Here is a 57,671-nt window from a genome sequence, read left to right on the forward strand (position 1 = left end):
ACAGGTCGCTTTCATCGAAAATTGGATCAATCATTATCCTAAGAAAATACTGAACTATTTGTCTCCTGCACAGTTTCTTAAAAATGGCTAACTTCATTTTAGAACTTTCGACAATGTGCCGTTTTTTTATTTTTAAAATAAAAAAAGCAAATGTCCTTGCTAAATAGGTAAGTTTCTGTTATACTATTCAAGTATGTGGTGAAAAACCCGTTAAATCAATCAGGAGGAAGATGTAAGAATGGCTAAAGTATGTTACTTTACAGGTCGTAAGACTGTATCAGGCAACAACCGCTCTCATGCGATGAACCAAACTAAACGCACAGTTAAACCAAACCTTCAAAAAGTTACTGTTTTGATCGACGGTAAACCTAAAAAAGTTTGGGTTTCAGCACGTGCCCTTAAATCAGGTAAAGTTGAACGCGTATAAGAAGCGAGAACAGTCCGAAAGGGCTGTTTTTTGATGCCCGAAAACAGGGCTCATTGTCAACTGTAGTGGGTGACTTATATCATGTACGAGAGAGAATCACGTTGGTTCTCTCTTTTTGCACGTTCAAAGCGATCAAAATTTTAGTTTTAAAGTTCTTGAAGTTCCTAAAACCAAAGGCATTTCGTTTTATATCTTTGATCAGTTTATTAGTGGCTTCTAGTTTAGCGTTGGAATAAGGTAATTCTAGGGCATTAGTAATGTATTTTTTATATTTTTTAAAGGTCTTAAAGACGGTTTGAAAGGTTGAGTTGACAGTGGTCATATCTTCTTCAATCAGTTCAAAAAAGTAAGTGTGGTTCTTCTGTTGAAAATGGAATAAGAGCAGCTGATAAAGGTCATAGTAATAGCGGAGGTCTTTTAAGAAGGTTAGTGTTTTCTCAACGACATCCTTAGGTCTCAAGATCTGTCTAAACGTCCTCGAAAGGAATTCTAATTCAGTATCGAACGTGTTGCACTTGACTTGACAATATGCCATAAAATACATCCCACTAGTTGCTCGCTTCGCTAAATAAACTCAAGGATGCTTGATGTATGATCCAGCCTCTTGATTAAGTAATGGCTAAAAACAAATGCTTTGTTTTTTCAATACTCAACCAATTAGATTAAAAATATTAGATTTTAGTGGCAAAATCATATAAAAAAGGCTTATCCTTGCGGATAAACCTTGATTTAATCACGTATATGAGGAGATTAAGCTTTGTTTGCTGAACCGAAGACATCGATACGGTCTTCAACAGCATCTTGAACGGCTTTAATACCTGGTGCCAAGAATTTACGTGGGTCGAAGAGCTTCTTCTTGTCATAACCAGCTTCATCAGCATCGTATGCACGAGAGAATTCACGCGTAGCATTAGCAAATGCGATTTGACCTTCTGTGTTAACGTTAACTTTTGCTACACCAAGACGGATAGCTTCTTGGATTTGCTCATCAGGGATACCTGAACCACCGTGCAATACGATCGGGAATCCTGGAACTGCTTCAGTCAATTTCTTCAAGTGATCGAGGTCAAGACCTTCCCAGTTTTCTGGGTAAGGGCCATGGATGTTACCAATACCAGCAGCCAAGAAGTCAATCCCTGTTTCAACCATAGCGATAGCATCTTCGATTGGTGCCAATTCACCTTTACCAACGATACCGTCTTCTTCACCACCGATGGTACCTACTTCAGCTTCTACTGAGATACCTTTAGAGTGAGCCAATTCAACGACTTCACGCGCTTTTGCAAGGTTTTCTTCAACTGGAAGATGTGACCCATCAAACATGATTGAAGTGTAACCAGCTTCGATACACTCAAGAGAGTCTTCATAGTGACCATGGTCAAGGTGAATCGCAACAGGAACAGTAATGTTCATTGACTCAACCAAGTTAGCGATTAAGTTGCGAGCGACTTTGTAACCACCCATGTACTTAGCAGCACCCATAGATGTTTGGATAAGAACTGGAGCTTTCTTGCTTTCCGCTGCACGTAAGATAGCTTGAGTCCACTCAAGGTTGTTTGTGTTAAATCCACCAACAGCATAGCCGTTTTCACGAGCTGCTTTGACAAATTTTTCTGCTGAAACTAATGGCATTTTAATAGCCTCCTCATAATTTTTGTGGTTTCTACCACTACTCCATCATTTTATCATAATTTTAAGATAATTTCCAGTCAATCATGTAACTTACTGAAAAAAAGCCAGCGATTTTAACGCAAAAAAGACCAGAACATCCGTTCTGGTCTACTCTGCGGAAAGGGGGACTTGAACCCCCACAGCCTAAAGCGGCCACAGGATCCTTAGTCCTGCGCGTCTGCCAATTCCGCCATTTCCGCTAACAACAAAATCTATTCTATCAGGTCCCTACTAAATTGTCAATACTTTTATCTCATTTTATAGTAAGTCTTCCAGATATTTAGGTATATTAGCCAATATGCTATCTATATTTATAGAATAGATGACTAGTCCAAAAAACCAATAGGCTCGAGTTCCTACTGGTTTAAACGTATCTATTTTAAGAAACCGCTAATACTTTACGGCCTTTACGGCGACGAGCTGCTAATACGCGACGTCCGTTTTTTGTGGACATGCGGTTACGGAAACCATGTTTGCGAGCACGACGGATTTTACTTGGTTGAAATGTACGTTTCACGGTGAATACCTCCTCTAGAATTTTCGTATTCGTTTAGCCGGCTATTTTGATCAGTTACTAAACATACTTTACCATTCTATCGGAAAGTCTACCATTTGTCAAGTTACGTGGCTAATTTTTTAAAACGAGCTATTGAAGATGAAATGCCATTTTGAACTGTAAACAACTAAAACGATTTCTTTCCAATCTTCTAGCTTTCTAGACTTACTCGGCAAAAAGAGACCGAGCAAATGCTTGGCCTCTGGAGTTGGTTGGCTTATTTATCTTGAAGGTATTTTCTAAAGTCCTCAAGTTTTTCCTCAACGAGATTAATAACATCATCAATATTGGTTTGGGCTTTCTCAGAAGAAGCTGCTACTTTTTCTGAGACATTTTCACCGACGTGACCAGCTTCATCAACGATAGAATCTGTGACATCTTTCAAACTTTCCGTTGCTGTATCAACATGATTAGAAGCAGATTTCAACACATCATCCTTAACATCACCGATTTTTTTCTTTTGCTCTGGCGTTAAACGTAAGTAAGCCAGAGAAGCTGCTGTGGCAAGCAATCCCAACCCAAATAACACATTACTTTTCTTTTTAGTCATGATAAACCTCTTTTTCTAATGCCCCTTACTGTTTTGTAGGAGTATCGTCTTCATCTTTTAACATCTGGCGGATTAATTGAATAGCGGGTAAAGCTACACTAATGAGTTTTATAACATCCATAATTTTAATTTTGCGTCTGGCCATATTGAGGCTCCTTTTCATTTAATAATTCTGACTGCGCTTGGTCAAAGAGCAGTTCCATTTGTTCCTGGGACTCCTCACTCCCAACAAAGTAAATCACATCACCTTGACGGGGAATCAGTTTTGGATTAGGAGATATTTTCAAGGTCTCATCCCGTGCCAAAGCAACAATGGTCGCACCACTATTTTGCCAGATATTTCTCTGAAGCAAGGAAACATTCGGTTCCTTCAATGGATTTTTTAAGACTAAGCGATACAGTTGAAGAGCGAACTGCCCGCTTGACTTTTTAGCTTGTTGGAATAACTCTTCAAGAGCTTGTTCCAGTTTTAACATTTCCAGTCTTTGTGATTCCAGTTTTTCTTCAATATCTTGTCTTATAACAGCAAGGGAATGGTCCTGTTCATAACTCTGAACAAACGCCAATGCCTTATCTTGAGAAGTAATCCAAACACCGCTACCGTGTTTTGTTGTCACAATTTTGTGATCAGCTAAGATATTAATCCCTTTTCTAACGGTCTCTGGAGAAACATTAAAGAGAGAAGCAAGAGTTGTCCGTGATTTAATCTTTTGGCCAACCTTATAATCCCCTGTAGCAATCTTTTTAGCTACTGCAACAGCTATTTTCTGATACTTTGCAGTATTCCCCCAACTCCTACGCTGAACGGATTGATTCATAGCTAACACCTTCTCACTTTTTATATCAAACGTACAATAAACTACCTCTTTTTAATTTATTTTTATTTAAATCTAAAAAATTCTCTTAATATTATCAAGTAAAAAAGTAGGTTAGGTAAGGCAATCTGCCATCCCTTACCTACTTTATATCAACTGAGATTTTTTTAAAGATAAGCATCTAAAACTGTCTTATTCTTTTGTCGATATAGCTTACTTGTTGCGTCCCAAGACAAAGGACACTACTAAGACTACGATTACCGCACCTAGGATTGATGGAAAGACTGCCATGCCTGCTAAGACTGGTCCCCATGAACCAAAGAGGGCTTGGCCAAGGGCTGAACCCACAAGACCAGCGACAATGTTAGCAATCCAGCCCATGGAACCACCTTTATTGGTTAAGGCTCCTGCAATGACTCCAATAAGTGCTCCAACGATTAGTGACCATAATAAACCCATAACGAGTTCCTCTCTTTCTTGTTCAACACATCTCTTATGATGCTTCTGTTAGAACTACTTTAACTTTGTTAAGTTATATCGTTCCTGATACCTTATTTGCTGCGTCCCAACACAAAGGATACAACTAAGACGACAATAACCGCACCTAGAATTGATGGAACTAGTGCCATTCCTGCCAAGGCTGGTCCCCATGAACCAAACAGTGATTGTCCAACTGCTGATCCAACAAGACCAGCGACAATATTAGCAATCCAACCCATAGAGCCACCTTTATTGGTTAAGGCTCCTGCAATGACTCCAATAAGTGCTCCGACGATTAGTGACCATAATAAACCCATAGGTCCTACCTCCCTTTCTGATGCTTTGCATCTGCTTCTGAAATAGTTTAGAAATAAATGGTCTAAGCAGAACCACTCATTTCCAAAGTGACCACACTTATTTATTTCTATGTTGTTAGTTTATCCTATTTTGGTTAAAAAAGCAAGAGGAAACGCTCACAATTTTAAAAAAAGTTTAAAATTTCTTTTTCGTCTGTTAATCCACTGAAAAAAATGAACCTGAGACTCTGGTCCCAAGTTCACTTTTTCTAGATATCTTGACCGTCAACGTCAATCACGACGTAACGGTGCGGTTCGTTTCCTTCAGAATAGGAAGTCACCCCATCAATTTTGGAAACAATGCGGTGAATCATTTTACGCTCATTATTTGACATAGGATCCGTATGGTAGGCTGAGCCTGTTTCCAGCACTTTATCTACTACTTTTTGAGCATAGCCTTGCAAGACTTCTGCACGGTGTTCGGCGTAATCATTAACATTGACCGTGATATAGAAGTTTCTGGCGTAATTATTATAGATATAATTTTGCGCTAATAATTGCAATGCTTTAAGCACTTTCCCATGATAGCCGATGACACGACCTGGTTCATTTGTTTCTACTTGAACACTAATAGACCTGTGGCTATGGGTGACATCTAACTCTGCCTCAACATCCATCCCATCTAGGATTGTCTGGAGATAGCTAGAAACTTCGCTAGCTACCGTCTCGACCTTATATGAAGGCTCTGTGGAAATCTGTTCTACTAGCTCAGAACTCTTTTGTTCCGAATCTGATGCTTCTTGGATCGTGAAATCAGAAGTCGATCGGTTATCTATTTCTTGTAAAATAGCTGTCTGTCCAGTTTCTTCAAGTATAGTAGTTGCAGGCTTGTCATTTTTCAAAATTTGAGCCTTGACGTCTTCGTCAACCAACTCCCCTTCTTTCTCGGCTTTTTTGACAGCAGCAACCACTCGGCTGAGGTCACGGGTCTCTTCACTGACACTCTTGACTGGGGCATTTTTTTGGTTAACTTCATCAGGAACACCACGAACAGCCTGCTGGTCAGCTTTCTGAACAGTTGTTTCTTTAATTGCCTCTACTTCTACTTGAGCTGGTTTTTTGCCAATCCCAAGGAAACCTTTTTTCTCACGCGCAACAACAGTGATATGAGCCTTATGACGTGGAATCTGCAGTTCCCTTAATCCGGCCTGAATCGCTTCTTCTACTGTACTTCCTGTGAATAACATAAGAATTCTCCTAGCTTATTATTTTCTTTTTTTCAATGCTTTTTTCTGGGCACGACGAATCTTGGCTTGACGCTCTTTTTCTTCTCTACGTTTCTCTTCCCGCTCTGCTATGATTTTAAAAGGATTGTTAAAGAGCAATGTTTGGAATACTTGGTAAGCATTGCTGACGGTCCAGTACAAGGCAACCCCGCTAGATGCTGATACAGCAAAGAAGAAAATCATGATTGGAAATCCGTAGGTCATCACTGACATCATCCCATTTTTTTCTAATTGAGCCTTATTCATCAACCAAGAACTTAGGAAGGTGAAAATCGCTGCTAGCACCGGAAGGACATACGTCGGATCTTGTTCACTAAGATTGAGCCAGAGAAAATGCCCTGTCCTTAAGAATTCTACCCGACTGAGGGCTTGAAATAGCGCCATCAATATTGGGAGCTGAATAAAGGTTGGAATCATCGAAGCCATCGGGTTGACTCCTGCTTCCTTGTAAAGGCGCTGGGTTTCCTCGTTAAGAAGGGTCATGTCTTCTCGACTAGGATACTTTTCCTTTAATTCTTTTAGTTGCGGTTGAAGCTCCTGCATTTTTCGACTAGATGCGATCTGCATCTTGGATAAAGGCAACAGTAAGGTTCGAATTAAAATGGTAAAGAGGATAATACCTATTCCAATACTACCACCAAAGCTTAAAAAGCGGATGGCTTCAGCAAAATAATAAACAAACTGGTTCCAAAAACCCGTTGATTCACTCGTAATCATTGATTGATTGGCCGGGGTCTGCGCACATGCTGATAAAAAGAGGGCGCTTCCTGCCAATAAAGTCATCAGCTTAGTCGTTCGTTTCAAAGTCTCTTCCTTCTTCTTGTTCTTCTTCATATAAATTAGCTAGTTTTAATACATGCAATAGATTTTTCTCAATCTCGTGATAGTTCAAGTCTTCAACGCCTTTTCGGGCAATCAGAACAAAATCCTCAGCCTTGATTTGTTGGCGATGCGTGATCAAAACATGTCTCATCAGGCGTTTAATCTGATTTCTCACCACCGCATTGCCTAATTTTTTACTGACTGATAAGCCGACGCGAAAGTGTTTTTGCTCTGTCTCTAAATGGTAAAGGACGAACTTGCGATTGGCGATGTTTTGACCTTGCTTGAAAATAGCTGAAAAATCTTTTTCACGTTTGACACGATAACTCTTCTTCAAAAGATCCTCCATCTGACAATTACCTTATCATTATATCACATTTTACAAAAAAGCCAAGAATCCTTACAAATTCTTGACTTTTTCTTCTATATTTTTACTGTTTAACACCTTGAGCCAAATCCTCTTTCGCCAGAGAAATTTGCCAACGGACTTGATCAAAACCTGTCCCGCCAATCGATTGACGACGTTGGACAGCTGTTTTACTGGCAAGAACATCATAGATGTCCTGCTCAATCAAGGGTGAAATCGCTTGGTAGTCTTCCAAGGAAACATCCTGCAAGAAATGGCCTGCCTTACTACATTCCAAAACTAATTTACCAACAATCTCATGCGCTTGTCTGAACGGCAAGCCCTTATCGGCTAGGTAATCGGCTAGTTCTGTGGCATTTGAAAAGTCCTGTTCTGTCGACTTGGCCATTTTTGCTGTGTTAACCGTCATGCTAGATAACATGCCTGCTAAGATATCAATCGCTACCGTTATCGTTTCAGCGGTGTCGAACATCCCTTCTTTATCTTCTTGAAGGTCCTTATTGTAGGCAAGTGGCAAAGATTTCATGACGGTCAAAAGACCAAAGAGATTGCCGTAGACACGCCCCGTCTTCCCTCTGATAAGCTCCGCCATGTCAGGGTTTTTCTTTTGTGGCATGATAGAAGAGCCTGTTGAAAAAGTATCTGATAAAGTCACAAACTGGTATTCATGGCTACACCAGGAAATGATTTCTTCACAGAGTCTAGACATGTGCATCATGAGCAAACTGCCATTGCTTAGGAACTCTAGGATAAAATCACGATCACTAACTGCGTCAAGCGAATTACGATAGAGGCTTTCGAACCCCATTAAATCACTGGTTTCTTGACGATCGATTGGAAAGGTTGTTCCAGCCAAAGCAGCTGCGCCTAAGGGAGATAGGTCAGCATGCTTTTGGTTAAAAGCAAACCGTTCACTATCGCGTTTAAACATACTGTAATAAGCCATCAGATGGTGACCAAAGGAAATCGGTTGAGCATGCTGAAGGTGGGTGTACCCCGGCATTATCGTTTCAACATGGTCTTCGGCTACTGAAACCAGGACTTCTTGAAGACGCCCTAATTTTTCGAGCACTTCTGAAAGCTTGTCTTTGAGGTAGAGGTGCATGTCTGTGGCAACCTGGTCATTCCGAGAACGGGCTGTGTGGAGCTTGCCGGCCACAGGACCGATTTCAGCTGTTAGCAAGGATTCGATATTCATGTGGATATCTTCATTACTAACATCAAAGACCAACTGACCTTGGTCGTGTTTTGCTAACAGAGACTTCAAACCACCCTTTATTTGTTCGACCTCATCTGCTGGTAAAATTCCTGTTGTTCCCAACATGGTCACATGGGCAATTGAGCCGAGAATATCATATTTTGCTAGTTTTTGATCAAACCGAATAGAAGCTCCAAATTCTTCTACCCAGTCTTCCAGACTCGCTTCAAAACGCCCACCCCAAAGTTTTTGGTTTGTTGTCATTGTTTCTCCTTAGTTTATGCTAGTAATGCTATTATGATTTTGTCAAGGGATTGCCATTGATTTCAGCGTTGACCTTTGTAGGTAAGCCCCAAAGTTTGGTAAAGCCAACCGCCGCATCTTGATCAAAGGTATCAGCGCTTGTATAGGTCGCTAGATTCTCGTCATAAAGTGAATTAGGTGACTTTCTAGCCACAACCTTAGCAGAACCCTTGTATAATTTGACCTTAGCTGTTCCATTCACAACCTCTTGGGTTTGTTTGATGTAGCTAATCAAAGCTTGTGTCGCTGGGTTGAACCAAAGCGCATTGTAAATGAGGTTAGACAACTCATTTTCAACAATCGGTTTGAAATGCGACAACTCACGTACCAAGGTCAAATCTTCGATTTCCTTATGAGCAGCAAGCAGGGTAACCGCTCCTGGACATTCGTAAATTTCACGCGATTTGATACCAACCAAGCGATTTTCAACATGGTCAATCCGTCCCACACCGTGTTTCCCTGCAAGAACATTCAGCTCCTGAATTAAATCAGCCAATTTGTAGACTTTCCCGTCTAAGGCTACAGGAACACCTTTTTCAAAGGTAATCTCTATGTATTCTGGTTGATCAGGTGCGGTTTCTGGAGAATTAGTGATTCCAAAAGCATCTTCAGGCGCTTCATTCCAAGGGTTTTCCAAAACACCACACTCATTTGCCCGTCCCCATAGGTTTTGGTCTACGGAATAAGGAGAATCTAAATTAGCCGGTACTGGCACGTTGTTTTCTTTGGCATAAGCAATCTCTTCTTCACGAGACCATTTCCATTCACGAACTGGTGCAACTACCTTCAGGTCCGGCGCCATAGCCGCAATCGCGACTTCGAAACGCACTTGATCATTCCCCTTACCGGTACATCCATGAGCAATGGTTGTGGCTCCTACCTTATGCGCCACTTCAACCAACTTTTTGGCAATAATTGGACGACTTAACGCCGAAACCAGTGGGTATTTTTGTTCATACATGGCATGGGCTTGAAGCGCTGGAAGGACATACTCTTCTGCAAACTCATCTTTAACATCCAGGACATGAGATTCGACCGCCCCAACAGCCAAGGCCTTATCATGGATAAAGTCTAAATCTTTTCCTTCACCAACATCCATACAAACGGCAACAACGTCATATTTTTCTTTTAGCCAAGCAATGGCGACTGATGTGTCCAATCCTCCTGAATAGGCTAAAACTACTGTTTCTTTCGACATAAAAATCTCTCCCTTAATTCTAACAATGCTATGCATTAAATTGCTATATGCAGTATTTTAGTGAATAATTATGCTTTTGTCAACTGTTTTATGTTATATTTTTCAGTTTTTTATTATTTATTTAGAATAAATTCTCAAAAAGAGCTTGACAACCGTATATTTAAACTATATAATGCATATCTATACACAATATTTTTTAGGAGGAATGGATATGACATTCAAGAAAATGATTTTAGGAGTTGTCGCTGCAGCTACTACTCTAACATTAGCAGCGTGTGGCGGAGCCACATCGTCTGAAACGGACTTAGTAGATACGATTACTGAGAAAGGCAAAATTGTTGTTGCCATGAACCCTGAGTTCGCACCTTTTGAATTCGAAACACTAGTAGATGGAAAAAATACCATTGTTGGTTCAGATGTAGAGTTGGCTCAAGCGATTGCTGATGAGCTTGGTGTAGACTTGGAGTTATCTCCAATGAGTTTTGATAATGTTCTTGGTAGTCTACAATCCGGTAAAGCCGACATTGCGATTTCTGGTATTTCTGCAACAGCTGAACGGGCTAAGGTCTATGATTTCTCTGACGCCTACTACACTGCCAACAACGTGGTCATTGTCCAAGAAGGGGCTGCTGGTAATTTGACAAGTGTTGATAGCTTTGCTGGAAAATCCATCGCTGTTCAAAAAGGCTCTGTTCAAGAAGCAGTTGCCAAAGAACAATTACCGGATGCTAAAATCGTCTCCCTCACTTCTAACGGCAACATGATTGCAGAATTGGTAGCAGGTAAAGTTGATGCGGTTATTTTAGAAGAACCAATCGCTAAAGGATATATCGCTAACAATGCTGGCATTACCTTGTCAACATTGGAACTCGATTCTTCTGAGACAGACGCTTATGCAGTTGCCCTTCCTAAAGAAAACGAAAAGCTATTAGAAGCCGTTAACAAGGTTGTCAAAGAACTCGTCGACTCTGGTCAGTATGATCAATACGTCCAAGAAGCCTACGACCTATCAACAGGTGAAACAGAATAAGCTATCATTTTTTGCCTCAATAAAATATAAAAAATTGCTTGCTAGAAAATAGCAGGCAGTTTTTTTATTGACAAGTCTGTCTTCATTAGACTCCTAAAAATATTTTTTAAAGGATTCACTTCTGCTCAGGTTGCCCAATATAAATTCTCTTAGGCCCATACGCACAAAAGAGCTTGAGATTTTGCTGTCTCAAGCTCTGCATTTTTTCCTTCAAAAAATCCTAATTAATGCTTCGTTTTAAGGTTTTCTTATAAAATCCTTTTTAACTGACCAAGGTTAGCCGTTAGCCTTTTAAAATAGCCAGGGTCTGATAAGGTTGTAGGGTAACTGTTTGTCCAAGCTCTGTTGTCTCGTAATTAGAGAATAAGACACGACCTGTCGCAAACTCTCCAAGAGCCACCGGCGTCTCCGTACCATAAAAGTTATTGAGGACAAGGAGTGCCTGACCTTCATAATGACGCTCAAAGGCATAAACCTGCGGGTGGTCCTGATGGCTAGCCTTGTAGCTGCCTTCAGAGATTAGGGCCATGTCCTTGCGCAGTTTAATCAAGTCTTTATAGAAGGTATAGATGACGCCATTTTGGTCCTTGGCGACATTGATCTCTTGGTAGGACTTACCTGGCTTGAGCCACGGAGTCGCCGTGGTGAAGCCAGCGTTTTCTGAGCTATCCCACTGCATTGGAGTTCGTGCATTGTCTCTGGATTTGGCTTTGATAATGGCAAAGGCGTCTTCAGGTGCCTTGCTCTGATCAAGCAGAATCTGATAATTGTTCAGACTCTCCACATCGACGTAGTCGGCCATCGTGTCATAATCCGGATCGACCATACCGATTTCTTCCCCCATGTAGATATAGGGGGTCCCACGGGACAGATGGATACTGGCAGCCAACATGGTGGCACCTTCTTCACGGAAGTTTTCAATGTCTACAAAGCGGTTGAGGGCTCGGGGTTGGTCATGATTGTTCCAAAAGAGAGCATTCCAGCCATCGCCCTCGCTCATCTCCTCTCCCCAAGTGTGGAAGAGGCGCTTGAGTTCCGCAAAATCAAAGGGCATGATGGTCCATTTTTGACCGTCTTCATAGTCAACCTTGAGGTGATGGAAGTTAAAGGCCATGTCCAATTCCTGACGCTCAGGACGAGAGTAGAGCAGGCAGTTTTCCACCGTGGTCGAGCTCATCTCACCAACCGTCATCAAATGAGGGGCTTGCCCGAAGCTAGCTTCATTCAGCATCCGAAGGTAATCATGGTTAATGGGACGGTCCGTATAGGCCGGCTTACCATCATTGACAGGGCAATCTTCTAAGACCTCGTCCTTACCGATCAGGTTAATGACGTCAAAGCGGAAGCCCTCGACTCCTTTTTCCTTCCAGAAATTCACAACATCAAACAAGGCCTCCCGCACATGCGGATTGCGCCAGTTGAGGTCTGCCTGGGTCTTGTCAAAGAGGTGCAGATAGTACTTCCCCGTATCCCCAAACGGTGACCAGGCATTGCCCCCAAACTTTGACACCCAATCCGTCGGCTCATCTCTTAAGATAAAGAAGTCTTGGTAAAAAGGGTCTCCTGCCAAAGCCTTTTGGAACCACTCGTGCTCGGTCGAACAGTGGTTCAAGACCATATCCAGCATAAACCCAATGCCGTAGCCACGCGCCTTTTCCACCATTTCCTCAAAATCTGCCATGGTCCCAAATCTTGGGTCAATCGCCGTGTAATCCGCTACATCATAGCCATTATCCCGTTGCGGACTGGGATAAAAGGGGTTCAGCCAGACCATATCCACGCCCAGGTCCGCCAAATAAGGCAATTTCGCGATAATCCCACGAAGGTCTCCGACCCCATCACCTGTTGTATCCTTGAATGATTTTGGATAAATCTGATAAACCACCTTGCGGTGTTTCTCATTCACCATACTACTCCTCTTCTCTATCAGTAAACGGAAGAAAGGAAGCCGTAACTTCCTCCATTCCTATTAAGCTTTTTTGTTAAACAATCCTGTCTTCTTGAAAGTAAAGGTCAAGACCATTGGCACCACAATCGCAACCAGCATACATACGATGAACATAAGCATGGATTGTGATTGGATGGCAAGGAAACCTGGCAATCCGCCGACCCCAATCGCATTAGCGGTTACACCGAAGGTTGTTGACAAGAGACCTGCTACACCAGAACCGATAATACCCGCTACAAATGGGTAAACGTATTTAAGGTTGACTCCAAAGAGGGCTGGTTCTGTTACACCAAGATAGGCTGAGATCGCTGCTGGAAGTGAGATTTGCGCTTCTTTCTCGTCATTTCGGTGGCTGAGGTAGTAGGCAAATACTGCAGAACCTTGGGCAATGTTTGAAAGAGCAATCATCGGCCAAAGCATGGTGCCACCAGCATCAGCAATCAACTGGGTATCAATGGCATTAGACATGTGGTGCAAGCCTGTAATAACAAGTGGTGCGTAAAGTGTCCCAAAGATGGCACCGAACAACCAGCGGAAAGATCCTGTCAAACCAGCTAAAACAACTGTCGAGATAGCCTTACCGATGGTCCAACCGATAGGACCAAGGACAGTATGGGCCAAGATAAGGGCTGGAATCAAGGACAAGAAAGGTACAAAGACCATCGAAACCACTTCTGGGATGCGTTTGCGCCAGAAGATTTCAAGATGGGCTAGGGCAAGACCAGCTAAGAGGGCTGGAATAACCTGAGCTTGGTAACCAATCATATTCACTTGGAAGAAACCAAAATCCCACTGTGGTACTTCACCTGCTGCAAGAGCATTCGCTGCTCCATAGGCATTAAGCAATTGAGGCGATACCAAGGTAATCCCCAAGATGATCCCCAAGATTTGTGTGGTTCCCAACTTACGGGTCACAGACCAGGTAATACCGACTGGTAAGAAGTGGAAGATGGCTTCCCCTGGCAGCCACAAGAAGTGGTTGACCCCATTCCAGAAGGTCGATACCATCGTGATCGTGTTCCAAACTGGGTTACCTTCTGCATCAAATACCTTGACCCCATCAACAACCTGTTGTCCAAGAGCTTCAAAGCCAACGCCCTCAAGGATGTTACGGAAACCGAGGATTAACCCTCCGACGATAATGGCTGGGATGATGGGTGTAAAGATTTCCGCTAAGAAAGCGACTGCCTGTTGCAATTTGTTTTGCTTCTTAGCACCTGCTGCCTTAACTTGTTCTTTAGAAACACCTTCTACACCTGAAATAGCTGTGAAGTCATTATAAAAGATTGGCACATCATTCCCAATGATGACTTGGAACTGACCAGCGTTGGTAAAGGTTCCTTTAACAGCACCGATTTGCTCAATGGCAGCAACATCAGCCTTGCTGTCATCATTTAGGACAAAACGCATGCGGGTTGCACAGTGCGTTACAGCCGAAATATTGTCTTTGCCGCCGACCGCTTGAAGCAGGTCTTTAGCTTCTTGTTCAAATTTTCCCATGGGCTTACTTAAATACTCCTGACGGAGTATTCTTCCTCCTTATTTTATAAATTTGTTCGTACAAATTTTACTCTGTTATTGTAACCGATTACTACTAATTATGCAAGCCTTTTCGCTTAAAAAATTTAAAATTTTTGATTTTTTGGTATAATATAAACGGTTGTATGACCAATTCCCTACCAATGAAAGAGATTTATGAAAAAATATCAAGAAGTTTTCAATGATTTGAAAGAAAAAATCCTAACTGGCTTTTACATGGCCGAACAACTCCTCCCCACCGAGCAAGAGCTGCAAGACATCTACCAGGTCAGTCGCGATACGGTCCGAAAAGCCCTTTCCCTCCTGACTGATATTGGCCTGATTCAAAAAGTCCAAGGCAGAGGCTCTGTCGTAATCAAGCGCGAACAAGTCGATTTCCCCGTATCTGGCCTCACCTCTTATCAAGAATTGGTTGAAACACAGGGCCTCAACTCCAAAACAACTGTCATCTCCCTTGATCTTATCACGATTGACAGTAATCTGGCCCTCTTAACAGGCTTTGACCATTACAGTAAGGCTTGGAAGGTTGTCCGTACAAGAGCTCTTGATGGCAAAGTCGTCGTTATCGACACGGACTACCTCTCCTATGAGTTGGTTCCTGAGCTAACTGAAAGCATTGCTAGCCAGTCCATCTATGCCTACCTCGAAGACGACCTCCAGTTCGATATCGCCTATGCCCAAAAAGAAATTACCGTTGAGCCAACCAGTACTGAGGATAAAAAACTCATGCAGACCAAGGATGACTTCCTGGTTTTGATTAAGTCCCGAGTCTTTCTAGGAAACGCCCAACAGTTCCAATACACAGAGAGTCGCCACAAGTTAGACAAGTTCAAATTCGTCGAATTTGCCCGTCGCAAGCATAGCCTTTAAGGAGAAAAACATGACCATCCGCTTAGCTCAACCATCTGATATCCCAGCCATTCAAGACCTCTTGGCCCAGGTCCTCTTGGTTCACCACGAGGCACGTCCTGATCTCTTCCACCCGACTGGAAGTAAATTCAGCGATGAGGAACTTGCTGACCTCATGACGCAACCCGATCGTCCTATCTTTGTCTATGAAGATGACAAGGGACAGATCCTAGGTCACCTTTTCCTGGAAATCAAACACTACGGCAGCAGTGCCAGAAAGCCTGTTAAATCTCTCTACATTGAAGACTTTTGTGTAGCCCAAAACACTCGAGGTCAGGGCATCGGCCAACAATTCTATGACTTTGCTAAAACCTACGCCAAGGAGCAAAACTGCTACAACTTGACCCTCAATGTCTGGAATGACAACGAAGGCGCCTTACGCTTTTACGAGCGCCTCGGATTTAAGCCCCAACAGACCCAGTTGGAGGAAATTTTGTAAACTTACGAATCAAACAGTTGCTATTGTTATCCTGATTTCAAAAGGTAATCATTCCATATATTCCATATATCAGTATGATGAACGGATGCCCAATGACAATTAGCATAAGTTTGGGCGACACATTCAGATCTGCAGTATAACAATTCCAGTTAATTAAATCTCTGGACGATGTTTGATAACTTGAGACAATTTCTTTAACTCGTATAAATCATAGACCAAAAAAATGACCCCTAGAGGTCATTTTTTTAATATAAATCAAGATAATTGTCAATTTCCCATTGGGAAACAAAGGTAGCATAACTAGCCCATTCAAAGTTCTTAGCATCCACAAAGTTTGTGTAGATATGCTCACCCAAAGCATTGCGGACAACCTCATCCTTACGAAGTCCTTTCACAGCATTGCGAAGGGTAGATGGTAGATCTGTAATACCTGCTTCCTTACGCTCTTCCTCAGTCATAGCATAAATATTGGTTTCTACTGGCGCTGGCGCCTCTAATTTGTTTTCAATACCGTGCAAGCCTACTTCAAGGAGCACTGCCATTGCCAGATAAGGATTGGCCATTGGGTCTACTGAACGAAGTTCTAAGCGTGTGCTCACACCGCGTGAGGCTGGGACACGAACCAAAGGTGAACGATTTTGCCCTGCCCAAGCGATGTAAACTGGAGCTTCAAAGCCAGGAACAAGACGTTTGTATGAGTTTACTGTAGGGTTTGTGATGGCTGTATACCCATAAGCATGGCTCAACAATCCAGCCAAGAAATGGTAAGCATTATCAGAAAGTTCCATACCTCGTGGATCCTTAGGATCGTAGAAGGCATTGTTACCATCCTTGTCAAAAAGGGACATGTTGCAGTGCATACCAGAACCAGCAATCCCATATTTTGGCTTGGCCATAAAGGTTGCGTAAAGACCGTGTTTGCGAGCAATCGTCTTCACAACAAGCTTGAAAATCTGAATATTGTCACAGGCTTTCAACACATCTGCATATTTAAAATCAATTTCATGTTGCCCAACAGCACATTCGTGGTGACTTGCTTCGACTTCAAAGCCCATCTTGGTTAAAACGTTGACAATTTCACGACGTGTGTTATCAGCTAAGTCTGTTGGAGCAAGATCGAAATAGCCACCCTTGTCATTAACTTCTAAGGTAGGGTTGCCAAATTCATCCATTTTAAAGAGGAAAAATTCTGGCTCAGGACCTAAGTTGAAAGACTGAAATCCAACTTCCTCCATGTGACGAAGAGCCTTCTTAAGATTTCCGCGAGGATCTCCAGCAAACGGTTTGCCGTCTGGTGTGTAGATATCACAGAGCAAACCTGCTACTGCACCATTCTCATCTCCCCAAGGGAAAACAGTCCAGGTATTCAAATCAGGATACAAGTACATATCCGATTCATTAATCCGAACAAACCCTTCGATAGAAGAGCCGTCAAACATAGCTTTATTAGACAAAACTTTATCCACCTGCTCAGGTGTAGCAGGAATTTCGACGTTCTTCATAGACCCCAAAATGTCAGTAAACATCAGGCGCAAGAAAGTGACGTTTTTTTCTTCAATTTCACGACGAATATCGTTGGCTGTGATGACCATGGATGGAAACTCCTCTTTCCCATTTTTCTCTTATCTGCCAAATCCAAAAGGATTCGCATTAGTGGTAAAACGACTTTGTTGAGAGATTTCGTTTTGGAGAAGCTGACGGACTTCACTATCAGACAAAGATTGTTTCTTCTTGAGCGCACGTTCTTCGTACTTCCGCTGAATGGCCGCAATATTCAAACCATCTGCTAAATAATCCTTGATTTCCAAGAGGCGATCCATATCATTAAGCGAATACATACGGCGATTGCCTTAGTTGCGCTCAGGATGAATAAGCCCTTGATCCTCGTAGTATCGTATCTGTCTAGCTGTCAAATCTGTCAGCTTCATAACGCTACCAATCGGAAAGACTGATAAGTTTCGTCGTAGTTCTTTTTCCTTCACGATTTCACTCCTGTGTTTTATTATAGTCCGTTTTTTAGTTTTCGTCAAGAGATAATGTTAGGTTTTCTAACATTATTTTTTGTGTTTTTTGTGTTTTTTTGAACCTAATTTTTCTTGTAAATTTTTCCACTCAGAATTAATGATAATAGCGATAAACACACCCACAAATGTTTCAGCCACACGAACAAGAGCATAGATGAGACGGTTCCCTGTAGGAAAAGCTAGGGTCACAATCAAAAAAGCAGAAACACCCCCAATGACACCCGCTTTATTATCCATAGCCACATTGGTCGAAATGGTTAACATGGTAAAAAGAGGCACCACAATCAGGGTCAGCCAGAAACTTCGACCAACCACTACCTCAATTAAAAAGAAGAGAAAAGCAAATATCCCTCCAATAGTATTGCCATAGATCCTTGATGCTCCAAAATGGACACTACTATCAAAGTCTTCTCGTAAGCTAAACACAGCAGATAGAGCAGCAATTTGGACCCCTTCCCAATCAAATAACTTAAAAACTAAAAGAGTAAAGAAAACAGCCAACCCTGTTTTAAAGACTCGCATTCCTGGCTTTAACTGGTGCCAATCAATCTTTAACTTCATACCAGGTCTCCTTTACCGTCTATTATATCATCTTGAAAAGGAAATGGGAATAAAAGGCTGACTTGTTTAAATATTATTCTGGAATGATTTATCCCGTTTTTTTGAAAAACGACTTTTTTCCAACCTCTGACGGTTTCTCTTATGGTGAACAAGTAGGTGGGGGTCTAGTCAAAAAGAAAAAGGTGCCCTTCGACACCTTTTCTAGCTTTTATTGATACGTTGGCAGAAGTGTAACGACGTCTATTTCCAATCCGAAACGATCCCTCAGATCGTTTCAGCTGACTTACCGCCTATTTTTCAGTAAGTGCTGCAAGTCCTGGAAGTACTTTATACCTTGCTAGACTTTCTAACTTGCTTCGCTTCGTAGCAACTCTACGCGATGCACAAAAAAAGAGGCTTCCGCCTCTTCTTCTAGCCTTCAAGGCCTATTTTTCTGTTAGAGCAGCCAAGCCTGGTAACACTTTACCTTCGAGAAGTTCCATTGAAGCACCACCACCGCGTCCCAAATATCTCCATTATTACAAAAGGGTGAACAAGTCACCCTTTTATTATCATTACGATTTTGCTCCTTTTTCTACAAAATCAGGATTTTGCAGAGACTGACGGGCTTAATCTTATTTTTCTGTTAAAGCATCCAAACCTGGTAACACTTTACCTTCTAACAGTTCCATGCTTGCGCCTCCGCCCGTACTAATCCATGAGAATTTGTCTGCACGGCCGAGGTTGATAGCTGCTGCTGCTGAGTCACCGCCACCGATGATTGATTTAACGCCTGGTTGTTTTACGATAGCGTCCATCACACCGATTGTACCAGCTTGGAAATCAGGGTTTTCAAAGACACCCATAGGACCGTTCCAAACAACTGTTTTAGCTCCTTCAAGGGCTTCTTCGAATTTCGCAATTGATTTTGGACCGATGTCAAGACCAAGGAAGCCTTCAGAAACAGCTTCGCCGTCTGTGTCACGAACTTCAGTATAATCTGCAAAAGCGTTTGCTTCTTTTGAGTCAACTGGCAAGATTAATTTGCCATCTGCTTTTTCAAGCAATTCTTTAGCGATATCCAACTTGTCTTCTTCTACAAGTGAGTTACCGATTTCGATTCCTTGCGCTTTAAGGAAAGTATAAGTCATCCCACCACCGATGAGAACTTTATCTGCTTTTTCAAGTAGATTTTCGATAACACCGATCTTATCAGATACTTTAGAACCACCTAAGATGGCAATAAATGGACGTTCTGGTGTTTCAACAGCCTCTTGGATGTAAGCAATTTCGTTTTCCAAAAGGAAACCTGCAACTGCTTTTTCAACGTTCGCTGAGATACCAACGTTTGAAGCATGGGCACGGTGAGCTGTACCAAAGGCATCGTTTACAAAGATACCATCGCCAAGTGACGCCCAGTATTGACCAAGTTCAGCATCGTTTTTAGATTCTTTCTTGCCATCAACATCTTCAAAACGTGTGTTTTCAACCAAGAGAACTTGTCCATCTTCTAAAGCATTGATGGCTTCTTCCAACTCAGCACCACGTGTAACCCCTGGGAAAACAACATCTTGACCTAATTTAGCCGCCAAGTCTTTTGCAACTGGCGCCAATGATTTGCCTTCTTTGTCTGCTTCTTCTTTCACACGACCAAGGTGAGAGAAGAGAACCGCACGGCCACCTTGTTCAATGATGTACTTAATTGTTGGAAGCGCCGCAGAAATACGGTTGTCATTAGTAATCACGCCATCTTTCAAAGGCACGTTAAAGTCCACACGAACGAGAACTTTTTTACCTTTCAAATCAACGTCTTTAACAGTCAATTTTGCCATTTGGAATAGTCTCCTTAAAAAATTTTTTACAAGCTCATTATATCACATTTTCGTCGTTTTATCTAAAAAGCGATGGAATTCATGAAAATTATAAGAAAAAGGAACAATTTCACTCCTAGTCTAATGACGATCTCTAGAAAGTTACTGCTTAATAAATACAAATCGCTCTTCTGCAGTCGTCTCTAAAATCTTATACGTGTTAGGGTCGAAGGTCGTGTTCATGGGACCAGTCCAGTGAACGTAATGCATCTGATTTCCAGATATTCTAAAACCCATTTCCCAACGCATTCCTGATCCGCCTAAATTAAAGGTCGGTAACTCATAGGTTCTTAAATCCGATGTCACACGGTAAAGTCCTGGCTCAACCTCTTCGTAAGAAGTTATTGTCCCTGTTTTTGTACGACCACTCTCTTCAATGGTAATGTTGCCATTAGCATCATAGGTTGCTGTAGCTGCTCCATTAGGGGTAGTTCCCTGCCAGGTTCCCACCAGTCCAGGTGGAAGCGAGACAGCAGCAGGATTTGCCGAAACGGCACTGTCTCCCATCGTTGCATACATTTCCCCTGATTCCGTCCCTGCAGCAACATAGCGACGGAGCTTGGAGTCATTAGCAATATAAGAAACCCAGACAAAACCTTCTCTGGTTTCTTTCTGGTCAAAAGTTACCTGATCACCACGCCTCAAGGTCGCTACAACTTGACCTGATTTGCTGGGTGTATCTCTAACATTTAAGACATCAACGGTTACGGTCATTGTGCCTTGGGCACTAGCTTTGTCAGCCGTGTCAGCCGTGGCTTCTTTATGGGCCGGTGATATATTGGTCCAGGTTAAAGTATCGAGATCCAAAACGTCTGAATCACTGACGGTATCCGTTTTTTCAAGGCTATCTCCTGCTGTTGAAAAGCGATAGCCATAGGAAACACCTTGATCCGCACCTCCGCTACCGTAATAAGAAAAGGTCCCGTCTTGTAGAGCAATCAAGGTCATCCGCTCCCCGATCATATTGAGGCTTAATTCCTCATTGGTCAAGCGCTTAAGGTCATTGTCTTTGGTAATGGTATATAAGTCCGTAATCATCGGTGATTTAAAGAGTTTACTTGGTAAGAAAGCAATCACTAACTCTTCGATACCATTGCCATCAAAATCATAGTAAGCATAGCCTGTATCCGTTTCATAAGTGGAATAATAACTGGTCGTTAGGAGATTGATGGTTTGGTCTGCTTGATCGTTTTCCAAGGCCGTCTTATAGCGGTCAATAATAGGCTGGTAGAGGGTTTTATCCACCTCTTTTTTGTCACTACTTTGACTTGTCGTTCTTTCAGTAGTGTTTATTGATGTTTCTTGCTTTGTCGGCTCGACCATTTCGTTACGGTTAACTTGTGTCAACACAAGCGCAGCGACAATCGCACCGCCTCCGAGTAATCCTAGAAGGCTTTTTTTAGACAATCCCATACTTTTTTCCTCATCTTTACTAAAATACTATACCAGTATACCACTTTCTTATAGCAAGAACAAGGTCATCCTCACTTAAAGTGACTCTCCAGTACTTTCTTTGGTATAATTGAGGTAACGCATACATTCAGGAGATTAAAAATGACAGCAGTTCAAGATAAAATTGTTCTTATAACCGGTGGAGCAAAAGGTATTGGTGCTCAGATGACGACTACTTTTCGGGAGGCTGGAGCCCGTGTCTACACCATGGACTTGACAGCTCCAGCTGACTTTATTGGCGATTTGGCCAAGCAAGCAGACCTCGAAGCCTTTGCGAACTTTGTTCTTGAAAAACACTCTGGCATCGATGTCCTCATCCACAATGCTGCCCCTCTCATGAAGGGGATTTCAAGCGCTAGCTACGAAGACTTCACCTATGCCCTTCAGGTCGGGGTGGCCGCTCCCTTTTACCTGACCAAGCTCTTTAAAGACCATCTTAATCCCGGCGCCAGTATCCTCATGCTCTCATCGAGTCGAGACCGCATGAGTCAGCCTGAGACTGAGACCTATACTGCTGCAAAAGGCGGGATTGCCGCCCTCACTCATGCCTTGGCGGTTAGCCTGGCTGGCAAAGCCCGGGTCAATAGTATCTCACCTGGTTGGATCGACACGGCAGGGGAGGAGCAAACTCTGACAGACCACATGCAGCACCCTGCTGGCCGCATTGGGCGACCTGAGGATATCGCTAATTTAGCCCTCTTTCTCAGTTCTGAGCAGGCCGGCTTTATCACTGGTGAGAACATTACCGTTGATGGTGGCATGACAAGGCTCATGATCTACCATGATGATCAGGGATGGACCTACCAGAAAGATTAACTGCTCACGTATACCAGAAAACCCAGAATGTCAAATCGCATTCCGGGTTCTTTTTTATATCGTCTAATAATCACCACGAATATGGTCATGTACCTGACTCCAGTAAAACTCAGATAGGGTCACAAGTTCTTTTTCGGTGAAAGGCTTGGTGTCTGCCGCCTTGAGATTGGCATCAATCTGGGCAATGGACTTAAAGCCAGGAATCACAGTCGTGACCCCTTCTTGCTGGAGAATCCACTTTAGGGCCGCATCAGCCATGGTTCCTCTGTCATCCGCAATCCACTTAAGCTGGTCCACTAAGTCAATCGCTTTTTCAAAGGGAAGGCCACCGAAGGTTTCGCCAACGTTAAAGGCTGCGCCGTCACGGTTATAATTGCGGTGGTCATTTTCAGGGAACTGGCTATCCTTTGTGTATTTACCCGTCAAGAGACCGCTAGCAAGGGGTACACGCGCCAAAATCCCTACATTTTGCTTGGCCGCTTGTGCAATCATCTCCTTGACCGGCTTCTGGCGCAGCAAGTTGACAATCACTTGGAGACTACTAGCCTTGGTATTGTCAAGCACAAACTTACCTTGATCATCGGTTTCCACACTGACACCGTAGTAACGGATTTTGCCTTCTTGTTTCAGGGTTTCAAGCACTTCAAAGACCCCTTGATCCGTCAGGACTTCGGTGCTCGGACAGTGAATTTGATAGAGGTCAATGGCCTCCGTCCCCAAGTTGCGAAGACTGTTCTCACAATAGGCCTTGACCTTATCATAGGTATAGTTAGAAAGGTCCGCAAAGTTATCGCGTCGCCCAAACTTGGTCGCCACATAAACATCTTCAGAACGTTCTTTGAGAACCTGTCCAATCAAAGTTTCACTGCGACCCGCACCATAAACGTCGGCGGTATCAAAGAAATTAACGCCTTGGTCAATGGCATGGTGGAGTGATTGGATCGCATCTTCCTTTGAGACATCGCCCCAATCCCCACCGATCGCCCAGGTCCCAAAACTCACCTCACTGACCTTCATGTCTGTGTTGCCCAATTGGTTGTATTTCATAAAAGTCTCCTTTGATTGTTTTTTTAAAATACTATTTGATACGATACTATTATACCATCTTTAAAAATGAGTCTTATTAACCAGCTTGACTTTGCTCAAAATGAGCAACTGCTCCAATCAAATTAGCCTGATTACGGTACTGGCATATCCGAATATCTGGCTGAATATCATCAGCATGGGTTTGTTTTAATAAGATTTCAACTTCTTTTTGAATACGACTGAGCAAGTCTGATCTCTGAGAAATGCCTCCTCCAAGCACAATACAATCCGGATCAATGGTCACTAAAATATTATGCAATCCCTGGGCAAGACCTTTATAGAAACCATCAATGGCTTCTAAAGCTTCTTGATCACCAACCGCAGCTAGATCAAAAATCTCCTCTGTCGTCACTAAATTTTGATGCTTTTGTTGAAACGTCTTGGTCATGACAACAGGACTGCCTAATTTGCTAAGGGTATCTTCTTTGTTCAGCAACATATAGCCCAACTCACCACCAAAAAGATGTTTCCCCTTGATGAGCTGGCGATTGATGACAAGCGCTCCGCCAATACCAGAGCCTATGACCATGAAATAGCAGTTATTCACAGCCTTAGCCGCTCCATAATGGACCTCTGCAAGAGCCGCACAGTTGGCATCATTTTCCATACTAACAGGCAAGCCTAAGAGTTCTTCTAGCTCTGCTACAATCGGAAAATGATGAATATAGTCTAAGGCACTAATGCCACCGATAATCCCAGTAGTGGTATCAACCGCTCCAGGAGCACTAAAAGCAATTCCTTTTAGTCCATAATCTGACTCAAATTGACGTTTCACTATCAATAATGAGTTTTTCATCTCTTCCCAAGTTGCTGGAGTTGGAAAACTTCCACTCTCAGTAACTGTCTCATCTTCCCAGAGGCCATACTTGACAGCTGTCCCTCCAATATCGAATGCTAAAATAGCCATCTTCTTTCTCCTTTTTCGATTGCTAATTTTTAATATGTTTAAACCCCTAGATAAATTTCCCTTCAATAGCTTTAAAATTTTTTCAAAAATACAAAGGAAGCTGAGCAAAAACGCATCAGCTTCTATTGTTTAGCGGTAACTATTTTTTAGTCTGCTTCAACTTATAATAAGAGAAAGCCACTGTCAACAATCCCATTATGAGTAAACTATAGCCTTCTGCAAAAGGATGCATCGCAATCATCAGAAAGCCTACCGCCATTAAAAAGGTTAACCAACTTCCCTTTTGCATAGATTTCTCCTATTCTTCAATAACCACCTGCTTGTAGGATACGTTTCTTATCGATATCGCCATATTTGGTTCAACTAATTCCATCAAGAATGCTTGGCAATCAAGTCCTTGTACCAGAAATAGCTATCTTTTTTATAGCGTGTCAAAGGGCCACCTTCTTCTTCCTCACGGTCCACATAGACAAAACCGTAGCGTTTTTGGTAGCCGTTGAGCCATGAAAGCAAGTCTGTATAAGACCAGGTGCAATAGCCAAGGACACGGACACCTTCTGAGATGGCTGCTTCAATCTCGTCCACGTGTTTTTGCAGGAAATCAATCCGATAATCATCGTGAATAAGGTTATCTTCAGTCTTCTTGTCATACTCACCGAGGCCATTTTCTGTAATCAGAATCGGAACATCATAGCGGCTAGTCAAACGTCGCAAGGCAATGCGAAGACCGGTTGGGTCAATTTCCCAGTCCCAGTTGGTCCGTTCAACGTGCGGATTGGCTACGCGTTTGAACATGCCAGGAAGGCCACCTTCTTCTCCGCTGCCTTTTTCACCTGTGGTATTCATCTTTCCTTGACCAACCCCATCAATTGGATTAAATTTAATGGTATTAGACTGGTAATAGTTAATGCCAAGGAAATCAGGCTTGGCAGATGCCAGGAGTTTCATATCACCTTCTCGGATATCCAGGTCTACGCCCTGCTTCTCCAAATAAGTCAGGATAGCTCTAGGATAGCGTCCGAGCAAGTAGACATCCAACCAGAAATGAGCATTGAGGTCTTCTGCGTTTTCACTGGCCAGGACATTTTCAGGCAAAGCATCAAAGCTATAGCTTGGAGAATAGGCAAAGCTCGGTCCAATCTGACCTTTCATGCCCATATCATGGAATTGCTTGATAACCGTCGCATTGGCCAAGTTAGCAATATGGTTAGCTCGGTACATACGTTGACTATCGGTTACCCCTGGTGGATGGGCTGCTAGCTGATAGCCCAGGCTCATAAAGACATTTTGTTCATTCAAGCTAACCCAATACTTGACCTTATCACCAAAGCGTTCAAACAAAACCTTGGTATAAGCCGCGAAGTCATCGATGACTTGACGTGACTCCCAGCCACCGTATTCATCTTGCAAGCATTGTGGCAGATCCCAGTGATATAGCGTCACAACAGGCTCGATACCATAGCTCAATAACTCGTCAATTAGGTTCTCATAGAACTGAATCCCCGCTTCATTGACAGCACCGCGGCCTTCTGGAAGAATCCGTGTCCAAGCCACTGAGAAACGATAGGCTTTCAGACCTTGATCTGCCATGAGTTTGACGTCTTCTTTGTAACGATGGTAATGATCGACAGCTGTTTGACCGGTAGTCCCTTTGAAGGTTCTGCCAGGCTCTTGGACATAAACGTCCCAGATGGAGAGAGACTTGCCGTCCTCGTCCCAGGCTCCCTCAACCTGATAGGCTGCCGAAGCAGAGCCCCATAAAAAATCCTTTGGAAATGTTTGTAACATATGTGTTCCCTTTCTTTCTCTTAGATATATCCTAAGGTTTTGCTTTTAAGTGACTAATAAGATAATCCAAGCGTGATTTCATTTGTTTTTGCATCCTTTTTTTGAGAAATGGATAGAGAAGCTTGTAATTCAAACCTTGTAGGCGTCCGTCTGCCTCCATCTCTTCACGATAAGTGACCTGAGTTTCCGCACCTTGCTCCTCCATTTCATAGACAACCAAACTCTCTCCACGATTAGACTTCAGTTGAACCTTATAAAGACGAGGAGACTCCAGTTCTAGAACTGTCACCTTCACCTGATTGCTTTGGTTTTTGCCAAATGATTTGATAAAGGAAAATCCAGGCTGGATATCAGATAAGGCTAGCTCTTTTCCTGTATTCTGGCGACAGTCCTCCCTAAACTGATCTAGTAAAAAAGTGAATAATTTTTGCCTATCCACATGATAGCGTCCTTGAACCTCCATACTACCCTCCTCGGCATTCCTTTCTCACTTTATCCATTTCTTTGTAGACATCGATCACTTCCTTAGCCATATCAATAAAGGTTAAAGCGGTCATCAAATGATCCTGACCATGAACCATGAGAAGTGACAGTTCAACGGTATCACCAGACGCTTCTTGTGTGAGTAAGTCTGTTTGAGAACGATGGGCAACGTTTAAGGCTGCCGTAGCATCTTTTAGTTTTTGATCCGCTTCTTCAAAATCATAAACTTTAGCAGCACGAATGGCTTCAACAGCATTGCTCTTAGCATCACCACCATGCATAATCAATCCCATAATTGCTTCTAAATGCTGTGTCATTAGATTCCTACCATTTCTAGGGCTGTGCCCAAAACCTTCTCGCCGTTCATTGTGCCATAAGCTACCATATCAATAGCATCCACCTTGATATCAGGCTCAAACTTCTCTTTATATTGTTTCACCATGAATTTAACCTGAGGGCCTGTCAAGAGAACATCAATGTGTTGCTTAGCCACCTCAGCATCAACTTCAGAGACTGGCACAGCAAATATAGTTGCCTCTAAGCCCTTAGCTTCTGCAGCTTTTTGCATCTTACTAACCAGCATACTGGTTGACATCCCAGCATTACAAACAAGCATAATGGTTACCATATTAATTTCCTCCTTTTAATTGTGCATTTAAGAATGGTAAAAATTGTAATCTGAAGGTTTCAAAGGTGGGACATTGAGATAACCTCTCTAAGTTCAACGGATCTTCCATCCATTGCACAAAGGACGGAGAGATGTATTTCAAAGCTTTCGCATCCTGTTTTGAAGGAGATATTAAAGCCGTGAATCTTACATCTTGGTGATCTTGATCCCAGATTAGTCCATTTGGAGTCAATACCACAACTATCTCTGTTTTTAACCCAATCGAAACGCTAGGATGTGGAAAAGCATAGTGTTCTTGAAAAACAACACTTCCCAGTTGCTCCCGCATCGCTAGTTGATTCTTAAAGTGACTTTTAAAATCCTCTAATCCAACATCTGTTATCCTATCCAAGGCCAATTCTAGAATGTCTTCTCGTATCATCCTTGCTTCTTGAACAACTACAAATTGGGAGCTATCAAAAACGGAGTCAAATATCTCCACCGCTTCAGAAGAAATGCTGTTTCCCGCTTTCTTACTTATATCTGTATTTCTTCGAGCACGAAGATTTAAAAATCTTTGAATTTTGTTGATGTCATCATCCAAAAGCAAGGCATTAACTTGAAGTACAGGAACAGGAAGCATAATAGCATCCAAATTGACCGTTGATAAAACTAGGTCAATCCCATCCAAACTAACATCAGCCAATTCATAATAACTGATAACATCTACAATATCCAACTGCCTAGCAAATAAATGTTGCAGACGATTCATCAACATTTGCGCACTACCATATCCAGTTGCACAAATAACAAGTACTCGTTTGCTTCCATCCTGACGCAAGCGTTGAACGCTACTGATGACATGTAGTGCAATGTAGGCCCACTCATCATCGTTGATAGAGTATGATGCAAGTAATGGCATGGTGACAAATGCTTCTTTGACGATGATCAGTTCAGAACCATAATGTTCTCTCAAGTCCTCTAACATCGGATTTTCCATGACAATCTGTGATTCTAATCGAATCAGTAGAGGGGTAAAATGGGCAATCAGACCTTGTAAGAGTGCTGTATCTTTTGTTAGAGGAAGTTCAAAAATGTCAGAAAGCCTGCTCAAGCATGCTTGAATTTCAGATTGTAGCTGTGCCTGAACCTTAGGTTTCTGCCCTCCATGAGATTTTCCCATAAGATGTAAAGAAATGTATTTTGCTTCCGCTTCAGGAAATATAATAGCAAATCGCTCTTCTAATTGCGTTAGTATTTCTCGAGCCACTTGATAGGAATGCTCATCAGGTTCAAGAGGGGTAGAATAATCAAATTCAAAACGTCTGTTTGTTTTGAGGCGTTTGAAGGATAAGGCAATATGTAACACTAAGTTTTGAATCGCATAATCAGACATTCTGACATTATTTTGCCGACAAACCTGCCAGACTAGAATTGTCAAATCTTCCAGAGATATTTCCTCCAGAATATTGTCCGCCTCTAATTGTGATATAAAATCTGCTTCCTTGGCTTGAGGGAAAAAGTACCCAATTAAAAAACGCCTTTGTTTTTCTTCTGGTCCTTCAACAGTTAGCCCCTTATTATGTTTCGCGACAATCTGAATATCATACTGTTTCAATTGTTGGCGAAGACTATTTAGACAGGCTAAAACAGTCGCCCGACTCACAAATAACTCTTGGGTTAACTGATCAACTGTTAGATAAACTTCTTCAAAAAATAACCGATTCAAAATATAGTGTTCACGATCTTTTGGCGTTTCAAGTCTTCTGGCATCAAAGCTGTGCTCTTGAAACTCTTCCTCGTTTTGAAGAAATTGGTAGAACGTATACTTATCCTCAAGAATGAGTTGATACCCCTGCCCTCGCTTACGCTCTAATCTAGCACCTGAGTTTTGAAGCCCTTCTGAGAGTGTTACGATTGATTTACGTAAGGTCCGGGATGTAATTGACAACTCTTTGGCTAGTAGCTCTCCCGTAAGAGTAAAATCTTGGTGTTGTGTTAAAAGTTTGAGTATCTGCCACTCGCGTTTTGCTAACATGCGACACCTCCTTCTTCTCCATATTTTATTATATATTGAAAACGCTATCTTTGGTAGTACCAATTATTCCTTTTTAAAAAGGAAATTTTCTAAACTAGTCTTTAAATTTGAGGCAGTACCATCTATTTTCTCCATAAAAAAGGACAGAAGATTGTCAATATCATCTCTGTCCCTTTCCCGTCAGATAAATGTTTCGATCTCGATTGAACAGACATTTTCTAGACTAATTATTATTTAAGTGATTCCTGAAACGCCTCAACAGCTTCATTCAAGACCATCCCCTTGAATTTCTGCGCACTGATCCACTGGCCTCTGATGTCAGCGTCCACAAAGCCTCCTAGAATCATTCCAGGAATCACTGTGTCAACCGCATGGCTAGCATTTGGACCACCGAGGTCTGTACGGATCCAACCTGGATCGGCAACATTGAGGGTTACATTATGACCCGCCAATTTTCCGGCATAATCTTTAGTGATTTTGTCGAGTGCGCCTTTCGAAGCCGCATAAGCACCTTGTTCAGGCTGATTCTTAATGCCACTGGTCGTGTTGACAATACGACCAAAGTCACGCTCTAACATGCCTGGCAAGAAAGCCTCGATTAAAATCATCGGTGCAATGACATTGACTTGGTAAGACCAGATATAGTCCTCAGTCGATACAGCCCAAGGATTTTCTTGAGATTTGGGCTGAACACCGGCATTGTTAAACAAAAGGTCGATAGTGACTTTGTCAAGAACGGTTTTGGCCATTTGGCGCACCGCTTGCTCATCGGACAGCTCAGCCTCAACAGCAAAAACTTCCACACCCAGTGCAGCTATCTCAGCCACTAGACTCTCGGTATGTTGAAGCTCTCGACTGTGAACCACTAGGTTGGCCCCTTCTTTCGCTAAGGCTAAAGCCATTTCGCGTCCAATTCCTCGACTGGCCCCTGTTACTAAGGCCCATTTCCCTTTAATATCCATTATTGTCATCCTTAAAAGTTTGTATGGTCTGGATCAGCTTGTTGGCTCACCCCTTGCACACGGTCCAACTGCTCGATGTCACCAGATTCAAGCTCGAAATCAAAGACATCTAGGTTTGAGGTGATGTTAGCAGGCGTTACAGACTTAGGCAATGGCAAGAAACCTTTATCAAGAGACCAGCGAAGGGCTACTTGAGCAATCGATTTGTCATATTTTTCAGCTAGCTTACCGACCAATTCATTTTGGAAGATAGACCCTGTTCCAAGTGGGCTGTAGGCTTCCAGAAGAATGTTATGTTTCTGACAGAAGGCATCGAGCTCTTCTTGTGGGCAACCTGGGGCCAAAAGCACTTGGTTAACATGTGGTTTCACTTCAGCGGTTTCAAACAAGGCTTCCAAATGGTGAACCATGAAGTTTGAAACCCCAATAGCGCGGATTTTGCCAGCATTATAGGCTTCTTCCATAGCTTTCCAGACACCTGCATTACGTTCTTTAAAACCAACAGTTTCGCGCGCTGCAGCTGGGTTTGGCCAGTGGATCAAAAGAAGGTCGATATAGTCAACGCCAAGTTTTTGAAGAGATTCTTCAATTGAGGCACGCGCTGACTCATAATCATGATGCGCATTCCAAACCTTTGTCGTTAAGAAAATATCCTTGCGTGACAAGCCACTGTCAGCAATTGCACGGCCAACGCTGGCTTCGTTTTTATAGGCTTGAGCTGTGTCAATATGGGTATACCCAACTTTGAGGGCGTGAGCCACTGCGTTATAGGCCTCATCGCCGTCTTTCATTTGCCAAGTCCCAAAACCAAGTTTTGGAATCGTAACGCCATTTGATAAGATATAATGTTCCATGTTCTTCCTCTTTCTTTTTGATAGTTAGTCGGCTTAGAAGGTCATTTCTTCAAAGCAAGCTAAGATGATCGCTTCAACATCTGAAACGCTCAAGTTAACAAATTTATCGCGCTCAAGACCGCCATGAAGAACAGCTTTCTCGCTCATTTCCAAGACCAATTCCTTGGTTTCAATCCCTACTTCTGGCAAGGTCATTGGGATTTCCAAGTCTTCATGGAGGAAGCGATAGGTTTTCTCAACAGCTTGACGAGCTAGTTCCTCATCAGAGCCTTCTGTTAAGCCCCAGACATTGCGCGCATAGGTCGCGAGTTTGGCATGGGATTTATCGTCCTTATCGATACAGAACTGCATCCAACGCGGAGTCAAAACAGCAAGACCGATACCATGGGTGATGTCGTAATAGGCTGATAACTCATGTTCGATTGCATGGCAGGTCCAACCACCACTCCGGCCACGAGCCACTAGACCATTAAGAGCTAACGTTGATGCCCAGAGGAGGTTGGCACGTGCATCGTAATTGTCAGGTTCCTTGATCGCTACCGGTGCATGCTTGATAATGGTCTTCATCACCCCTTCAGCAATCCCATCTTGAACGTCTACTGCAGGCGTATGGTTAAAGTACTGCTCATAGAGATGGCTCATCATATCGGCAGAGCCAGCAGCTGTTTGCCATTTATTAACCGTAAAGGTCAAGGTAGGGTCTAAAAACGATGCCCGTGGAATCAAGTCCCAGCCACCTGTCCCCAATTTTTCATTGGTCTCAGGATTTGAAATGACGGCATTGCGGTTCATCTCTGTTCCTGTCGCAGCTAAGGTCAAAATATCGACAATAGGAACAGCCTTCCCAATCTTACTACTGTCTAATACCAAATCCCAAGCGTCACCGTCATAATAAACACCACCTGCAATCACTTTTGAGGCATCAACAACAGAACCACCACCGACAGCAAGAATCACATCAAGATCATTCTCACGGATCAAGCGAACACCCTCACGGACAGAGTCAATCCTAGGATTGGGCTCAATTCCTGCTAATTCCACAAAGGTAAAGCCATTGTCAGTCAAGAGGTCAACGACCTTGTCGTAAAGGCCTGAGCGCTTAATTGAGCCACCACCGTAGGCCAGCAAGACACGTTTCCCAAGTGGTGCTAACACTTCTGGCAATTCGCCCAAGCGGTCTTTTCCGAATCGAATATCTGTCGGAATCTGTAATCTAAAATTTTCCATATATTACTCCTTTTTCAAAACTATTGGTTAAACATAATGGTTTCAAAATCAAAAACATCAGGCAAATGGTGAGAAATTGAATACTCAAAGACCCGACAATCATCCAGACTGCTGATCTGAGACACCTCCATTAAAAAATCGGTCTCCGTCAGTTGCATTTCCTGTTTTTCCAAGTCATTCGGTCGCACACCTGAGACCTTAACAAAAGCGCTATATACCTTTCGCCCTAGTCCCTCTGAGATGTAGTTATAGATAGAGTTTTCGAGGTGTTCGCGCTTCAATCCAGGAATGACATCAACTGGCATGTAGGTGTACTCCATAATAATCGGCCTATCCTCTAAGACACGCAAGCGCACAATCTCATAGACAAAATCATCCGTCGACAAGGATAATTTCTCAGCCATTTCTTCTGATGGGCGCGTGACATCAAAGGTAAGCACTTTTGATGTTAACCCTTTTGGAAAATCGTGCGACGTTCCTTTTAGCGAATAAAGATGGGGGCGCTGCGTCGCTTTCCAATCTCTGACCAGAGTCCCAGCCCCACGGCGCCTCAAGATATAACCTTCTGTCACCAGAACATCCAAGGCTTGCTTCAAGGTCATCAAGCTGACTTCGTATTCCTTAGCAAGTGTTGAGCCGTCTGGAAGCAGACTGTTCACAAGATAGACCTCATCTCGTATCTTTTCCCGAATGGCCTCTGCAATTTTAAGGTATTTGGGTTTTACCTTACCGATAACAGGCACCTCCTTCTTCCATTTTTCTTTATTATACGCTTTCATTTTTTAAAAGTCTAGTCTTTTAATGTTTCAGTTCTATATTTTTATAAAAAATCAGGACCCTGAAAGCCCTGATTGTCGTCTTTTATTGTAATTCTGCTTCATCTGGTAAGTATGACCCACCAAAGAATTCTTGGCTAATCTCTTCGAGTTTGCCCGTCTTGTATAACTCTTGAAGCGCCTGATTAAAGGCTTCTTGCAAATCGTTTTGGTCATCCGCAAAAATGAAATAGTTCATCGGATTGCCCTTCGTTTCAATTTCAACAACCTTGAGATCAAGCTCTTGTTCTCTAATAATATTTTCAATGGAAACTTTGTCAAAAATCAAATAATCAAACTGTCCTGCCTCTAGGTCTATCAGGCGCTTGGTGACATTTTCGCCAGAATACTCAACGACTGAAGGATTATCCGAATGGGCTTGACTCCACTCTTCAACCAGCTGAGCGGTCGACGTCCCTGTATCATCACGAGTTGTTTTACCCCCAATATCATCTAAGGATGTGATTGGTGAGTCTGGTACGACCGCCATAACCATGGGATTGGTCGCAATCGGCAAAGAATAGAGATATTTTTCCGCCCGCTCAGCAGTGTAGCTTAAATTGTTGGCAGCGATTTGGTAGTGTCCGCTGTCAAGACCGATAAAGATACTTTCCCAGGCTGTTTTCTTATAGGTGAATTGGTAATCGGCCAGCAACTCATCTGCGGCTTTTAACACCTCAATATCATATCCTGTAAGGTCATCCCCCTCCTCGTAAGAAAAAGGTCTGACATCACCTGCTGTTGCCACAACGACTTCTTTTGCACCGTTAGCCCTTGATTCTGCTGTCGGGTTTGATTGGCAAGCACCTAAAACGAAGCTTGCTGCTAGAGTCACACCTAGCCATAATGTCTTTTTTCCCATTTTAGTCCTCCTTCTTCCATCATACCATCTCCTCTTCTTTTTGGATAATAGAGATTTCCAATGGCTTTGATAGAAAAACATTATCAGGAATAGCCCTAAAACGTTACTCTTTTTCAGCAGTAGCCCTATCGCACCACCTTTTCCTTCGGCATAGGCATTAAAGTGATTAAAGCGTTTGGAGGGCTTCACAAAAAATAGCCTAGCCTAACCTAGAGTTTCCGTCACTATCATTTCCTTTTAGGTATCAAAAAGAGCTGGAAATAAACTTCCAACTCTCAATTTTTATGAAATCCTGTTGAGGGTTTGCTCAATATGCGCAATCGATTTGTCACGCCCCAAGAGATAAATGGTGTTTGGCAATTCTGGGCCATGCATTTCACCTGAGACAGCAATCCGAATCGGCATAAAGAGTTTTTTCCCTTTGATGCCTGTTTCTTTTTGGACAGCCTTAATTTGCGGTGAGATGTTCTCAGGCAAGAAGTCAGCATCCGTCATGGCTTCCAGATTAGCCTTAAAGGCTGTCAGAACCGTCGGCACGGTTTCAGCGGCCATGACTTCTTTCTCAGCGTCACCTAGTTCTGGGAAATCAGAAAAGAAAAGGTCGGTTAAAGCGACGATTTCATCAGCTGAGGTCATTTGTGGCTTGTAAAGCTCCACCAATTTCTCAGCCTTATCGGTCAAGCGCCCTGCTTCTTCAAGATAAGGTTTACAAAGGGCAAAAACCGTCTCCAAATCAGCATTCTTGATGTAGTCATTGCTCATCCAATCCAGTTTCTTCTGGTCAAAGGCAGCTGGAGATTTGCTGAGGCGGTTCTCATCAAACAGCTCAATCAACTGCTCCCGGGAGAAGATTTCTTCTTCGCCACCAGGATTCCAACCGAGAAGAGCGATAAAATTGAAGACCGCTTCTGGCAGGTAGCCTTTTTGGCGGTAATCTTCAATAAACTGTAAAGTATTGGTGTCGCGTTTGGATAGTTTTTTCCCTGTTTCAGAGTTGATAATGAGGGTCATGTGTCCAAAGGCTGGTGCTTCCCACCCCATGGCTTCATAGACCATGAGCTGTTTTGGCGTGTTGGCAATATGGTCGTCCCCACGAATCACATGGGAAATTTGCATGTCATGGTCATCGACCACAACCGCAAAGTTATAGGTTGGGTAACCATCTTTTTTCTGGATAACCCAATCGCCACCAATATTGCTACCTTCAAAGGTGATTTCACCCTTGACCATATCAACCCACTTGTAGATACCAGCTTCATTGACAGCCAAACGGACCGTTGGGACAATGCCTGCTGCTTCCCGCTCGGCGATGTAGGCTGCTTTTTCGTCATCAGACATCCCCAAGTATTCGTTGATGTAGCGCGGTGTCTCTCCTGCTGCTTCTTGGCGTTCGCGTTCTGCAGCCAATTCTTCCTCAGTCACATATGACTTATAGGCCTTGCCTTCCGCTAATAATTGATCAATAACCTTTTGATACACGTCGAGACGTTCGGATTGGCGGTAATTGTCATGGGTTTCTGGGCTCTCATCCCAGTCAATTCCCAACCAACGCAAGTTCTCAAGTTGCGAACGTTCGCCATCTTCGACATGACGCTTGCGGTCTGTATCTTCAATACGGATGACGAAGGTCCCCCCATGATGGCGGGCATAAAGGTAGTTAAATAAAGCTGTGCGGGCATTACCGATATGCAATAACCCAGTTGGACTTGGTGCGTAACGCACACGAATTGGCTTAGTCAATTACTGTTCTCCTGTTCGTTTTCAATCGTTTCTATTATAGCATAGTTTAGACCATTTGGGTTGGTCTTGATTCATTTATTTGGAAAAGTGAAAACGAAGCCATCAGACCCCGTTTTTGTGATTTTTGCTTTGCGTATCAACCTTAACATTACTGGGCGTAATCGCCACCATCAACACCGTAATACTCTTCTAATGTCAAACCTGATTGGTAAATGTCTGTTGCTTCTTGCCCAATGTAGCGAACATGCCAGCTTTCAGGCATATAGCCTGTTACAGATTCTTTTTCTGGCAGGTAGCGGACCACAAAACCATAATGGTGTGCGTTGTCCCGAAGCCAAGCGGATGCTTGTGGTTCTTCCAGTAAATTCCCAGCAGCATCTGTGAGGTCAAAGGCTAAACCCGTTTGGTGCTCACTATAGCCAGGCCTTGCAGAATAACGATCCGCTGCGGACTGGCCATCTCTAGCCACATAATCCTGGTAGAGTTGCGTTTGCGTTTCGTAACTTCTAAAGCCACTATACCCATAAGAAATGCTGAACCCTTGGGCCATCATATCCGCTTGTAACTGTTGAAAAGCAGCTAAGGCAGTGGGGTTTTCACCAGGAGTATAGCTAGCGGGTAGAGGGTGCCTTTTATTAACGATGATAATCTCATCACCGTACTTGCCCGTCACACTATAATAAGTCCCATTATTGACCGCTGTTGAGCCACTAGAGTTATCTGCCGCATCAGACAATCCCGTTGAAGACGATTGATCTGAATGAGAATCTTCTGATGCGTCTGTGTTTTGAGACGAAGATGTTGCCTTTGACGTTGATTTAGTCGCTTTTTGACTCGTTTTGGCTGAAGAGGACGCCTTGGTCTCCTCAGATTTGCTCGTGCAGGCTACTAGAGTCAACAGGGTTAGGCACGTTAAACCTAAGCTGGCGTATTTTTTCATATCGTCTCCGTTCGTTTTGCAAGATTTCTGTTCTTATTCTAACACTGTATCCCTATTAATTCAAGGTTTTTCCGCTCTTTTTCATTCTCTATTTTTTCGAACAGCAGACGAGCCATTATACAAAATTCTATCTTCACAGGGCTTTTGAAAACACAAAAAAAGAGCACACACCTTACCTCGCTTAGGGCTGCTGGATTCCTCCCCTGACCCACTTCACGCAAAGATGTTGCTCCGGAATCTATTATATCATAAATTAACAAATACGCAAGTCTCATAGAGCTCCAGCTGAAAGGGGCACTAGTCCAGCTTTTTCTGTTCTCGTCTGGCCTTAAAAAAAGACCGCATCACATCAGCACAAGCTTCTTCTAAAATACCCGTCTCCACCTCGACCCGGTGATTGAGACGCTCATCCCTCAAAATGTCATAAAGGCTACCCGCTGCACCAAACTTGGCATTGGCTGCCCCATAAATGACTTTTGGAATGCGGGCTAAACCGATAGCACCGCTACACATGACACAGGGTTCAATGGTCACAAACAAAGTGCAATCCAAAAGTCGCCAATTGCCCACATGGGCATTGGCCTCAGTAATCGCCATGATTTCAGCGTGCATAACCGCCTGATTGAGCTCCTCACGCGCATTGTGCCCGCGACCGATGATTTGCCCGTCTTTGACAATAACACAACCGATAGGGATTTCGTCCTTGGCCAAAGACTTCTCAGCTTCCTTTAAGGCTTCCCGCATAAAGCCTTCTTTTTCTTCAAGAGTGTATTCCATAAGGCTATTCTATCAGATTTTCTTGACTTTGTAAGCCCCTATGCTATACTTAGCTATAAAATAACCCGCCGAAAAGGAATGCCTATGACCTGTATCTTTTGCCACCTCCAGCACGAATCCCCTCTATTTGAAACAGAGCATTTTTACCTGGTCTTTGACATCGACCCTATCCAGACAGGGCATTTGCTGATTATCGCTAAAGCGCATTTGGCCAATCTGACGGACTTATCTGATCTAGCTGCGCTAGAGCTTTTACAGATCCAAAAACGGTTAATTGGTGCCCTTTATAAGCTCTATCCAGACTACAACTGGACCTTCGTCTGTAACAATGGGCAACTCATGGACCCAGGCACACACCTGCATGTCCATGCCATTCCCAGACAAACGGGTGATGGTTTCTGGGAGAGCGTTTCGCCAAAAGCTCTAGACCTAGACAAAGCAGCGTTAGTTCAAGCACTGCAAGATAGCTAATGAAGGATAGGAAGGAAATGAAACAGATGAAACCCATCATTCCCAAATCCCCTGATGTTCCTGATTTGAGCGCAGAGGACATCCTCTTTTTAACAGAGGTCACCTTCGGCCCATCTATAGCTCCAAGTCCTTGTGATGTTCTCTTTGTCTTTAGCGGGACTCATCCCGGGCATTGGGAAAAGGCTATCGAAGCCTATCAAAAAGGCCTTTACCAGACCATCCTTGTGACAGGTGGCCGGAGCCTAACAGGAACGCCACATCCCGACTGGACTGGTGAGACAGAGTCCGATATCATCATCCATCATCTCTTGGCCGCAGGGGTGCCAGAGTCTGTTATTATTTCAGAGAAAAAGTCTACCAACACCCTTGAAAATGTCACTTGTGCCAAGCAGGTCTTTGATTTTGCTCAGATTAGCTCCCTCCTTTTTGTCTGCAAGGCTCACGCTACTGGCCGCCAATGGCGGACCCTGACCAAACACCTGCCCGCTCATATTACGATTGTCCCTTATGCCTTTGACACCATTTATCAGGGCCTTCCTATCACACGAGACAACTGGATGACTACTGCTACTGGACGCTCCCGTGTCTGGGGCGAGTATCTGCGAATTGTCCATTATGGGAAAAAAGGCGATATTACACCCTTAGAAGATTAAAACACCCCTCCATTAACGAGAACCGGAGGGGTGCGTATGATTTAACCTGATTAGGTTAGTGTGACTGTAAAGGTCGTCGTGCTCGTAAAGGTGTCACCTACTTTAAGGGCAATGTCGCCAAAACCAGGATTAACCAGAGCATCCGGCAAAAGCTGTGTCTCTAAGGTAAAGGCACCGTGAGGGACAATCTCACGTCCGTCTGCTACAGGCCAACCATAGGTATAGATAACAACAGATGGCAGGTCTGTGTCCAAGGTCAAGCTAACCTTACCATCAGAGGATTTCGCTTCCACTTGAGGAGCATCTCCATCTAGCGCCCAAGCGTGATCATAGCCTTGTGCGATCTGATGCTGTAGGTCATCGCGATGGAAGCCTTGGCCAATCGGTGCAAAGTCACGAAAATCAAAGACAGTTCCAGCAACCTCTTCCAAATGCCCTGCTGGCGTATTATCCTCTTTAAGTGGTGCGTACTGGTTGGCCTTAATCTTCAATTTGTGATGATCAATCACCTTGGTCACATCGCCATCCAAATTAAAGTAGACGTGGTTGGTCGGATTAAAGACCGTTTCTTTTTCAGATACCCCTTCGACACGATAGGTTAAGGCATTACCAACCAGCTCGTAGATGACCTTGACGGCAATCGGTCCAGGGAAGCCATTTTGCCCATCTGCTAAGACGGTTGTGAACGCTAGAGAAGAATCCCCCAAAAGTTCTGTGTCCCAATAGGCCGTGTGCAAGCTTTCTGGACCACCATGAAGGTTGTTACCTTTTTCATTGGCGGTTAGAGCGAAAGTCTCCTCGCCTAGAGTAATCTCAGCCCCAGACAAGCGTCCTGCAACTGGCCCCACCATAGCACCGATATAGATGTCTTCCTGACGGTAGGCCTCGTCACTTGCATAGCCCACAACGATATTACGTTTGCCATCAAGCGTAGGCACCCAAAACTCAACGATACGAGCCCCAAAGTTGGTCAGAGCTACTTCCACTCCTGTTTCACTTGTCAAGCGATAAAGTTTGGATTGCTCTGCTCCAAAATCACTAACTGTAACTGTCATCCTATTCTCCTTCTGATTTTTAAAAGGACTTCCAACCTTTAGGTGGAAGTCCTTTTCTTATTAGGCTTATCTTTAGTATAGCGCTTTCTTTTAAAAATGTTAACTAAAGACCAGATTTTTTTGGTTTTTATTCATCTTCATCGTCTTCGTCATCAGACGCATTTAACAAATCATTGACCTTCTTGGTATTGGTTGTCGCAAAGACCACCAAGTCCTCATTCATACCAACCAGTTCATTATTAATAAAACCAATAACCATAGGCATGCTCATCCCTGCATAAAGTTCGAATTCACGCCCTTCTAGCAGCAAGCGAGATGCAACGTTGCAAGGCGTTCCACCGAGCAAGTCAGCAAAGATGACAAACTCATCAAAGTCCTTGATAACTTCTTCTAACTTGGCACGAAAATCATCCGCTCCCTCAGAAGGTTCAAGCACAACGGTATGAATGTTATCTTGAGGTCCCATCAGCATTTCTGTACTGGCTTTTAGTCCTTCGCTAAATGACCCATGACTGATTAACACTAATTGTTTTGCCATAGTCTACGCCATTCCGAACAAGAAGTGACCAATGAAAGAGAAGCCTACTGCTAAAACAATGATGATTAAGATAGCTTTGGTAGACGTCATGCCTTTACGACCGAGGAGCCAGAAGACAAATCCAGTGAAGAGCGCTGGTACAAGACGAGGGAAGATAGAGTTGAGCAAGTCTTGAATGTCGATTACTTTTTCACCGATTTGAGGCATCCAAGATACTTCGAAGTTAATCATAGTGGCAATCAATGCACCAACCATGAATACCCCCATAACAGTAGCCGCATCAACCAAGGCATTCAAGCGATCACGCATTGTCGTGATCAATTTAGTTCCTTCACGGTATGCAATTTCCAACTGTTTCCAACGGAAAACGTTGATAGCCATAGCAGCTGCTACCCAGAGTAAAATTCCGACTGGGTTACCTTGTGCTGCTAGAGTTGCTGCGATAGTACCCATAATAGCTGGAACGAGAGACCCAAAGATAGAGTCACCGATTGGGGCGAATGGCCCCATGAGACCTGTCTTAATACCGTTGACCGCATCCTTAGACGCTACCCCTTCGTTTTCTTCGAGGGCAAGGTCAATACCAGTGATGATAGTATGGAAGAAGTTTGACGTGTTGAAGAATTGCGTATGCATCTTCATCATTTCTTTTAATTCAGGTGTGCCATCTCCATACATTTTACGAAGTTGTGGCAAGATGATGTAAAGGTAACCTGATCCCTGCATCCGTTCGTAGTTCCATCCTAATTGGTAGGTAAAGAGACTACGTTTGTTGATTTGATTAAAATCTTCTTTTGTTAATTTGTAATTAGATTTCGTCATCTTCAATTTCCCCACTTTCTACGTTAGAAGTAGTTGGCGCTACAACTGTGCGTTGGCTGTTTTTGTAATGAAGCACTGCAAGCAAAGCACCGATAATCGCAATACCAATCATTGGAAGGCCTTTGAAGTTGTTGCTAAAGGCAAGAGCACCATCTTCTGGAAGCAATTCGTTGATTGGAGCAAGGTAGCTCGCAACAGTACCACCCAAGGTTTGAATGTTAGAGTAGATAACAGTCAACATAGCTGTGATACCGAAACCTGCTGCCAAGTAGTGAAGATTACGTTTAACTGGTAAGTAGTGAAGCAAGATAGCAAACCCGAGACCTGGAAGCATACGACCTGCAAGTGTCAAACCATTTGCAAACCATTGAACACTTGCAATCCAGTCAACAACTGTTTGAACAAAGCCACCACCGAGCGCTAAGGCAAGGAATACTGGAAGGGCACGAGACAAGGCCCAAGGAATGGCACCGAGCAAGTAGTTACGCTCAATACCTTTGTAGTCGAAACGTTCAACTGCTGCATCCACACGGTGAGCGAAGTAAGTTGTGGTCATACGACCCAAGATATCAGTGTAAACCAAGAGAGCTGCTACCGGAACGGCGATTGTCGTTACCGCTAACTCAGGATCAATTCCTTGTGCTACTGAGAAGGCAGTTGCCAATACCGCACCTGATGTTGCGTCAATACGAGAAGCACCACCAAAGGTACCAACCCCAAGAACCATGAGCTGCAAGCTAGCCCCAATCGCAAGACCGGTTCCCATATCACCCATGATAAGACCGGAAATAAATCCTGCAAACACTGGCGAACCAGCAGACGATACGATGGTCAACTCATCACAGATTTGATAAGCTGAGTACAACGTGAGTAAAAGTATTTGCCACCATTGAATCATGATGTATCCTCCTAAAAATTTTTTGAATGATTCCGAAAGTAATTATCTCACCTTATCAAGCAATGGCATGAAAGGTTTTGCAGTGTCACCTGGTACCATTTGGGCATAGAGGTTAACACCTTTGGCTGCTAGCGCATCAAAGTCTGCAATGTCCTTAGGCTCAACGTTAATAGAGCGTGTCACAGATTTCGTGTTAGCATTTTGGGACATGTTCCCGACATTTAACTCTGGTAGCGGAACACCCCGTTCTAAAAGACCTAAGAAACGGTCCGGTTTACGAGCCACAATCAAGAGCCGTTGGCTATCGTATTTGCCAGCTAAGATATTAGTAGCAGCTTTGTCGACAGAAAGGATTGAGAGTTTGACACCTGGTGGTGTTGCTAGCTTCAAACCAGACTTCTCAATGTCATTGTTAACCACCTCATCATCAACCACCATAATGCGACTGATGTTGAGTTTTGTTGTCCATAGATTGGCGACTTGTCCGTGAATGAGACGTCCGTCAATCCGCGTTGCAATAATTGCCATAGTTAGGCCTCCTCCATTTGTTTATAGTGATGGGTTTTGACTAAATGAATACTTTGGGCTGCCTGTCCCTCTGTTTCAAAAATGATAATCTCATTTTTGCCTTCCCTTAAGAACCCTTTAGGAATATAGAGAGAAAGAATTGGACCGACATTCCAGAAACGTCCTAAGTTGACACCGTTGATAAAGGCGACTCCTTTACCAAACTCTGCTAGGTCTAGATAAGTGTCTTCAAGGTGATCAAGGTCAACCTCGTATCGATAAAAAGCTGGTAGACCTTCTTGCCACTCGCCGCTAAAATCAATTGCTTCAACATTATCCAACGGGAGAGAATACTGTTTCCATCCTGTTAGGAAGTGCAGGTCTGCCATGACCCCTTGCCGTAAACCTTTTCGTTGGGTGTCTGCCAAAAGTTTGTGTCCATAGTTGACGCGCCCCATATTTTCCATGAGGACATCTAGCTGACTCCTACCCTCCTTAAGCTGATACATGATATCTTCACCAATTTCAGCTTGATACTGGGTAGCGATATGTTTCTCATTGATAAAGAATTGGGCACGGTCACGACCATCGATCAAGCGGAAGCGTTCTGCTTCTTGCTTATCATTTTCAACTGCCGTCCGGTAAAGGAGATACCCTGTTGACTGGCCAAGCTTTTCCATAGTCAGTGGGTAAACCGTTTCAATCGGGTGAGCTAGCGTGTCTAGCGTGCTAAAGAGACTGACTTTGTCTTTGAGAGGGATACCCGCCTTTTCAATGCTTTCTTTGACAAGAGGCTCTTGCTGCTCGATATCTGGAAAGACTTCCTGAAGCATCTCCTTGAGAGCAAAGTATTTGGCAGTTGGGTTTCCTTGCTCGTCGAGCGGTGCGTCGTAATCGTAAGAGGTGACTTGTGGTAAATCAGTAACTCCTCTTGCGGAACACCCGTTCATAAATCCGAAGTTTGTCCCACCATGAAACATATATAGATTAATCGATCCGAGTTCTATACATTCTCTGACTGCTTCTGCTAACTCTTTAGGATCTCGCCGGATAATTGGTTCTTTCCAACGATTAAACCAGCCATCCCAGAACTCCATGCACATGAGTGGCCATTTCTTACCATGCTCGTCAAAGAAATCCTGCATGTCCTTAAAATTGAGCCGTGCCTTAGAGCCGAAGTTCCCTGTTGTCAGAATATCATCCTCAATCATCGACCCTGCTCGTAAAGTAGCACGCCAAGGGCCATCCGACGTAAAGAGGGGAACAGTGATACCACGTGTTGTCATCAAGTCTTTAAGAGCTCTCAGGTATTTTTTTTCTTCCCCAAAAGAGCCATACTCATTTTCGACTTGCATCATCAAGATATTACCGCCATGGTCAAATTGCCTTTTGACAAGCTTAGGCAAGAGAACATCATAGTAGTCCGCGACATGTTTTAAGTAGTCTGGATCGGATGTTCTAATCCTAATATCTTCATTAAGTAGCCACGCTGGTAGGCCACCAAATTCCCATTCTGCACAGATGAAGGGGGACGGTCTCACAATCGCATATAACCCCAAGTCGCGAGTAATATCTAGAAATCTTTCTAAGTCTAGAATGCCATCAAAGTTAAATTGTCCTTTTGACGGTTCGTGAAGGTTCCAAGCCACGTAAGTTTCAACAGTATTGAACCCTAGGGCCTTAAGATTGTATAAAGAATGATACCAATCATCTGGATGAATTCTAAAATAGTGGATAGCCCCCGATAAAATTTTAAAGGACTCCCCATTCAAATAAAAGTCATCCGATACTTCAAATTTTATCACTCGGCACCTCCTTTTTTAATTTTAGATAGCGCTTTCGTATATCAATATAGTATCCAATCTTTCTTTAAAAGTCAATATTGTTTTTTAACATTTTTAGTTTTTTTAATTGCTTTTTTCACTTTTTATGACAAAATGACCACTATATCTTTTTTATATGACAAAACCGAGATATTCTTTCTTAAATTTTGATTTTATGTTAATATTATAAGTAAGAACAACACCTCTACACCAACATTTATAGAAAGGTCTTTACTATGAGAATTCCAAAATACCAGATGATTAAAAACGATCTCAAGCAACAATTGCGCTCTGGGAAGTTTGAAAACGGCGATAAATTTTATACCGAAGCTGAGCTTATCGATATCTTCCAAGTGAGTTCGATTACGGTCATCAGGGCCCTCAACGACTTGGTGACAGAAGGATATCTCACCCGTCGGCAAGGAAAAGGGACCTTCGTTTCCAGAGCCCGCAAAGGGAAACGTGTCCGCTTCTCAGATGTCGAAATCTTTCCTTTTGACAAAGATGACGTTACCGTATTAGCATTAGTTCGCGAGCAAGACCCATCGATTTTAAAAACCTTAAAACTTGGAAAAAACGAGGCCTACTACCGTATCGAACGAGTGCGTCGGGCAGATGGTACAGCCTACATCTATCAAAAATCATTCATCCCAGAGAAGTTCATCGATGTCAAAAACCACGACATGTCTTATTACAGCTCCATCTACCAACACTTTAAGGCTGCTCACGACATCCACTTAAACGAAGAGAGTTTTATCGAAACTAACGAAGTCAAGTTTCCAACGCCTGAGCAGGTTGCCACAATTCTTGAAACGAGTGGAAACGAGCCTAGTATCTTGCAGGTTCGGACCACCTTCAACGAGGAAACGCAGGAAATCTTCGAGCATATTGAGTCCTATAAAAAATGGGACTACTACAAGTTCAAATTAACCTCTGATTAGTTTCAAATTCTTCTGTAATTCTGGAAAGGCTGCCTATTATGTTTACCAAAACATCTGCAATTGATAAAAATGTCTATTTTAAATCTGTCGTAGGTCCTGGCCCTAAATCCTACCATTCCATCGAGACTTCTTATGAGAAGCTCCCTGTAACTACCCTTTTATCCTGCGACAAGCCCGTTTATCTCAGTGCGGCATCAGGTATCTCATTGTTGGTTGTCTCTAGGGATCTTCAAGGTCCTTTTGAGAAATTCATCCTCCATGGAACCATTAAAGTTTTGCCAGGTACTTTTTATAACCTGACTAGTGTTTCTGAAGCAAGTTCTATCAATAAAAAACTTGCTCCTTTTTCCACCGAAAATGAAACCGCTTTACATGAAGCGATCGAATGGGAACCAATTGCGCCTGCTGTCCATATTTCTGAAATCTTTACCCTCTACTATCAAGTCAAAAAAGCTCCCTATCATTTTGGTCCGGAACAGCATCGCTACTGTGAATTGACGATTGTCGAACAAGGGAAATTAGAAACGGTAATTGATGGCAAGCACTACTTGCTGAGAAAAAATGACGCTATTTTATATCAGCAAAATCAAACGCACACCCAAGCCGTCAATGAAAAGGATACAACCACTTATATCACCGTCCTCTTTGATATGACACTCCTTGATCCTCAATTTTTTAACCGTATCTTCCACTTGAGTTCAGGCCAGATTGCTCAAATAGAAACCTTTATTCGAATCAGTGACGAGGACCATTTCCCCTATAAGAATGACCATCTAATCGCCCGATTAAAACTCTTTATCCTCTCCTTAATAAGCGAGTCCAACCCTTATCCTTCAAAAGCATCATCCATGAAGGAAAAATACGATCAAGATCTGGCGCAACAAATTACTGAATACATCAAGGAAAATCCTGAAGCCCGTGTTATTGACGTGACCCATCACTTTGGCATGTCGCGCTCCAATATCCAGTCGCTCTTTCACCGTTTTGTGGGAATGCAACCCCATGCCTATATTGAAGAGCAGCGCCTGAAACAGGCGAAAATTCTGATGAGAGATTCCAGTTATTCCTTAACGGAGATTGCACGGTTAGTGGGGTACCATTCCCTTCCTGCCTTCTCACGGTCCTTTAAAAATGCTTTTGGCTATTCTCCCTCAAGCTATGCTAAAAAGTTGTACAAGCAAATTTAAGGCGCCACAAATTGTCTAGTAACCAAAAACAGGTTCGGTTCATTCCGGACCTGTTTTTAACGTGCTTAGCACGCTTTGAGCTCAATCATTTTAAGTCCCTACTAAAAATGATGAGAGGTAAGCTTATAGCAGTACCAATCTAGTATATTAATTAAATTGTTCTGTTAAAAAAAGATTCAATTTTGGTAAATTACTATCTGGCTTTTTTTTAGTAGAAGCGATACAATATAAGTAACTATAGGTAACTGGTCGTTACCAGTTGGAGGTTTTTTATGATTGAACTTAAACCCCTATATCTACAATTGAGCGAGCAACTCATACAGACCGTTAAACAGATGGACAGTTCACAAAAGTTTTTATCCGAACGGGAAATCTGCCGCCAATATGATGTCAGCCGAACCACTGTTCGAGCAGCCTTAGACTATTTGGAAGGTCAAGGCTATATTTCAAGGCATCACGGAAAAGGAACCTTTACTTCAGATGCTTGGCAAGACCGTCCCAAACTCAGTATGGGCTACAGCTTTACGGAACAAATGCAGGCCATTGATAAGGTTCCAAGTAGTAAGATCCTAGGCTTTGGACAAATCGTTCCGGATTCTTTTGTCGCAGAGGAACTCCATCTCAAACAAGGGGAACCCGTTTGGTATCTCAACCGTTTGCGTTTAGCCGATAAACGGCCAATGATGCTTGAGATTACCTATCTACCATCTCATTTGTTTCCAGATTTGAGCAGTTACAATCTGGAAGAACACTCTCTTTACGATCTTTTTGAAACCGTCTATGATCAATATATTCTTTTTGCAGATGAGGTTTTTACAGCTGACCTTTTAAGTCCTGAACAGGCCAGCCATTTAAACGCGACCGAAGGAGATGCCTGCCTCAGTTTGACACGTAAATCTTACAATCAAGACCGTGTCATTGTTGAATACACGAGTAGCGTCGCCCGTCATGATTGTTTTTATTATCAGGTCCGTCACTATCGAAATCAATAACAATTTTTCCTAAAGGAGGACACTATGTTTCAACTATCAACTGCTGAATTGGAGGCTCTTGGAGCTGAAATCACGACACGTGAGATTCGACAGCAACCAGAGTTGTGGCTTGAGGCTTTTGATTACTACAAAACCAACCTTGAGCGCATCTCAGCCTTCTTAAACCACTTGCCACACGAAAAGCTCCGTGTGATTTTTACAGGGGCTGGAACCTCTCAATATGTCGGTGATACCATCCTACCTCATCTCAAACGCTTCGGAGATGAAAAACGGTTTGACTTCCAATCTGTAGCAACAACTAACCTTGTCTCAAATCCAAAGGATTATTTCAAGGCTGACGAGCCTACTGTGCTGGTTTCCTTTGCTCGGTCAGGTAACTCTCCTGAGAGTGTTGCCAGCGTCCAACTTGGTCAGCAAATTGTCAAGGATTTTTATCAAGTCACCATCACCTGTGCTCCTGAAGGACAACTGGCCCAAAAAGCTGCTGGAGACGATCGTAACTTGCTCTTGATTATGCCAGAACGGTCCAATGATGCTGGTTTTGCCATGACAGGGAGCTTTACTTGTATGACCTTGACAGCTCTCTTGGTCTTCGACCAGACAGACTTGACTCAAAAAGAAGACTATGTCAAGGCCATTGCGAAGGTTGGCCAAAGCGTCCTTGATGCTGAAGAAAGGATCCAGGCCTATGTTGACCTTGATTTTGAGCGTGTCATCTATCTCGGCTCTGGCGCATTAGCTGGGCTCGCTCGAGAAGTGCAGCTCAAAATCTTAGAGTTGACAGCTGGTCAAATCGCAACAGCATTTGATTCCTCACTTGGTTTCCGACATGGTCCAAAATCATTTGTCAATGACAAATCTCTAGCCTTTGTCTTTGTCTCTAATGATGACTACACGCGCCAATACGATGTGGATATTTTAAACGAACTCTCTGGCGATCAGATTGCTAGGCTTGTCTGTGGTATTCAAGTCGACAAGGCCCTCAACTTTGATGGGGAAAGCTTTACCTTAGACCAAACGTTTGCCACTATCCCTGATGGTTACCTCGCTCTACCTTATGCCATTTTTGGTCAAACGGTATCGCTCCTTACAGCTATCAAGGTTAAAAACAAGCCAGACACACCATCTCCAAGCGGTACTGTTAACCGCGTCGTGAAAGGGGTTATCATCCACCCTCTCACTTAGAAAGGCAACTTATGACAACTTATCTTTATGCCAAACAATTCTACTTTACAGATGAGGTCAAGGGACCAGGGTATCTACCAGTCCTAGAAGACGGTAAGCTTGGTCACTACCAAACCGAACAGCCAACAGATGGCGAAATCCTAGATTACAGCGCTTATAGTGTCGCCCCTGGTCTCGTTGATACCCACATCCATGGGTTTATGGGTCACGATGTTATGGATAACTCTGCCGAAGGCTTGCGCGTTATTTCAGACGGTCTGCCTTCTTGCGGGGTAACTTCCTATCTCCCAACGACTTTAACTGCTCAACGCGAGCTGTTAAACGCTGTCTGTGAAACCATTGGTCAAAACGTTGATAAGGTTTCCGGGGCTAAGATTCAAGGGATCTTCCTTGAGGGACCATTCTTTAATGAGACCTATAAGGGAGCACAAAACCCTAGTTACATGAGCGATCCGGTTATCGCTTATCTTGATGAGTGGCAGGAAAAAGCTCAAGGATGGGTGAAAAAAATCGCCCTTGCACCAGAGCGAGACGGAGCTGTCGATTTCATCAAACACGCTAAGTCTAAGGACATCTACAGCGCTATCGCGCACACCGATGCGACTTATGAAGACTGCCGTCAGGCTGTTGAAGCCGGTGCTAACATCTTCGTTCATACCTATAACGGTATGCGGGGGCTTCATCATAGAGAACCTGGTGTGGTCGGATCAGCCTTAACACTCGGTCAGTACGATGAACTCATTTGCGATGGGCATCATGTTCATCCTGTCTCCGCTAAGATCGTCATGCAGGCAGCAGGTCCTGATAAAACGGTATTGATTACTGATTGCATGCGCGCTGGCGGTATGGGTGAATGTGAATCAACCCTCGGGGAATTCGATGTTATCGTTGAAGGCGGTACTGCCCGTCTCAAGCACAATGGCAGCCTAGCTGGCTCCGTCCTAGAATTGATTACAGCTGTCCAAAATGTGGTCAAATGGGGCAATGCAACGCCTGCTGAAGCCCTTCGCATGGCCAGTCTTAACCCTGCCGCCTCAGTTGGCATCGATGACCGTTGCGGCAAGATCGATCCTGGCTATCCAGCAGACCTCATCATTTTAGACGATGACCTTAATCTCCAAGCCACCTATATCGATGGCAAAGCCTATTTTCAAAAGTAACACCAACTTCAAACCCATTTTAAGACCTTAGAAAGGATAACTTATGACAACCCTTCAATTAACCCCAGGAAAATTGCAACATTTGAAAAACCTCTCAAATGACAAAGATGTGATTGGTGCCCTTGCCATTGACCAACGGGGTGCCCTTCGTAAGATGATTACTGCCGGTGGCGGCTCAACTGGTGATGACTCTATCATCCGTTTCAAAGAATTAATCTCACAAGAGTTGACACCATTTTCAACCTCTATCCTCTTAGACCCAGAGTATGGTGTCCCTGCAACCAAGTTACGTGATGAAAACAGCGGCCTCATCGTTGCCTATGAAAAGACTGGTTACGATGCAACAACAGTTGGCCGTATTCCAGACCTCTTGCCAAACTGGTCTGCTAAACGCATCAAAGAATTGGATGCTGACGCGGTTAAAGTACTCATCTACTTCGATATTGACGAAAGCGAAGACATCAACGACATCAAAAAAGCTTGGGTCGAACGCGTTGGTTCTGAATGTGTAGCCGAAGATATCCCGTATTTCCTTGAAATCTTAACCTATGACGTGAGTGATATCGATGTTAAAGGTGAAGAGTATGCTAAAGTGAAAGCTCATAAAGTCATCGAAGCCATGAAACTTTTCTCAGACGCCCGCTACAACGTAGATGTCCTTAAGGTTGAAGTACCTATCAACATGGCTTATGTAGAAGGCTTTACCAAAGAAGGTGTCACACCGCTTCACACTCGCCAAGAAGCCCTTGACCTCTTCAAGGCGCAATCTGACGCAACTCACTTGCCATTTATCTTCCTCAGCGCTGGTGTTTCTGCTAGCCTCTTCCAAGAAACACTCCGCTTTGCTAAGGAAGCTGGCTCAACCTTCAACGGTGTCCTTTGTGGACGTGCCACTTGGGCTGATTCTGTAGCTGTATACGCTAAAGATGGTGATGACGCTGGCCGCGCTTGGTTGGCAGAGCATGGCCGTCAAAACATGGAAGACCTAAACGCTGTGATCGATGAAGCAGCTGCTCCATGGACAGACAAGGTTGTTTTGAAATCCTAGATTGCTCTGAAAATCTCGCATCGTAACTGCGGATAGTTTCTGTCACCCATCACTCACTCTTGATGGGTATGCTCAATATGCCATTCTTGGAGCACCTGAAACACTTCTTAATCAGGATTCCGCAATGATAGAAATAGTTGTCAAACTCAAAGGATATGCCTAGCGTTCAAACCGTCTCCTCCCCAGACTTAACACTCTTACAAAATGAAAACGAACTGCCTTAACTCTTTTAGCGCTTACCCGTCTTCATTTATAAAGAGCAAGGCCTATCTTGATTGTTTTTGACATCACTGCGCCATTGACTTCCGATAGGAATCTTGTAGGAGACCCCTTTGATTCTTTCTTTCTTTTGAAATTCATTTGTTTCAGGTGTTCACCTAAAGAGAACAAGAGCTGGGTCACCCCAGCTCTTGTTTATTGTCTTTGAGCAAAACTATCCTCCTATCAACTCTCTAGAGTAAGGAAGACCGGCCTAGTTCAATCATTAGTCGTTCTTGCTCTTGGCCTTAAACCAGCGAATACCGACCAAAGCTAAAACGGCTAGTAAACCAAGTCCAAATACAGTTGCTAGTGAACGATTTTCTCCTGTTGAAGGGAGTCCCATTTTGGATGCTTTTGCTTGAGACGGACTATCATCTGTGTCTTTTTCAACCACTTGCCCTATCTCATTTGTCGCCTCAGTATTAGCAATTTCTTCTGACGATTCATCACTGGCAAAGGTTTGAACAAAATAACTGAGACCATTTTCTTCTATAATCTCTGCAGAAACAAAGTGGTAGCCTGACACATCATAAATCGGAATAAAGCCTTCTTGTTGGGTCGCAATTTCCTGACCTGTTGATTGATCCACAAAACGGGTGTAATCCGTTAGCCTCACATAGTATTTACTGCCACCATAAGCAACAAAGTCCTCATCTGTCAGGTAGAAAATTTTATAGACCTTCTCCCCATTTTCTTCCACAATCACATCGTAATAGTACTTACGCTCACCGATGGACTCTTCAAAAGCTTGTCCTTTCTGATCTTTTTGAAGCTTTTTCCCAGACGTTCCGTCATAATATTCTGTACGGACAATAGCCTGGTCAACATAAGAAGCATCGCGATAAATATGGACCAAGGACGGCCCTTTATCTGTCGTGGTGATGATGGACGATAGGTAGGTGTAATCTTTCAAATCATAAGGAGCCTGGTAGCCATCGACACTGGCATGAATCTCCTTGTTTTCACCATCCGTTCGAAACAAGGTTTGCACAAACTGAAATTGATGTTTCGTTATCCAGGCCTGCAACTTGGAATCATCTAAGGTAGAAAGTGCTGCAGGAGCTTCTACCGTTTCTTTGGTGGAGAGAGTCTCTTTTCCTGAGCCTTCCCCTGATGAGCTAACGGTAGCAGATTCTTCCGATGAACCGGAGGTTGTGTCGCCATCAGTTATTGCTTCCATTTCGTCTCCCTGACCTGTAGATGAGGCAGCTGACCCTGCCAGGGCCAATCTCCCGTCTTCTGATGATGTTGTCGAGGTTGCTGCGACAGTCGGGCTTGTCGCACTTGGTTCCTCTGCTTGAACCAGATAGGGTTGCGCCAACTGTAAAACGGTGGTTGCTAACAAAAATTGGCTAATTGTATACTTTTTCATGGGTCTTGGTCTCCTTATTTCTTCCTTTTGATTGATACTTTTCAAAAGGGCTTCTACCTCCTTATTCGAAAAAAAAATAAAAAAAGTGGAAAACTTTTCCACTTTTTTGCATTCTGCTAACCCTTAATCTAAGGCTTCTACTGTTTCAACAACATTTTCAACGGTGAAACCGTACTTGGCAATCACTTCTGCAGCTGGTGCAGAGGCACCGAAGGTGTCAATACCAATCACAGCACCATCAAGACCGACATACTTGTACCAGTTTTGAGTGGCACCCATTTCAATTGCTATGCGGCGACGGACTGCATTTGGCAAGATTTCTTCCTTATACTCCGCATCTTGGGCATCAAAGAGATTGGTTGATGGCATGCTAACCACGCGTACTTTCGTCCCTTTTTCAGCAAGAGCTTTAGCAGCATTGACTGCTAATTCAACCTCAGAACCTGTCGCAATCAAAATAGTATCAAAATCAGCTTCTTCGTGAACCACATAGGCACCTTTGGCGACCTGAGCAAAGTCAGTCCCTTCTTGAACTGTCAAGTTTTGACGGGTCAAGACAAGGGCTGTTGGCGTTTGTGGGCTGGTTACAGCCAAGTGCCAAGCTGCTTGTGTTTCACGGGCATCCGCTGGGCGAAGCACATTAAGGTTTGGCATGGCACGAAGACCTGCAAGGTGCTCTACCGGCTCATGGGTTGGACCGTCTTCACCGACTGCAATCGAATCATGGGTGAAGACATAGGTCACTGGAAGGCCTTGAATCGCTGACAGACGAATCGCTGCTTTAAGGTAATCTGAAAAGACGAAGAAGGTTCCGCCATAGACACGGAGTCCACCGTGAGCTGCCATACCATTCAAAATAGTTCCCATAGCAAATTCACGTACACCAAATTGGATATTACGATTAAGTGGTGCCTCATCATCTTGAAGCCCTTCACCCTTGATAACCGTCATGTTCGAGTGCGCCAAGTCCGCTGAACCTCCAAGGAAGTTAGGCATTTTCTCAGCAATGACATTAAGGGCATCCTGGCTTGAGTTACGCGTCGCTTGTGAGAAGCCATTGTCAATCGCTGGGAAATCTTCTGGTGTCACTACAACAGGGTCTTTACCATCAAGGATAGCTGACAATTCTTCAGCTATTTCAGGGAAGGCTTTTTTGTAGTCTGCCACCAATGTTTCCCAAGCCTGATACGCTTCTTGGCCACGGTCAACGACGTTAGTCTTAAAATCAGCGTAGACTTCTTCAGGAATTTCAAATGGCGCGTAGTCCCAACCAAGGTTTTCACGGGTTGCTTGCGCTTCGTCAGCGCCTAAAGGAGCACCGTGAGCAGCGTTTGAACCTGCTTTTGCAGGTGAGCCATGGCCGATAACGGTCTTAATTTCGATAAGTGTTGGCTTGCCAGCTTTTTTAGCATCCTCGATCGCAGCATTAATAGCATCAAGGTCTGTACCATCTTCTACAAAAAGCGTATGCCAACCATAAGCATCATAACGGGCACGCACATCTTCTGTGAAACATTCTGAAGTTGGACCATCAAGGTTAATATCGTTTGAGTCGTAGAGCACGATTAACTTGTCTAACTTTTGAAGGCCAGCATATGATGCCGCTTCTGCCGACACACCTTCCATAAGGTCACCATCACCACAGATGACATAGGTGTAATGGTCAAAGAGGTTATAACCGTCTTTATTGTACTTAGCTGCAAGGAAACGTTCCGCTTGCGCAAAGCCTACTGCAGAGGCAATCCCTTGACCAAGAGGACCAGTTGTAATATCAACACCCTTAGTATGGCCCAATTCTGGGTGACCTGGAGTTGTTGAACCCCACTGACGGAAGTTCTTGATCTCATCCATGGAGAGATCTTCAAATCCTGATAAATGCAAGAGTGCATAGAGCAACATAGAGCCGTGACCCGCTGAGAGCACGAAACGGTCACGGTTGATCCAGTTCGGTGCTTCTGGGTTCACACGAAGGTGCTTGGTAAAGAGGCTGTAGGCCATTGGCGCAGCGCCCATAACGATTCCTGGGTGACCTGATTTTGATTTTTCAATCGCATCAATCCCAAGAAAGCGAATAGCGTTAATAGAAGTATTGGACATAGGTTCTCCTTCATTAGCCTGGTAACCGAGTTACCTTTTTCATTAAATTCATTTACTATTTTATCATAAAATGAATGAATACGCTTTAGTTTTTTATGTTATTCCATTTATTTTAGCAAAAAGACCAGATTTCTCTGATCTTTGATGTGAATGGAGGTTTATTCTACTTTTAAAGCAGGGCTTTAAACTGGATATTAGAATCCTCTAAGAAACAATCGTCAAATCCACGAGGATGATGGTATTCGATACGATCCTTATCAAGTGGATAAGTGTACTTGCCTCCTACTTCCCAGATAAAGGGATGGAAGTCATATTGGAGACGTTCTTTTCGCATTTTCCAAAGCTCTAAAATTTCATCCGTAGACGCCATAAAGTTAGACCAGATATCGTAATGAACTGGAATAATGACTTTCGCACGAAGGTTTTCAGCCATGCGAAGAAGATCAACGGATGTCATCTTGTCCTGAATACCGAGAGGATTCTCGCCATAATTATTAAGGGCAACATCAATCTTAAAATCACGGCCATGCTTGGCAAAGTAGTTTGAGAAGTGAGAATCAGCGCCATGGTAAATGGTGCCACCTGGCGTTTCAAAAACATAGTTTACAGCTTTACGGGCCATCTCTTCATCCGTGACAGCTAAGCCTGCTAACTCACCATCTTGAGCATCCGCCCCATCAACCGGTAAGGTCACTAGACAGGTCCGGTCAAAGGATTCCACTGCGTGAACGGTCATGTCTTTAAAGGTAAAGCTTTCTCCGGGTTTGATGACAACGATGCGTTCTTCAGGTACTCCCCATTTCTTCCAAATTTCACCACATTCGTAAGGACCAACGAATTTCACATGATCTAACTTTGGATTGTTGATAATCGCCGCCGCCGTATTGATATCAATATGATCACTGTGGAAGTGTGACACAAGATAGTAATCTAATTCATTGATAGCAAAGGGATCAATCACCATTGGTTGTACTCTTAGATTAGGCTGAAGCTTACGAACACCTGCCATATTTGCCATTTGGTGCCCACGTACCATATCTTTTACTTTTTTGGTAGACTTTCCGCGCGCCGACCAAAGATCCATGACAACGTTGGCACCACCTGGTGTTTTAACCCAAACACCACAGTTCCCCAACCACCACATGGCAAAATTGCCTTCAGGAACTGTTTCTTCTTCAATCTCTTCATTGAGCCAAGTTCCCCACTCTGGGAAAGTGCTGAGAATCCAAGATTCTCTTGTAATGTCTTTAACATTGGCCATTTGACTGCCTCCTTTTTTAATACCCTAGAAAAACCAAGCTCAATCGTATTTTCCTGACTTTTAAAAGGGCATAACTATGTTTTTGATACTTCTATGATAACGCCTTCACAACACTAAAAAAAGCCCAAATCAGACACATGACTGTGTTCATTCTTGGACTGTTCTTTGTTTAATGTTGGACATAAATACAGAGATTAGGTTATTGTGATACTCTTAATCAAGATCATCTATCGTTAGGCCCATCATCAAATTTTCTTGGATCAGTTGCTGTAATTTTGTTTTAAAGGCAACTTGTCTTTCTTCATCAGTAATATAAGAGGCAATAAGGCTATTGAGATCTTCTGCTGTATGACTCCTCAACGGATTTGGGCGTGACAATATTTGGCTAATCTTCAGAATATCGTCATGATTTAAAATAGGACTGACCTGAACGGTAGGAACCAATATGTCTAAACTATCACTTGTTTGGATTAAGGCATCCATTTCTAAAATGTCTTCAACACTCTTAAATTGTTCTGTCGTAAAGACAGCCACAATGCTAACCCTAGGAAAATGATACTCCATCTGCCTAACCAGAAGTTTTTGAATAGGTAGCCCCTCATCACAGACGATACAAACCCTCTCTGGTGGTCGTTGGAGTTCAATACTCCTAAGAGCACCCCCCAAGTGGACCGCTAAATGGCCTATATCATCGTCTGTTAATTGTATCATCCAGGCATTTTCTAGAACATCTACACAGTCAGCCGTCGCTTCAAAAAGCGGACTATATTTTTCTTTGATCTGAGCGGTCAAGGGATTTTTGGAAAGAATTCCATATGTTTTTCTAAAAATCAAAGCCTTACAGTGTATCAAGAGACGCTCGGCTAATTCTGTCCGCTCCACAAACTGATACTGAGTATGAGTCTCAAAAGCTTGTAGAAAGAGTTCGATAGCTTCTTCAACATCCCTAAAATCCAATGTATTAACATGGCTGTCATAGTTCTTCCGCGAGGACAGTAATAAAATACCTATCAAGGCTTCTTCAACATCATCAAGTTTTAGGTGATACTCCTCTAGTAAAAATCGACTAATATCTTGCGCAACCTTATATTCAATCCTCTCATGAACCAAGGTCAGCTCTTTCAAAACATCGTCTCTGTCCTCTACGGATAAATGGCTATTTCGATAACTCATTAAGATATAAGGTAACATCTTAACCGTCAAGGCTATATCAGATTCATACATTTCCTTTCCCCAGTTCTTCTGGAGACGATGGAAATACTGACGTAAGGCAAGCGAACGGTCTGTATCCAGGGAAGTAAAAATGGAGGACAAGGTTTTAAATTTCTTCTCAAAAATAGCTAAAAAACTCTCATTACTAGATTGAAAAATGGAGAATAAGAGAGAATAAATGTACTGAATTTTATCCAAGAGATGACAGTTGATAAAGTAACCGCGGTTTTTAGTAACCGTCAAAGGGAGGTAACAATACTCTTTGCTGAGACGCTCACGAATTTCATTAAGATCGTTAAGGGTGGTATTACGAGAAACATCTGTTAGAGCCATCATCCGCTCTAGTGTCACGCGCTCAGGAGATACTAAGATATAGACCAGGAGTAATTGAATGCGCTCTTCCATGCTCATGACATAGCTGTAGTCATCCAACTCATCTAGGAGGACCTGACAGGCCTGTTTTTGAGCTGCTGTCAATTGGACACCAACTCTTGGAATACTGATAATAGTCCCAACAGATTCAGGTAGGGCCTCGTTAATCTTCTCTAGACTGTAGTATATTTTA

General features: G+C 43.2%; 55 protein-coding genes, 1 tRNA gene, 1 other RNA gene and 3 pseudogenes (1 of these 60 running past the window's edge). 13 read left to right on the top strand and 47 right to left on the bottom strand.

Annotated elements, in window-relative coordinates:
- Positions 1-238: 238 nt before the first annotated feature.
- Positions 239-427 carry a 50S ribosomal protein L28 gene (gene rpmB, locus J2S23_RS06625; RefSeq protein ID WP_001140949.1) on the top strand — a complete coding sequence of 63 codons (189 nt, stop codon included), beginning with the start codon at positions 239-241 and terminating at the stop codon, positions 425-427.
- Between the two features lie 79 nt (positions 428-506).
- Here rpmB and J2S23_RS06630 read toward each other — a convergent pair.
- The 13 genes and pseudogenes from J2S23_RS06630 to J2S23_RS06690 all read right to left on the bottom strand — a co-directional run.
- A pseudogene (locus J2S23_RS06630) lies at positions 507-914 on the bottom strand (transposase); the annotation flags it as partial.
- 263 nt (positions 915-1,177) lie between these two features.
- A complete protein-coding gene (locus J2S23_RS06635) occupies positions 1,178-2,059 on the bottom strand; it encodes a class II fructose-bisphosphate aldolase (RefSeq protein ID WP_307121967.1) in 882 nt (293 codons plus the stop codon).
- A 153-nt stretch (positions 2,060-2,212) separates the two neighbouring features.
- Positions 2,213-2,298 (bottom strand) — tRNA-Leu (locus tag J2S23_RS06640).
- 179 nt (positions 2,299-2,477) lie between these two features.
- On the bottom strand, positions 2,478-2,615 hold the full coding sequence (rpmH, locus tag J2S23_RS06645; RefSeq protein ID WP_083903309.1) for a 50S ribosomal protein L34: 138 nt from the start codon (positions 2,613-2,615) through the stop codon (positions 2,478-2,480).
- A gap of 256 nt (positions 2,616-2,871) precedes the next feature.
- Complete coding sequence (locus tag J2S23_RS06650) at positions 2,872-3,204, bottom strand: hypothetical protein (protein WP_307121968.1); 333 nt, start codon at positions 3,202-3,204, stop codon at positions 2,872-2,874.
- A gap of 125 nt (positions 3,205-3,329) precedes the next feature.
- Complete coding sequence (locus J2S23_RS06655; protein ID WP_307121969.1) at positions 3,330-4,022, bottom strand: GntR family transcriptional regulator; 693 nt, start codon at positions 4,020-4,022, stop codon at positions 3,330-3,332.
- A gap of 210 nt (positions 4,023-4,232) precedes the next feature.
- Positions 4,233-4,478, bottom strand: coding sequence for a GlsB/YeaQ/YmgE family stress response membrane protein (locus J2S23_RS06660; protein WP_307121970.1), 246 nt, complete (start codon positions 4,476-4,478; stop codon positions 4,233-4,235).
- Positions 4,479-4,570: 92 nt separating this feature from the next.
- A complete protein-coding gene (locus J2S23_RS06665) occupies positions 4,571-4,816 on the bottom strand; it encodes a GlsB/YeaQ/YmgE family stress response membrane protein (RefSeq protein ID WP_307121971.1) in 246 nt (81 codons plus the stop codon).
- Positions 4,817-5,064: 248 nt separating this feature from the next.
- A complete protein-coding gene (gene jag, locus J2S23_RS06670; RefSeq protein ID WP_307121972.1) occupies positions 5,065-6,042 on the bottom strand; it encodes an RNA-binding cell elongation regulator Jag/EloR in 978 nt (325 codons plus the stop codon).
- Between the two features lie 18 nt (positions 6,043-6,060).
- Positions 6,061-6,885: a YidC/Oxa1 family membrane protein insertase gene (locus J2S23_RS06675; RefSeq protein WP_307121973.1), complete on the bottom strand. Its 825-nt coding sequence runs from the start codon at positions 6,883-6,885 to the stop codon at positions 6,061-6,063.
- Entirely contained in the window at positions 6,869-7,240 is a 372-nt protein-coding gene (gene rnpA, locus J2S23_RS06680; RefSeq protein WP_307121974.1) for a ribonuclease P protein component, read from the bottom strand. The genes J2S23_RS06675 and rnpA overlap by 17 nt, the downstream gene beginning before the upstream one ends.
- Before the next feature lie 94 nt (positions 7,241-7,334).
- Entirely contained in the window at positions 7,335-8,732 is a 1,398-nt protein-coding gene (gene argH / locus J2S23_RS06685) for an argininosuccinate lyase (protein ID WP_307121975.1), read from the bottom strand.
- Between the two features lie 31 nt (positions 8,733-8,763).
- Positions 8,764-9,969: an argininosuccinate synthase gene (locus J2S23_RS06690; RefSeq protein ID WP_307121976.1), complete on the bottom strand. Its 1,206-nt coding sequence runs from the start codon at positions 9,967-9,969 to the stop codon at positions 8,764-8,766.
- Positions 9,970-10,180: 211 nt separating this feature from the next.
- On the opposite strand from J2S23_RS06690, the gene J2S23_RS06695 reads away from it, so the two are divergent.
- A complete protein-coding gene (locus J2S23_RS06695; protein ID WP_307121977.1) occupies positions 10,181-10,999 on the top strand; it encodes a transporter substrate-binding domain-containing protein in 819 nt (272 codons plus the stop codon).
- Between the two features lie 283 nt (positions 11,000-11,282).
- Here the strand turns inward: J2S23_RS06695 and treC are convergent, their stop codons facing one another.
- Positions 11,283-12,908 (bottom strand): alpha,alpha-phosphotrehalase, encoded by a 1,626-nt coding sequence (gene treC, locus J2S23_RS06700; protein ID WP_307121978.1) that lies wholly within the window; start codon positions 12,906-12,908, stop codon positions 11,283-11,285.
- A gap of 69 nt (positions 12,909-12,977) precedes the next feature.
- Positions 12,978-14,447, bottom strand: a pseudogene (gene treP / locus J2S23_RS06705) (PTS system trehalose-specific EIIBC component); the annotation flags it as partial.
- 195 nt (positions 14,448-14,642) lie between these two features.
- On the opposite strand from treP, the gene treR reads away from it, so the two are divergent.
- On the top strand, positions 14,643-15,356 hold the full coding sequence (gene treR, locus J2S23_RS06710; protein ID WP_307121979.1) for a trehalose operon repressor: 714 nt from the start codon (positions 14,643-14,645) through the stop codon (positions 15,354-15,356).
- A gap of 10 nt (positions 15,357-15,366) precedes the next feature.
- On the top strand, positions 15,367-15,834 hold the full coding sequence (locus J2S23_RS06715; RefSeq protein WP_307121980.1) for a GNAT family N-acetyltransferase: 468 nt from the start codon (positions 15,367-15,369) through the stop codon (positions 15,832-15,834).
- Positions 15,835-16,079: 245 nt separating this feature from the next.
- Here the strand turns inward: J2S23_RS06715 and glnA are convergent, their stop codons facing one another.
- From glnA to J2S23_RS06740, 5 genes and pseudogenes are all read right to left on the bottom strand, one after another.
- A complete protein-coding gene (gene glnA, locus J2S23_RS06720; RefSeq protein WP_307121981.1) occupies positions 16,080-17,426 on the bottom strand; it encodes a type I glutamate--ammonia ligase in 1,347 nt (448 codons plus the stop codon).
- Between the two features lie 30 nt (positions 17,427-17,456).
- Positions 17,457-17,816: pseudogene (locus J2S23_RS06725) on the bottom strand (MerR family transcriptional regulator).
- 72 nt (positions 17,817-17,888) lie between these two features.
- Entirely contained in the window at positions 17,889-18,419 is a 531-nt protein-coding gene (locus J2S23_RS06730; RefSeq protein ID WP_307121982.1) for an FUSC family protein, read from the bottom strand.
- A 614-nt stretch (positions 18,420-19,033) separates the two neighbouring features.
- The gene (locus tag J2S23_RS06735) at positions 19,034-20,230 is read right to left on the bottom strand and encodes a phosphoglycerate kinase (RefSeq protein ID WP_307121983.1); all 1,197 of its coding nucleotides are present in this window, start codon (positions 20,228-20,230) and stop codon (positions 19,034-19,036) included.
- Between the two features lie 141 nt (positions 20,231-20,371).
- Complete coding sequence (locus J2S23_RS06740; RefSeq protein WP_307121984.1) at positions 20,372-21,682, bottom strand: SH3 domain-containing protein; 1,311 nt, start codon at positions 21,680-21,682, stop codon at positions 20,372-20,374.
- A gap of 141 nt (positions 21,683-21,823) precedes the next feature.
- Here J2S23_RS06740 and J2S23_RS06745 point away from each other — a divergent pair, with 141 nt between their 5' ends.
- Complete coding sequence (locus J2S23_RS06745) at positions 21,824-22,537, top strand: SDR family oxidoreductase (protein ID WP_307121985.1); 714 nt, start codon at positions 21,824-21,826, stop codon at positions 22,535-22,537.
- Positions 22,538-22,600: 63 nt separating this feature from the next.
- On the opposite strand, the gene J2S23_RS06750 is transcribed toward J2S23_RS06745, so the two are convergent.
- The 17 genes from J2S23_RS06750 to tadA all read right to left on the bottom strand — a co-directional run bounded on the left by J2S23_RS06750 (position 22,601) and on the right by tadA (position 37,623).
- Complete coding sequence (locus J2S23_RS06750) at positions 22,601-23,584, bottom strand: aldo/keto reductase (RefSeq protein ID WP_307121986.1); 984 nt, start codon at positions 23,582-23,584, stop codon at positions 22,601-22,603.
- Positions 23,585-23,660: 76 nt separating this feature from the next.
- On the bottom strand, positions 23,661-24,530 hold the full coding sequence (locus J2S23_RS06755; protein WP_307121987.1) for an ROK family protein: 870 nt from the start codon (positions 24,528-24,530) through the stop codon (positions 23,661-23,663).
- Between the two features lie 139 nt (positions 24,531-24,669).
- Positions 24,670-24,819, bottom strand: a complete 150-nt coding sequence (locus tag J2S23_RS06760; RefSeq protein WP_307121988.1) for a hypothetical protein — start codon at positions 24,817-24,819, stop codon at positions 24,670-24,672.
- Between the two features lie 83 nt (positions 24,820-24,902).
- The gene (locus tag J2S23_RS06765) at positions 24,903-26,318 is read right to left on the bottom strand and encodes a glycoside hydrolase family 1 protein (RefSeq protein ID WP_307121989.1); all 1,416 of its coding nucleotides are present in this window, start codon (positions 26,316-26,318) and stop codon (positions 24,903-24,905) included.
- 31 nt (positions 26,319-26,349) lie between these two features.
- Positions 26,350-26,781 (bottom strand): DUF3284 domain-containing protein, encoded by a 432-nt coding sequence (locus J2S23_RS06770; RefSeq protein ID WP_307121990.1) that lies wholly within the window; start codon positions 26,779-26,781, stop codon positions 26,350-26,352.
- A 1-nt stretch (position 26,782) separates the two neighbouring features.
- Positions 26,783-27,118 carry a PTS lactose/cellobiose transporter subunit IIA gene (locus J2S23_RS06775; RefSeq protein WP_307121991.1) on the bottom strand — a complete coding sequence of 112 codons (336 nt, stop codon included), beginning with the start codon at positions 27,116-27,118 and terminating at the stop codon, positions 26,783-26,785.
- The gene (locus tag J2S23_RS06780; RefSeq protein ID WP_307121992.1) at positions 27,118-27,429 is read right to left on the bottom strand and encodes a PTS sugar transporter subunit IIB; all 312 of its coding nucleotides are present in this window, start codon (positions 27,427-27,429) and stop codon (positions 27,118-27,120) included. The genes J2S23_RS06775 and J2S23_RS06780 overlap by 1 nt, the downstream gene beginning before the upstream one ends.
- Before the next feature lies 1 nt (position 27,430).
- The gene (locus J2S23_RS06785; protein WP_307121993.1) at positions 27,431-29,446 is read right to left on the bottom strand and encodes a BglG family transcription antiterminator; all 2,016 of its coding nucleotides are present in this window, start codon (positions 29,444-29,446) and stop codon (positions 27,431-27,433) included.
- Between the two features lie 230 nt (positions 29,447-29,676).
- Positions 29,677-30,408, bottom strand: coding sequence for an SDR family NAD(P)-dependent oxidoreductase (locus J2S23_RS06790; protein WP_307121994.1), 732 nt, complete (start codon positions 30,406-30,408; stop codon positions 29,677-29,679).
- A gap of 11 nt (positions 30,409-30,419) precedes the next feature.
- Complete coding sequence (locus J2S23_RS06795) at positions 30,420-31,262, bottom strand: aldo/keto reductase (protein WP_307121995.1); 843 nt, start codon at positions 31,260-31,262, stop codon at positions 30,420-30,422.
- A 33-nt stretch (positions 31,263-31,295) separates the two neighbouring features.
- Positions 31,296-32,489: an iron-containing alcohol dehydrogenase gene (locus J2S23_RS06800; RefSeq protein ID WP_307121996.1), complete on the bottom strand. Its 1,194-nt coding sequence runs from the start codon at positions 32,487-32,489 to the stop codon at positions 31,296-31,298.
- 20 nt (positions 32,490-32,509) lie between these two features.
- Positions 32,510-33,268, bottom strand: coding sequence for a GntR family transcriptional regulator (locus J2S23_RS06805; RefSeq protein ID WP_307121997.1), 759 nt, complete (start codon positions 33,266-33,268; stop codon positions 32,510-32,512).
- 82 nt (positions 33,269-33,350) lie between these two features.
- The gene (locus J2S23_RS06810; RefSeq protein ID WP_307121998.1) at positions 33,351-34,166 is read right to left on the bottom strand and encodes an amino acid ABC transporter substrate-binding protein; all 816 of its coding nucleotides are present in this window, start codon (positions 34,164-34,166) and stop codon (positions 33,351-33,353) included.
- A 282-nt stretch (positions 34,167-34,448) separates the two neighbouring features.
- The gene (gene gltX / locus J2S23_RS06815; protein WP_307121999.1) at positions 34,449-35,906 is read right to left on the bottom strand and encodes a glutamate--tRNA ligase; all 1,458 of its coding nucleotides are present in this window, start codon (positions 35,904-35,906) and stop codon (positions 34,449-34,451) included.
- Between the two features lie 148 nt (positions 35,907-36,054).
- Entirely contained in the window at positions 36,055-36,846 is a 792-nt protein-coding gene (ldcB, locus tag J2S23_RS06820) for an LD-carboxypeptidase LdcB/DacB (protein WP_307122000.1), read from the bottom strand.
- Positions 36,847-36,998: 152 nt separating this feature from the next.
- Positions 36,999-37,084, bottom strand: an RNA gene (gene ffs, locus J2S23_RS06825) — signal recognition particle sRNA small type.
- A gap of 59 nt (positions 37,085-37,143) precedes the next feature.
- Complete coding sequence (gene tadA / locus J2S23_RS06830; protein ID WP_307122001.1) at positions 37,144-37,623, bottom strand: tRNA adenosine(34) deaminase TadA; 480 nt, start codon at positions 37,621-37,623, stop codon at positions 37,144-37,146.
- Positions 37,624-37,707: 84 nt separating this feature from the next.
- On the opposite strand from tadA, the gene J2S23_RS06835 reads away from it, so the two are divergent.
- Positions 37,708-38,094 (top strand): HIT family protein, encoded by a 387-nt coding sequence (locus tag J2S23_RS06835; RefSeq protein ID WP_307122002.1) that lies wholly within the window; start codon positions 37,708-37,710, stop codon positions 38,092-38,094.
- A 26-nt stretch (positions 38,095-38,120) separates the two neighbouring features.
- A complete protein-coding gene (locus J2S23_RS06840) occupies positions 38,121-38,747 on the top strand; it encodes a YdcF family protein (RefSeq protein ID WP_307122038.1) in 627 nt (208 codons plus the stop codon).
- Positions 38,748-38,797: 50 nt separating this feature from the next.
- Here the strand turns inward: J2S23_RS06840 and J2S23_RS06845 are convergent, their stop codons facing one another.
- The 6 genes from J2S23_RS06845 to J2S23_RS06870 all read right to left on the bottom strand — a co-directional run bounded on the left by J2S23_RS06845 (position 38,798) and on the right by J2S23_RS06870 (position 44,372).
- Positions 38,798-39,802 (bottom strand): aldose epimerase family protein, encoded by a 1,005-nt coding sequence (locus tag J2S23_RS06845; protein ID WP_307122003.1) that lies wholly within the window; start codon positions 39,800-39,802, stop codon positions 38,798-38,800.
- A gap of 127 nt (positions 39,803-39,929) precedes the next feature.
- The gene (locus tag J2S23_RS06850) at positions 39,930-40,340 is read right to left on the bottom strand and encodes a PTS sugar transporter subunit IIA (RefSeq protein ID WP_307122004.1); all 411 of its coding nucleotides are present in this window, start codon (positions 40,338-40,340) and stop codon (positions 39,930-39,932) included.
- Between the two features lie 3 nt (positions 40,341-40,343).
- Positions 40,344-41,162: a PTS system mannose/fructose/sorbose family transporter subunit IID gene (locus tag J2S23_RS06855; RefSeq protein WP_307122005.1), complete on the bottom strand. Its 819-nt coding sequence runs from the start codon at positions 41,160-41,162 to the stop codon at positions 40,344-40,346.
- Entirely contained in the window at positions 41,149-42,060 is a 912-nt protein-coding gene (locus J2S23_RS06860; protein ID WP_307122006.1) for a PTS mannose/fructose/sorbose/N-acetylgalactosamine transporter subunit IIC, read from the bottom strand. The genes J2S23_RS06855 and J2S23_RS06860 overlap by 14 nt, the downstream gene beginning before the upstream one ends.
- A 42-nt stretch (positions 42,061-42,102) precedes the next feature.
- Complete coding sequence (locus J2S23_RS06865) at positions 42,103-42,588, bottom strand: PTS sugar transporter subunit IIB (protein ID WP_307122007.1); 486 nt, start codon at positions 42,586-42,588, stop codon at positions 42,103-42,105.
- 2 nt (positions 42,589-42,590) lie between these two features.
- Positions 42,591-44,372: a glycoside hydrolase family 35 protein gene (locus tag J2S23_RS06870; RefSeq protein WP_307122008.1), complete on the bottom strand. Its 1,782-nt coding sequence runs from the start codon at positions 44,370-44,372 to the stop codon at positions 42,591-42,593.
- 254 nt (positions 44,373-44,626) lie between these two features.
- Here J2S23_RS06870 and J2S23_RS06875 point away from each other — a divergent pair, with 254 nt between their 5' ends.
- The 6 genes from J2S23_RS06875 (at position 44,627) to lacD (ending at position 50,903) form a co-directional block, all read left to right on the top strand.
- Positions 44,627-45,331: a GntR family transcriptional regulator gene (locus tag J2S23_RS06875; protein ID WP_307122009.1), complete on the top strand. Its 705-nt coding sequence runs from the start codon at positions 44,627-44,629 to the stop codon at positions 45,329-45,331.
- 38 nt (positions 45,332-45,369) lie between these two features.
- The gene (locus J2S23_RS06880) at positions 45,370-46,518 is read left to right on the top strand and encodes an AraC family transcriptional regulator (protein WP_307122010.1); all 1,149 of its coding nucleotides are present in this window, start codon (positions 45,370-45,372) and stop codon (positions 46,516-46,518) included.
- Between the two features lie 272 nt (positions 46,519-46,790).
- Positions 46,791-47,510 carry a GntR family transcriptional regulator gene (locus J2S23_RS06885; RefSeq protein ID WP_307122011.1) on the top strand — a complete coding sequence of 240 codons (720 nt, stop codon included), beginning with the start codon at positions 46,791-46,793 and terminating at the stop codon, positions 47,508-47,510.
- Between the two features lie 24 nt (positions 47,511-47,534).
- On the top strand, positions 47,535-48,695 hold the full coding sequence (locus J2S23_RS06890) for an SIS domain-containing protein (protein WP_307122012.1): 1,161 nt from the start codon (positions 47,535-47,537) through the stop codon (positions 48,693-48,695).
- An 11-nt stretch (positions 48,696-48,706) separates the two neighbouring features.
- Positions 48,707-49,855, top strand: a complete 1,149-nt coding sequence (gene nagA / locus J2S23_RS06895) for an N-acetylglucosamine-6-phosphate deacetylase (RefSeq protein ID WP_307122013.1) — start codon at positions 48,707-48,709, stop codon at positions 49,853-49,855.
- A gap of 43 nt (positions 49,856-49,898) precedes the next feature.
- Complete coding sequence (gene lacD / locus J2S23_RS06900) at positions 49,899-50,903, top strand: tagatose-bisphosphate aldolase (protein ID WP_307122014.1); 1,005 nt, start codon at positions 49,899-49,901, stop codon at positions 50,901-50,903.
- Between the two features lie 484 nt (positions 50,904-51,387).
- Here the strand turns inward: lacD and J2S23_RS06905 are convergent, their stop codons facing one another.
- The 4 genes from J2S23_RS06905 to J2S23_RS06920 form a co-directional block, all read right to left on the bottom strand.
- Complete coding sequence (locus tag J2S23_RS06905; RefSeq protein ID WP_307122015.1) at positions 51,388-52,536, bottom strand: LPXTG cell wall anchor domain-containing protein; 1,149 nt, start codon at positions 52,534-52,536, stop codon at positions 51,388-51,390.
- 123 nt (positions 52,537-52,659) lie between these two features.
- Positions 52,660-54,633, bottom strand: a complete 1,974-nt coding sequence (tkt, locus tag J2S23_RS06910) for a transketolase (RefSeq protein ID WP_307122016.1) — start codon at positions 54,631-54,633, stop codon at positions 52,660-52,662.
- A 169-nt stretch (positions 54,634-54,802) separates the two neighbouring features.
- Positions 54,803-55,894: an L-ascorbate 6-phosphate lactonase gene (gene ulaG / locus J2S23_RS06915; protein WP_307122017.1), complete on the bottom strand. Its 1,092-nt coding sequence runs from the start codon at positions 55,892-55,894 to the stop codon at positions 54,803-54,805.
- A gap of 213 nt (positions 55,895-56,107) precedes the next feature.
- Positions 56,108-57,671 carry the 3' portion of a BglG family transcription antiterminator gene (locus J2S23_RS06920; protein ID WP_307122018.1) on the bottom strand. It continues 107 nt past the right edge of the window, so only the last 1,564 of its 1,671 coding nucleotides appear in the window; its start codon lies off the right edge, out of view — the gene reads right to left on this strand; its stop codon occupies positions 56,108-56,110.

It is taken from the genome of Streptococcus moroccensis, assembly GCF_030812835.1.
GTDB classification, from domain to species: Bacteria; Bacillota; Bacilli; order Lactobacillales; family Streptococcaceae; genus Streptococcus; species Streptococcus moroccensis.

What these genes read in the sequence shown, in the direction of transcription:
- J2S23_RS06755 (WP_307121987.1), bottom strand. Translation starts at nt 24,530, where the DNA reads ATGGCTATTTTAGCATTCGATATTGGAGGGACAGCTGTCAAGTATGGC.
- J2S23_RS06880 (WP_307122010.1), top strand. Translation starts at nt 45,370, where the DNA reads ATGTTTACCAAAACATCTGCAATTGATAAAAATGTCTATTTTAAATCT.
- J2S23_RS06730 (WP_307121982.1), bottom strand. Translation starts at nt 18,419, where the DNA reads ATGAAGTTAAAGATTGATTGGCACCAGTTAAAGCCAGGAATGCGAGTC.
- J2S23_RS06835 (WP_307122002.1), top strand. Translation starts at nt 37,708, where the DNA reads ATGACCTGTATCTTTTGCCACCTCCAGCACGAATCCCCTCTATTTGAA.
- J2S23_RS06845 (WP_307122003.1), bottom strand. Translation starts at nt 39,802, where the DNA reads ATGACAGTTACAGTTAGTGATTTTGGAGCAGAGCAATCCAAACTTTAT.
- J2S23_RS06905 (WP_307122015.1), bottom strand. Translation starts at nt 52,536, where the DNA reads ATGAAAAAGTATACAATTAGCCAATTTTTGTTAGCAACCACCGTTTTA.
- tkt (WP_307122016.1), bottom strand. Translation starts at nt 54,633, where the DNA reads ATGTCCAATACTTCTATTAACGCTATTCGCTTTCTTGGGATTGATGCG.
- J2S23_RS06740 (WP_307121984.1), bottom strand. Translation starts at nt 21,682, where the DNA reads ATGGGATTGTCTAAAAAAAGCCTTCTAGGATTACTCGGAGGCGGTGCG.
- J2S23_RS06775 (WP_307121991.1), bottom strand. Translation starts at nt 27,118, where the DNA reads ATGACACAGCATTTAGAAGCAATTATGGGATTGATTATGCATGGTGGT.
- J2S23_RS06785 (WP_307121993.1), bottom strand. Translation starts at nt 29,446, where the DNA reads ATGTTAGCAAAACGCGAGTGGCAGATACTCAAACTTTTAACACAACAC.
- ulaG (WP_307122017.1), bottom strand. Translation starts at nt 55,894, where the DNA reads ATGGCCAATGTTAAAGACATTACAAGAGAATCTTGGATTCTCAGCACT.
- ldcB (WP_307122000.1), bottom strand. Translation starts at nt 36,846, where the DNA reads ATGAAAAAATACGCCAGCTTAGGTTTAACGTGCCTAACCCTGTTGACT.
- J2S23_RS06850 (WP_307122004.1), bottom strand. Translation starts at nt 40,340, where the DNA reads ATGGCAAAACAATTAGTGTTAATCAGTCATGGGTCATTTAGCGAAGGA.
- J2S23_RS06795 (WP_307121995.1), bottom strand. Translation starts at nt 31,262, where the DNA reads ATGGAACATTATATCTTATCAAATGGCGTTACGATTCCAAAACTTGGT.
- J2S23_RS06650 (WP_307121968.1), bottom strand. Translation starts at nt 3,204, where the DNA reads ATGACTAAAAAGAAAAGTAATGTGTTATTTGGGTTGGGATTGCTTGCC.
- treR (WP_307121979.1), top strand. Translation starts at nt 14,643, where the DNA reads ATGAAAAAATATCAAGAAGTTTTCAATGATTTGAAAGAAAAAATCCTA.
- J2S23_RS06745 (WP_307121985.1), top strand. Translation starts at nt 21,824, where the DNA reads ATGACAGCAGTTCAAGATAAAATTGTTCTTATAACCGGTGGAGCAAAA.
- J2S23_RS06635 (WP_307121967.1), bottom strand. Translation starts at nt 2,059, where the DNA reads ATGCCATTAGTTTCAGCAGAAAAATTTGTCAAAGCAGCTCGTGAAAAC.
- J2S23_RS06855 (WP_307122005.1), bottom strand. Translation starts at nt 41,162, where the DNA reads ATGACGAAATCTAATTACAAATTAACAAAAGAAGATTTTAATCAAATC.
- J2S23_RS06875 (WP_307122009.1), top strand. Translation starts at nt 44,627, where the DNA reads ATGAGAATTCCAAAATACCAGATGATTAAAAACGATCTCAAGCAACAA.
- J2S23_RS06885 (WP_307122011.1), top strand. Translation starts at nt 46,791, where the DNA reads ATGATTGAACTTAAACCCCTATATCTACAATTGAGCGAGCAACTCATA.
- tadA (WP_307122001.1), bottom strand. Translation starts at nt 37,623, where the DNA reads ATGGAATACACTCTTGAAGAAAAAGAAGGCTTTATGCGGGAAGCCTTA.
- lacD (WP_307122014.1), top strand. Translation starts at nt 49,899, where the DNA reads ATGACAACCCTTCAATTAACCCCAGGAAAATTGCAACATTTGAAAAAC.
- J2S23_RS06790 (WP_307121994.1), bottom strand. Translation starts at nt 30,408, where the DNA reads ATGGATATTAAAGGGAAATGGGCCTTAGTAACAGGGGCCAGTCGAGGA.
- J2S23_RS06715 (WP_307121980.1), top strand. Translation starts at nt 15,367, where the DNA reads ATGACCATCCGCTTAGCTCAACCATCTGATATCCCAGCCATTCAAGAC.
- J2S23_RS06840 (WP_307122038.1), top strand. Translation starts at nt 38,121, where the DNA reads ATGAAACCCATCATTCCCAAATCCCCTGATGTTCCTGATTTGAGCGCA.
- J2S23_RS06765 (WP_307121989.1), bottom strand. Translation starts at nt 26,318, where the DNA reads ATGTTACAAACATTTCCAAAGGATTTTTTATGGGGCTCTGCTTCGGCA.
- J2S23_RS06690 (WP_307121976.1), bottom strand. Translation starts at nt 9,969, where the DNA reads ATGTCGAAAGAAACAGTAGTTTTAGCCTATTCAGGAGGATTGGACACA.
- J2S23_RS06660 (WP_307121970.1), bottom strand. Translation starts at nt 4,478, where the DNA reads ATGGGTTTATTATGGTCACTAATCGTTGGAGCACTTATTGGAGTCATT.
- J2S23_RS06860 (WP_307122006.1), bottom strand. Translation starts at nt 42,060, where the DNA reads ATGATTCAATGGTGGCAAATACTTTTACTCACGTTGTACTCAGCTTAT.
- J2S23_RS06770 (WP_307121990.1), bottom strand. Translation starts at nt 26,781, where the DNA reads ATGGAGGTTCAAGGACGCTATCATGTGGATAGGCAAAAATTATTCACT.
- J2S23_RS06655 (WP_307121969.1), bottom strand. Translation starts at nt 4,022, where the DNA reads ATGAATCAATCCGTTCAGCGTAGGAGTTGGGGGAATACTGCAAAGTAT.
- J2S23_RS06760 (WP_307121988.1), bottom strand. Translation starts at nt 24,819, where the DNA reads ATGCAAAAGGGAAGTTGGTTAACCTTTTTAATGGCGGTAGGCTTTCTG.
- J2S23_RS06750 (WP_307121986.1), bottom strand. Translation starts at nt 23,584, where the DNA reads ATGAAATACAACCAATTGGGCAACACAGACATGAAGGTCAGTGAGGTG.
- J2S23_RS06800 (WP_307121996.1), bottom strand. Translation starts at nt 32,489, where the DNA reads ATGGAAAATTTTAGATTACAGATTCCGACAGATATTCGATTCGGAAAA.
- jag (WP_307121972.1), bottom strand. Translation starts at nt 6,042, where the DNA reads ATGTTATTCACAGGAAGTACAGTAGAAGAAGCGATTCAGGCCGGATTA.
- J2S23_RS06805 (WP_307121997.1), bottom strand. Translation starts at nt 33,268, where the DNA reads ATGAAAGCGTATAATAAAGAAAAATGGAAGAAGGAGGTGCCTGTTATC.
- rpmB (WP_001140949.1), top strand. Translation starts at nt 239, where the DNA reads ATGGCTAAAGTATGTTACTTTACAGGTCGTAAGACTGTATCAGGCAAC.
- J2S23_RS06865 (WP_307122007.1), bottom strand. Translation starts at nt 42,588, where the DNA reads ATGGCAATTATTGCAACGCGGATTGACGGACGTCTCATTCACGGACAA.
- J2S23_RS06890 (WP_307122012.1), top strand. Translation starts at nt 47,535, where the DNA reads ATGTTTCAACTATCAACTGCTGAATTGGAGGCTCTTGGAGCTGAAATC.
- argH (WP_307121975.1), bottom strand. Translation starts at nt 8,732, where the DNA reads ATGACAACAAACCAAAAACTTTGGGGTGGGCGTTTTGAAGCGAGTCTG.
- J2S23_RS06735 (WP_307121983.1), bottom strand. Translation starts at nt 20,230, where the DNA reads ATGGCAAAATTGACTGTTAAAGACGTTGATTTGAAAGGTAAAAAAGTT.
- J2S23_RS06810 (WP_307121998.1), bottom strand. Translation starts at nt 34,166, where the DNA reads ATGGGAAAAAAGACATTATGGCTAGGTGTGACTCTAGCAGCAAGCTTC.
- treC (WP_307121978.1), bottom strand. Translation starts at nt 12,908, where the DNA reads ATGGTGAATGAGAAACACCGCAAGGTGGTTTATCAGATTTATCCAAAA.
- J2S23_RS06665 (WP_307121971.1), bottom strand. Translation starts at nt 4,816, where the DNA reads ATGGGTTTATTATGGTCACTAATCGTCGGAGCACTTATTGGAGTCATT.
- glnA (WP_307121981.1), bottom strand. Translation starts at nt 17,426, where the DNA reads ATGGTCATCACAGCCAACGATATTCGTCGTGAAATTGAAGAAAAAAAC.
- J2S23_RS06695 (WP_307121977.1), top strand. Translation starts at nt 10,181, where the DNA reads ATGACATTCAAGAAAATGATTTTAGGAGTTGTCGCTGCAGCTACTACT.
- J2S23_RS06780 (WP_307121992.1), bottom strand. Translation starts at nt 27,429, where the DNA reads ATGGTAACCATTATGCTTGTTTGTAATGCTGGGATGTCAACCAGTATG.
- nagA (WP_307122013.1), top strand. Translation starts at nt 48,707, where the DNA reads ATGACAACTTATCTTTATGCCAAACAATTCTACTTTACAGATGAGGTC.